This is a genomic window from Paenibacillus sp. FSL E2-0151 (genome assembly GCF_037993015.1).
GTDB lineage: Bacteria > Bacillota > Bacilli > Paenibacillales > Paenibacillaceae > Paenibacillus > Paenibacillus amylolyticus.
Window position 1 is genome coordinate 4,205,028 of record NZ_CP150308.1, and the last position, 57,671, is coordinate 4,262,698.

55 protein-coding genes (2 of these 55 cut by a window edge) are annotated in these 57,671 nt (G+C 44.7%); 17 read left to right on the plus strand and 38 right to left on the minus strand.

Annotated elements, in window-relative coordinates:
- Positions 1-1,466, minus strand: partial view of a glucose-6-phosphate dehydrogenase gene (gene zwf, locus MHI55_RS18915; RefSeq protein ID WP_036613459.1) — the 5' portion only. Its footprint begins 58 nt before the window's first position; only the first 1,466 of its 1,524 coding nucleotides appear in the window; the start codon lies at positions 1,464-1,466; its stop codon lies off the left edge, out of view.
- A 112-nt stretch (positions 1,467-1,578) separates the two neighbouring features.
- Here zwf and MHI55_RS18920 point away from each other — a divergent pair, with 112 nt between their 5' ends.
- Entirely contained in the window at positions 1,579-2,463 is an 885-nt protein-coding gene (locus tag MHI55_RS18920) for a LysR family transcriptional regulator (RefSeq protein ID WP_036672843.1), read from the plus strand.
- A 98-nt stretch (positions 2,464-2,561) separates the two neighbouring features.
- On the opposite strand, the gene MHI55_RS18925 is transcribed toward MHI55_RS18920, so the two are convergent.
- The 7 genes from MHI55_RS18925 to MHI55_RS18955 form a co-directional block, all read right to left on the minus strand.
- Positions 2,562-4,577, minus strand: a complete 2,016-nt coding sequence (locus MHI55_RS18925) for a chemotaxis protein CheA (protein ID WP_340386600.1) — start codon at positions 4,575-4,577, stop codon at positions 2,562-2,564.
- A gap of 14 nt (positions 4,578-4,591) precedes the next feature.
- Complete coding sequence (locus MHI55_RS18930; protein WP_100527318.1) at positions 4,592-5,017, minus strand: chemotaxis protein CheW; 426 nt, start codon at positions 5,015-5,017, stop codon at positions 4,592-4,594.
- 24 nt (positions 5,018-5,041) lie between these two features.
- Positions 5,042-6,631 carry a methyl-accepting chemotaxis protein gene (locus tag MHI55_RS18935; RefSeq protein WP_340386602.1) on the minus strand — a complete coding sequence of 530 codons (1,590 nt, stop codon included), beginning with the start codon at positions 6,629-6,631 and terminating at the stop codon, positions 5,042-5,044.
- A 547-nt stretch (positions 6,632-7,178) separates the two neighbouring features.
- Positions 7,179-7,859, minus strand: a complete 681-nt coding sequence (locus MHI55_RS18940) for a hypothetical protein (RefSeq protein ID WP_338706368.1) — start codon at positions 7,857-7,859, stop codon at positions 7,179-7,181.
- Between the two features lie 207 nt (positions 7,860-8,066).
- On the minus strand, positions 8,067-8,663 hold the full coding sequence (locus MHI55_RS18945; RefSeq protein WP_076250084.1) for a cupin domain-containing protein: 597 nt from the start codon (positions 8,661-8,663) through the stop codon (positions 8,067-8,069).
- A gap of 138 nt (positions 8,664-8,801) precedes the next feature.
- Entirely contained in the window at positions 8,802-9,758 is a 957-nt protein-coding gene (locus MHI55_RS18950; RefSeq protein ID WP_340386604.1) for an aldo/keto reductase, read from the minus strand.
- Between the two features lie 135 nt (positions 9,759-9,893).
- On the minus strand, positions 9,894-10,700 hold the full coding sequence (locus MHI55_RS18955) for a helix-turn-helix transcriptional regulator (protein WP_076250082.1): 807 nt from the start codon (positions 10,698-10,700) through the stop codon (positions 9,894-9,896).
- 162 nt (positions 10,701-10,862) lie between these two features.
- Here MHI55_RS18955 and MHI55_RS18960 point away from each other — a divergent pair, with 162 nt between their 5' ends.
- On the plus strand, positions 10,863-12,401 hold the full coding sequence (locus MHI55_RS18960; protein WP_340386606.1) for a hypothetical protein: 1,539 nt from the start codon (positions 10,863-10,865) through the stop codon (positions 12,399-12,401).
- Positions 12,402-12,522: 121 nt separating this feature from the next.
- Here the strand turns inward: MHI55_RS18960 and MHI55_RS18965 are convergent, their stop codons facing one another.
- Positions 12,523-14,085, minus strand: coding sequence for an FAD-dependent monooxygenase (locus MHI55_RS18965; protein WP_340386608.1), 1,563 nt, complete (start codon positions 14,083-14,085; stop codon positions 12,523-12,525).
- Between the two features lie 126 nt (positions 14,086-14,211).
- Here MHI55_RS18965 and MHI55_RS18970 point away from each other — a divergent pair, with 126 nt between their 5' ends.
- Positions 14,212-14,850 carry a TetR/AcrR family transcriptional regulator gene (locus tag MHI55_RS18970; RefSeq protein ID WP_340386610.1) on the plus strand — a complete coding sequence of 213 codons (639 nt, stop codon included), beginning with the start codon at positions 14,212-14,214 and terminating at the stop codon, positions 14,848-14,850.
- Between the two features lie 184 nt (positions 14,851-15,034).
- Here MHI55_RS18970 and MHI55_RS18975 read toward each other — a convergent pair whose 3' ends face one another.
- From MHI55_RS18975 to MHI55_RS18995, 5 genes are all read right to left on the minus strand, one after another.
- A complete protein-coding gene (locus MHI55_RS18975; RefSeq protein WP_340386612.1) occupies positions 15,035-16,387 on the minus strand; it encodes a glucoamylase family protein in 1,353 nt (450 codons plus the stop codon).
- 290 nt (positions 16,388-16,677) lie between these two features.
- A complete protein-coding gene (locus MHI55_RS18980; RefSeq protein WP_340386613.1) occupies positions 16,678-17,136 on the minus strand; it encodes a hypothetical protein in 459 nt (152 codons plus the stop codon).
- Positions 17,137-17,642: 506 nt separating this feature from the next.
- Entirely contained in the window at positions 17,643-18,332 is a 690-nt protein-coding gene (locus tag MHI55_RS18985) for a hypothetical protein (protein WP_143781443.1), read from the minus strand.
- A 53-nt stretch (positions 18,333-18,385) separates the two neighbouring features.
- A complete protein-coding gene (locus MHI55_RS18990) occupies positions 18,386-19,693 on the minus strand; it encodes an SPFH domain-containing protein (protein WP_047843479.1) in 1,308 nt (435 codons plus the stop codon).
- 284 nt (positions 19,694-19,977) lie between these two features.
- The gene (locus tag MHI55_RS18995) at positions 19,978-20,247 is read right to left on the minus strand and encodes a DUF6809 family protein (RefSeq protein ID WP_211084768.1); all 270 of its coding nucleotides are present in this window, start codon (positions 20,245-20,247) and stop codon (positions 19,978-19,980) included.
- 253 nt (positions 20,248-20,500) lie between these two features.
- Between MHI55_RS18995 and MHI55_RS19000 the strand changes: the two genes are divergently transcribed.
- Entirely contained in the window at positions 20,501-21,481 is a 981-nt protein-coding gene (locus MHI55_RS19000; RefSeq protein ID WP_076250073.1) for a serine hydrolase, read from the plus strand.
- Between the two features lie 84 nt (positions 21,482-21,565).
- On the opposite strand, the gene MHI55_RS19005 is transcribed toward MHI55_RS19000, so the two are convergent.
- Together MHI55_RS19005 and MHI55_RS19010 are read right to left on the minus strand one after the other, a co-directional pair.
- On the minus strand, positions 21,566-22,588 hold the full coding sequence (locus MHI55_RS19005; protein WP_076250072.1) for a serine hydrolase: 1,023 nt from the start codon (positions 22,586-22,588) through the stop codon (positions 21,566-21,568).
- A gap of 143 nt (positions 22,589-22,731) precedes the next feature.
- On the minus strand, positions 22,732-23,325 hold the full coding sequence (locus MHI55_RS19010) for a TetR/AcrR family transcriptional regulator (RefSeq protein WP_076250609.1): 594 nt from the start codon (positions 23,323-23,325) through the stop codon (positions 22,732-22,734).
- 109 nt (positions 23,326-23,434) lie between these two features.
- On the opposite strand from MHI55_RS19010, the gene MHI55_RS19015 reads away from it, so the two are divergent.
- The gene (locus MHI55_RS19015) at positions 23,435-24,448 is read left to right on the plus strand and encodes an alpha/beta hydrolase (RefSeq protein ID WP_076250071.1); all 1,014 of its coding nucleotides are present in this window, start codon (positions 23,435-23,437) and stop codon (positions 24,446-24,448) included.
- A 141-nt stretch (positions 24,449-24,589) separates the two neighbouring features.
- Here MHI55_RS19015 and MHI55_RS19020 read toward each other — a convergent pair whose 3' ends face one another.
- Together MHI55_RS19020 and MHI55_RS19025 are read right to left on the minus strand one after the other, a co-directional pair.
- Positions 24,590-25,318, minus strand: coding sequence for a DUF1361 domain-containing protein (locus MHI55_RS19020; protein WP_076250070.1), 729 nt, complete (start codon positions 25,316-25,318; stop codon positions 24,590-24,592).
- 29 nt (positions 25,319-25,347) lie between these two features.
- Positions 25,348-25,884, minus strand: a complete 537-nt coding sequence (locus MHI55_RS19025) for a hypothetical protein (protein ID WP_076250069.1) — start codon at positions 25,882-25,884, stop codon at positions 25,348-25,350.
- 422 nt (positions 25,885-26,306) lie between these two features.
- Here MHI55_RS19025 and MHI55_RS19030 point away from each other — a divergent pair, with 422 nt between their 5' ends.
- Both MHI55_RS19030 and MHI55_RS19035 read left to right on the plus strand, forming a co-directional pair.
- The gene (locus MHI55_RS19030) at positions 26,307-26,888 is read left to right on the plus strand and encodes a spore coat protein (protein ID WP_235193902.1); all 582 of its coding nucleotides are present in this window, start codon (positions 26,307-26,309) and stop codon (positions 26,886-26,888) included.
- Between the two features lie 241 nt (positions 26,889-27,129).
- Positions 27,130-28,083 carry a hypothetical protein gene (locus MHI55_RS19035; RefSeq protein ID WP_339186830.1) on the plus strand — a complete coding sequence of 318 codons (954 nt, stop codon included), beginning with the start codon at positions 27,130-27,132 and terminating at the stop codon, positions 28,081-28,083.
- Between the two features lie 108 nt (positions 28,084-28,191).
- Here the strand turns inward: MHI55_RS19035 and MHI55_RS19040 are convergent, their stop codons facing one another.
- A complete protein-coding gene (locus MHI55_RS19040; RefSeq protein ID WP_339186829.1) occupies positions 28,192-29,118 on the minus strand; it encodes a sigma-70 family RNA polymerase sigma factor in 927 nt (308 codons plus the stop codon).
- A 33-nt stretch (positions 29,119-29,151) separates the two neighbouring features.
- Complete coding sequence (locus MHI55_RS19045; protein ID WP_036672879.1) at positions 29,152-29,598, minus strand: carboxymuconolactone decarboxylase family protein; 447 nt, start codon at positions 29,596-29,598, stop codon at positions 29,152-29,154.
- 407 nt (positions 29,599-30,005) lie between these two features.
- Here MHI55_RS19045 and MHI55_RS19050 point away from each other — a divergent pair, with 407 nt between their 5' ends.
- Entirely contained in the window at positions 30,006-31,052 is a 1,047-nt protein-coding gene (locus MHI55_RS19050; protein ID WP_339186828.1) for an aromatic ring-hydroxylating dioxygenase subunit alpha, read from the plus strand.
- Positions 31,053-31,518: 466 nt separating this feature from the next.
- On the opposite strand, the gene MHI55_RS19055 is transcribed toward MHI55_RS19050, so the two are convergent.
- Entirely contained in the window at positions 31,519-32,328 is an 810-nt protein-coding gene (locus MHI55_RS19055) for a cupin domain-containing protein (protein WP_340386614.1), read from the minus strand.
- A gap of 149 nt (positions 32,329-32,477) precedes the next feature.
- Positions 32,478-33,551: a leucine-rich repeat domain-containing protein gene (locus MHI55_RS19060; RefSeq protein WP_340386616.1), complete on the minus strand. Its 1,074-nt coding sequence runs from the start codon at positions 33,549-33,551 to the stop codon at positions 32,478-32,480.
- An 87-nt stretch (positions 33,552-33,638) separates the two neighbouring features.
- On the opposite strand from MHI55_RS19060, the gene MHI55_RS19065 reads away from it, so the two are divergent.
- The gene (locus MHI55_RS19065) at positions 33,639-33,956 is read left to right on the plus strand and encodes a hypothetical protein (protein ID WP_340386618.1); all 318 of its coding nucleotides are present in this window, start codon (positions 33,639-33,641) and stop codon (positions 33,954-33,956) included.
- 90 nt (positions 33,957-34,046) lie between these two features.
- Here the strand turns inward: MHI55_RS19065 and MHI55_RS19070 are convergent, their stop codons facing one another.
- Genes MHI55_RS19070 through MHI55_RS19100 form a run of 7 tightly spaced genes read right to left on the minus strand, consistent with a single transcriptional unit; the run spans position 34,047 to position 39,086 of the window.
- A complete protein-coding gene (locus tag MHI55_RS19070) occupies positions 34,047-34,652 on the minus strand; it encodes an SMI1/KNR4 family protein (protein ID WP_340386619.1) in 606 nt (201 codons plus the stop codon).
- Between the two features lie 21 nt (positions 34,653-34,673).
- Positions 34,674-35,096, minus strand: a complete 423-nt coding sequence (locus MHI55_RS19075) for a hypothetical protein (RefSeq protein ID WP_340386621.1) — start codon at positions 35,094-35,096, stop codon at positions 34,674-34,676.
- A 32-nt stretch (positions 35,097-35,128) separates the two neighbouring features.
- The gene (locus tag MHI55_RS19080) at positions 35,129-36,430 is read right to left on the minus strand and encodes a hypothetical protein (protein WP_340386623.1); all 1,302 of its coding nucleotides are present in this window, start codon (positions 36,428-36,430) and stop codon (positions 35,129-35,131) included.
- A 21-nt stretch (positions 36,431-36,451) separates the two neighbouring features.
- Positions 36,452-37,186, minus strand: a complete 735-nt coding sequence (locus tag MHI55_RS19085) for an SMI1/KNR4 family protein (protein WP_340386625.1) — start codon at positions 37,184-37,186, stop codon at positions 36,452-36,454.
- Positions 37,187-37,230: 44 nt separating this feature from the next.
- Positions 37,231-37,791 (minus strand): hypothetical protein, encoded by a 561-nt coding sequence (locus MHI55_RS19090; RefSeq protein ID WP_036613375.1) that lies wholly within the window; start codon positions 37,789-37,791, stop codon positions 37,231-37,233.
- A complete protein-coding gene (locus MHI55_RS19095) occupies positions 37,788-38,438 on the minus strand; it encodes a hypothetical protein (RefSeq protein WP_340386627.1) in 651 nt (216 codons plus the stop codon). The genes MHI55_RS19090 and MHI55_RS19095 overlap by 4 nt, the downstream gene beginning before the upstream one ends.
- A gap of 39 nt (positions 38,439-38,477) precedes the next feature.
- Positions 38,478-39,086, minus strand: coding sequence for a hypothetical protein (locus MHI55_RS19100; RefSeq protein WP_047843496.1), 609 nt, complete (start codon positions 39,084-39,086; stop codon positions 38,478-38,480).
- 279 nt (positions 39,087-39,365) lie between these two features.
- On the opposite strand from MHI55_RS19100, the gene MHI55_RS19105 reads away from it, so the two are divergent.
- Both MHI55_RS19105 and MHI55_RS19110 read left to right on the plus strand, forming a co-directional pair.
- The gene (locus tag MHI55_RS19105) at positions 39,366-40,358 is read left to right on the plus strand and encodes a multicopper oxidase domain-containing protein (protein ID WP_340386629.1); all 993 of its coding nucleotides are present in this window, start codon (positions 39,366-39,368) and stop codon (positions 40,356-40,358) included.
- A 56-nt stretch (positions 40,359-40,414) separates the two neighbouring features.
- Positions 40,415-41,116, plus strand: coding sequence for a Crp/Fnr family transcriptional regulator (locus MHI55_RS19110; protein WP_340386630.1), 702 nt, complete (start codon positions 40,415-40,417; stop codon positions 41,114-41,116).
- A 130-nt stretch (positions 41,117-41,246) separates the two neighbouring features.
- On the opposite strand, the gene MHI55_RS19115 is transcribed toward MHI55_RS19110, so the two are convergent.
- Positions 41,247-41,969: a hypothetical protein gene (locus MHI55_RS19115; RefSeq protein WP_017687819.1), complete on the minus strand. Its 723-nt coding sequence runs from the start codon at positions 41,967-41,969 to the stop codon at positions 41,247-41,249.
- Between the two features lie 177 nt (positions 41,970-42,146).
- Here MHI55_RS19115 and MHI55_RS19120 point away from each other — a divergent pair, with 177 nt between their 5' ends.
- From MHI55_RS19120 to MHI55_RS19145, 6 genes are all read left to right on the plus strand, one after another.
- A complete protein-coding gene (locus MHI55_RS19120; RefSeq protein ID WP_340386632.1) occupies positions 42,147-42,848 on the plus strand; it encodes a Crp/Fnr family transcriptional regulator in 702 nt (233 codons plus the stop codon).
- Positions 42,849-43,150: 302 nt separating this feature from the next.
- A complete protein-coding gene (locus MHI55_RS19125) occupies positions 43,151-43,384 on the plus strand; it encodes a DUF2249 domain-containing protein (RefSeq protein ID WP_036613358.1) in 234 nt (77 codons plus the stop codon).
- Between the two features lie 17 nt (positions 43,385-43,401).
- On the plus strand, positions 43,402-43,776 hold the full coding sequence (locus MHI55_RS19130) for a hypothetical protein (protein ID WP_340386634.1): 375 nt from the start codon (positions 43,402-43,404) through the stop codon (positions 43,774-43,776).
- Complete coding sequence (locus MHI55_RS19135; protein ID WP_340386636.1) at positions 43,763-44,368, plus strand: DUF2249 domain-containing protein; 606 nt, start codon at positions 43,763-43,765, stop codon at positions 44,366-44,368. Before MHI55_RS19130 ends, MHI55_RS19135 begins: the two co-directional genes overlap by 14 nt.
- A gap of 13 nt (positions 44,369-44,381) precedes the next feature.
- The gene (locus MHI55_RS19140) at positions 44,382-45,614 is read left to right on the plus strand and encodes a hypothetical protein (RefSeq protein ID WP_340386638.1); all 1,233 of its coding nucleotides are present in this window, start codon (positions 44,382-44,384) and stop codon (positions 45,612-45,614) included.
- A 28-nt stretch (positions 45,615-45,642) separates the two neighbouring features.
- Positions 45,643-45,945 carry a metal-sulfur cluster assembly factor gene (locus MHI55_RS19145; protein ID WP_197997654.1) on the plus strand — a complete coding sequence of 101 codons (303 nt, stop codon included), beginning with the start codon at positions 45,643-45,645 and terminating at the stop codon, positions 45,943-45,945.
- Positions 45,946-46,172: 227 nt separating this feature from the next.
- On the opposite strand, the gene MHI55_RS19150 is transcribed toward MHI55_RS19145, so the two are convergent.
- From MHI55_RS19150 to MHI55_RS19185, 8 genes are all read right to left on the minus strand, one after another.
- Positions 46,173-46,517, minus strand: coding sequence for a cupin domain-containing protein (locus tag MHI55_RS19150; protein WP_340386639.1), 345 nt, complete (start codon positions 46,515-46,517; stop codon positions 46,173-46,175).
- A gap of 140 nt (positions 46,518-46,657) precedes the next feature.
- A complete protein-coding gene (locus tag MHI55_RS19155; protein WP_340386640.1) occupies positions 46,658-48,616 on the minus strand; it encodes an ABC transporter permease in 1,959 nt (652 codons plus the stop codon).
- Entirely contained in the window at positions 48,591-49,361 is a 771-nt protein-coding gene (locus MHI55_RS19160) for an ABC transporter ATP-binding protein (RefSeq protein ID WP_036613332.1), read from the minus strand. The genes MHI55_RS19155 and MHI55_RS19160 overlap by 26 nt, the downstream gene beginning before the upstream one ends.
- Before the next feature lie 189 nt (positions 49,362-49,550).
- On the minus strand, positions 49,551-50,549 hold the full coding sequence (locus MHI55_RS19165) for a sensor histidine kinase (protein ID WP_340386641.1): 999 nt from the start codon (positions 50,547-50,549) through the stop codon (positions 49,551-49,553).
- A complete protein-coding gene (locus MHI55_RS19170; RefSeq protein WP_340386642.1) occupies positions 50,546-51,259 on the minus strand; it encodes a response regulator transcription factor in 714 nt (237 codons plus the stop codon). Before MHI55_RS19170 ends, MHI55_RS19165 begins: the two co-directional genes overlap by 4 nt.
- Before the next feature lie 83 nt (positions 51,260-51,342).
- The gene (locus tag MHI55_RS19175; RefSeq protein WP_340390619.1) at positions 51,343-52,317 is read right to left on the minus strand and encodes a sugar kinase; all 975 of its coding nucleotides are present in this window, start codon (positions 52,315-52,317) and stop codon (positions 51,343-51,345) included.
- A gap of 71 nt (positions 52,318-52,388) precedes the next feature.
- Positions 52,389-53,432 (minus strand): SPFH domain-containing protein, encoded by a 1,044-nt coding sequence (locus tag MHI55_RS19180; protein WP_340386643.1) that lies wholly within the window; start codon positions 53,430-53,432, stop codon positions 52,389-52,391.
- Between the two features lie 268 nt (positions 53,433-53,700).
- Positions 53,701-57,671: the 3' portion of a glycosyl hydrolase 53 family protein gene (locus tag MHI55_RS19185; RefSeq protein WP_340386644.1), read on the minus strand. It continues 406 nt past the right edge of the window; only the last 3,971 of its 4,377 coding nucleotides appear in the window; its start codon lies beyond the right edge, outside the window; the stop codon is at positions 53,701-53,703.

A 57,671-nucleotide genomic window follows, 5' to 3' on the forward strand; every position in this document is an offset into this window, starting at 1 on the left:
GCCGGCTCATCAAACCACCAGTGGTGACCTTCTTCTTCAAGCATAACATCTGATTCAACCGGTCCATAGCTACCCGCAGGATACAGGTGAAGTGGTAACAGATTTTCCTGGAATGCATCCAGAATTGGCTGCACCCACGCCCATGACAATTCTACTTCATCCCAGTGGGCAAAGAATGTTGGATCACCCAGCAAAGCATCACGAATCAGATTCTCGTAAGCTTCCGCGAGGTCACCTTTATCCGGAGAAAGATCGATGTGAACCGGTTTGAATTCACCTTTATTCTCAGGATCACTTGCATTAAGTTGCAATGTCATGCTCTGATCCGGACTCATCTCAATGACGAGCAGGTTTGGCTTGGAACCTTTGTTTTTCAGCACATTTGTCTGTCCTGAAGGTTCTTTGAATTCAATCACTATACGTGTTGATTTCTCCTTCATTCTTTTACCCGTGCGAATGTAAAACGGAACACCACGCCAGAAGAAATCATCAATTTGCAATTTGGCAGCAATGAATGTGTCATTCATCGTATTCTCGGCTACACCCGGTTCAGCAGTATAAGCATTTACCGGTTTACCTTGAATGTTGCCTTCTGCATACTGTCCACGGATGATGTTTGCGCCCACAGTTTGTTTTTGTAACGGCTGGATCGATTCCATAATGTGTTTTTTCTTCAATCCAACTTTTTCGGAAGTACTGTTGTATGGAAGCTGGATCGCCATCATCATGAGCAATTGCAACATATGATTCTGGAACATGTCTCGCACTGCACCAACATGATCATAATAGGATGCACGTTCTTCGACACCTACAGTCTCATTCGCCGTAATTTGCACATTGGAGATGTAACGGTTGTTCCATAACGCCTTCATGATTGGGTTACTCTGATGCAACGTCTCCAGACGCTGTACCATCGGTTTGCCCAAATAGTGGTCAATCCGATAAATCTCTTCCTCCGTGAACGATTCGCTTAATTTGCGATTAAGGTCTCTCGCAGACTGTAGATCGTGACCAAATGGCTTCTCGATAACGAGGCGTTTCCATCCCTCTGTGGAACCCAGTCCACTTTCTTGAATGTTCTCGGCAATCGGTTCGAAAAATTCCGGACCAACCGAGAGATAAAACAAGCGATTGGACGGAATGCCAAGTTCAGCTTCTCTTTGTTCAACTAATCCCAACAGCTTTATATAATCTTCCTTATGGCTTATATTCAATACACTGTAGCGGAAAGCTTTCACAAATGACTTCACAACTTCAGGATCAGCCTGGCGTCTGGAAAATTCATTAAGTGATTTTTCCACTTGTGCCTGAAAGAATTCATCAGACCAATCTCTACGCCCCAGACCAATCAATGAGAAGGTTTCAGGAAGCTTCTGCTCAAGATATAAGTTATATAAGGCAGGATATATTTTTCTTTTGGCTAAATCGCCAGTAGCACCAAATAAAACAATGGTAGTTGGTTCCATCTCACCGTTCTCCTTCCAAGTAACTCTGGTTTCTTTGTTGTAGTTACACTATAATACGTTTTATAGCTATACAAGTAATTAATATATTTCACAGGAGCTATAGACCACATCTATGACAACAAATTACGAACTATATAAAGTCTTTTATTGGGCCGCCAAAACGGGAAGTTTGACACAGGCTGCGAAAGCGCTGTATATCACTCAACCCAGCGTCAGTCATGCCATTAAGCAATTGGAAGAGAGCTTTGGTCTTACCTTGTTTTATCGAAATTCCAAGGGTGTCGCGTTGACACAGGAAGGTGCCAGTCTATACTCCTATATTGAACAATCCCAGATTCTGATCTCACTTGCGGAAGAAAAAATGGCCGCACTGAAGAATCTCGACAATGGTGAATTGAGAATTGGTGGCAGTGACTCCCTGTTCAAGCATTACATGCTGGCGTATTTAGAGGAATTTCACACCTTGTACCCTAACATCAAGCTACATCTGAGTCATGGAACCACGCCGGAAGTGATTACCTTTCTGAAAGAAGGCAAGATTGATCTTGGTGTTGTTCGGATGCCCATTGTTGATCCACAGCTAGAAGTCAGGGAAAGCATTCAGTTGAAGGACTGTTTTGTAGCTGGGGAACGTTATGCTCAGTTGAAGGGTAAAGTCATGACACTTGAGATGCTTCTGGAGCATCAACTGATCCTCTTCTCCCGGAACAGCCGTGTTCGGATGGCTATAACTGAGTTGTTTAACAGCTATAACTACACGTTGAAACCTGAGATTGAGGTTGGTAGTGTTGATCTGTTGATTGAGTTTGCGCGTCGAGGACTGGGTATTTCCTATGTCACACGTGAATTTATATCCAAAGAGCTGGAGGAAGGCTCTCTCTTCGAAATTCAGCTTGATGTCCCGCTCCCCCCTTCCCATGTGGGGATTATGACCAAACGCAATATGCCGATCTCTCTGGCAGCCAACCGGTTTATGGATCTCATTTTCAAATCCTGAGTGGTCACAATGTCAAAAGGTACAACAAAGAGCCCCACCGTCCAGTTATGGCTGATGAGGCTTTTTGGCCTACATAAAAATTTGTGTTTATCTAACGATTAAAGACTCACCAGATATGACGCGTCCAATATAAGGGCAACTTTACCATTACCGAGGATCGTTGCTCCAGATAGATGGTTCATCGCTCCCAGATACGTACCGAGTGTCTTAATAACGACTTCCTGATTTCCTATAATCTCATCTACTGCGTAAGCTGCAATTTTATCAACGGAACGCACGATCACCAGTGGAATGGTCTTGGATTTGCGGTCTGTTCGTGGATAGTTGAGCCTGTCGCACAGTCGGTGAAAAGGTACAATTCGTCCATGATTCAGGATCGCTTGTTGCCCCTGGATCATCTGAATATCTTCAGGTGAAATTCGAACAATCTCAGCAACATTATACATCGGCAAGATCAGCACACGACCCGATACTTTGACTAACAGACCTTTAATAATCGCCAGTGTGAGCGGTAGACGAATCGTAAACGTGGTACCCACACCAACCTCCGTATCAATATCAATTATACCGTTGAGTCGCCCGATCTGACTACGCACGATGTCCATTCCAACACCGCGTCCTGATACTTCACTGACAGAAGAAGCCGTCGAGAAGCCAGGTTCAAATATGAGGTGGACAGCTTCCTGTGTTGTTAGGCGTGCAGCCTGTTCCTCACTAATGATGCCCTTGCCCAAGGCGGAAGCTTTAATCTTCTCACCATCGATACCTTTGCCATCATCCGAATAACGAATGACAACATGATTTTCTTCATGAAACGAAGTTAATGTAATACGTCCTTTGGACGGCTTACCGTTCTCCGCCCGAACCTCTGCACTTTCAATGCCATGATCTGCACTGTTGCGGATGAGATGGATCAGCGGGTCACTCAGTTCTTCAATAATCATCCGGTCAAGCTCAGTCTCTCCACCTTGAATAACCAGTTCCAGATCCTTACCCAGCTTCTGTGATAGGTCACGAACCAATCTCGGGAAGCGACTGAATAGTTGATCAATGGGTAACATCCGTGTCTTCATTACACCTTCTTGGAGTTCCTTGATTACCCTGCCCATATGATCGGATACACCACTAATACTCCGGATGAGTGTTGAAGACTCCTTACGCGCGCCCGATCCACTCAGATCTGCAAGGGATGTCTGATCAATTAACAGTTCACCGACCAAATTCATCAAATGGTCCAGACGTTCAACACTCACACGAACTGTAGGTTGAGCAGCTTTCACTTTCTCATCCGGCCCAGTTGTATTCACGGTAGGCAAGCTTTGTTTCGTTTGCTCTGTTTCAGAGATTAATTCAAGTGGTGCAGACGTCGCTGCAACCTCATTGGATTCCAGCAGATATGGATCAATCTCCAGCATATGAATATCCGAGTCTGAAGACAGCTCTGCCTTAAGCTGCTGTTGGTCATTCGACGTTGCTACGATGATGATGAACTGACCATAATGATCATCTTCATTTTGCGCGCCCGGTTGAATCTCCATGAGCGAAGTAGCGACAACCGTACCACAGATGTCCTCAATGCGTTGTCGTAAAATATGATATCTGGCCGCTTTCATCATGCACTTCTGCTCCAGCACAACATGAATGGACAATAACTGCTTGCCTGACACAATAGCTACCTGTGCCATAATCGACTCTGCTGGTTGCAATTGAGGTGTTTTAAGTTGCCCGACTACTGTCGGGGTCTGAATTAAATCCTTTATTTCTCTTACTACTGCTCGAAAATCTGCATAGGCTTCCCCACGGATGTACTGATCACGAAGCACCTTCATGGCGTCCAAAGAGCGGAACAACGTATCAATTAGCTCCGAAGTCATCTCCGGTTTTTTCTCCCGGACCCATTCAAGAGCATACTCCACTTCATGCGTAAGGTCGCTTAATTCACGGAAATCCATAGTGGATGCCGATCCCTTGATGGTATGGGCTGCCCGAAACAGCGTCTGAACCAGTTCTACAGAAGGCGAAAGCTCCAATGCCAATAAAGACTGATCCATACGTTCCAGTTGATCATTCAGTTCTTCGATAAAGATGTCACGGTAGGCAGACAAATCCATCATTCGTATATACCTCCCTAACCGCCCAATATTTCGTCCAGTTTCAAAATGCCCACAAGCTTGTCTTCCTGTTGACCCACACCATGGAATAAACCTTCACGGTTACGACCATATCCGCCGGTTGGCGGATGTATGTCCGAATATGTGGTTACCTTGTTCACGCGATCCACGATCAAGCCAATATATTCATCCTGATGTCGAACTACGATAATACGCGTCGCTCTGGTGTCCGCTTCATCCGGCATACCCAGCAAATTACGAAGGCTCATTACACATACAACCTTGCCACGCAGATTAACTACCCCTTTGATCTCTGGGCGGCTGAATGGGATATCTGTAATGCTGAGCATTTTAATAATTTCGTGAATTTCTTCGATTCGAATGGCGCAAGTCTCTGCACCTACAGACAGTTCAATATATTGTTCCTTCTGAAGTGAAGACATCGATTCACCCTCAATTCAATTTTATTAATTTGTTTTGAAGGCAGCTGCCGAATTCGCCAGTTCTTCCGCAAGATGCGCCAAAGACTGGCATGTTGCCGCTGTCTCTTCAGACGCTGCAGCGGATTCCTCACTGGAAGCCGAGATGGATTCAACAGAGCTCATCACCTCTGCGGCTTGGGCTGCTTCTTCTTCACATGCAGCAGCAATTTCGTTTACTTTCTGTGAAGAGTTATTGACCATATCAATGATCTGATCAAACGCCTGTCCCGTCATGGAAGACTGCTCAACACTGGCTGCTACAGCCTGTACACTTTGTCTCGTATTTTCCTGCATTGCTTTGATGATGGCTGTAATTTCTTTGGTCGCCTCGCCACTTCGTTCGGCAAGCTTCCGGACTTCATCTGCTACTACGGCGAATCCTCGTCCTTGTTCTCCGGCACGTGCCGCTTCAATTGCAGCATTCAGCGCTAGCAGATTGGTCTGCTCAGCAATATCATCAATCACTTCAATGATGTCACCGATTTTACGAGAATCATCTTCAAGTTTAGTCATTTTTGTATTAACAGCTTGCATACCTTCCAATGAAGTCTGTACAACAAGTCCACCTTCACGAGCAGTCTTCACCGTATCGTTGGACAGTTCAGCCGCTTCTTCCGCACTTGCAGCGACGGAGTTAATGGCAAGTGAAAGCTCCTTGAACAATTCGGAGATATTTCCCGCCTCACTGGATTGGCTTGTGCTGGTGCTCGCAATTTCCTGTGTGCTGGCTGAGATCTGTTCCGAAGAAGCAGCAACACTTTGGGAGTTCATCACGATATTGTTAATTAACTCTTTCAGATTATCGACCATCCGATTCAGTGCCGCGGCTAGTTGACCCACTTCATCTTTGCTGGATATGTCTGACTTAAGGGTGAGATTTCCGTTGGCAACTTCCGTAGCTAGACCCAGCATGGCCATGAGCGGCTTCGAAATGGAGCGAGAGATGATATATCCAATGAGAATACTGAAGAGTACGGACAGAACCACAAGAATTATCGTTACTTTAAATGCTTGTGAATAGGCAGCCTGAGATTGTATATTCGCCTGTTCAGCCATACTTTCATTAAGTTCGATCAAATTGGTAAGGAGTTCTACAATCCTGTCTCCTTGTGGTTTAAGCTCAATTTTAAGGTAGGTATTAAAGGCACTTTGATCATCTGCGACAGCCAGATTAGTTGCTCGTTCAAACATTGTTAAATATCCTGGATATTCCGCATCAAAATTACGGAGTAACTCTATTTCTTCAGGGGTTGTTGCAAGCGGACGATAGATGGTCAGGCGATCATTCACACTCTGACGGATCGAAGCGATGTTTTCCGTGATCCGAGTTTTTTCGGTTTCAACGGTTTCGAAGCTCAAATCACGCACGTTCACACGCATTCTTTGATAATCAATCTGAGCAGATGATAATTCTTTGACAGAGATTAGATTGTTGTTATACATCTCTTGCATTCGTTCATTCGTACTTCTCAATGTTACTACAGAGTAGACGCCAAGCGCCGCAAGGATTATCGACACAACTAAAAACGCTGAGATAATCTTTGTTGCTGTTTTCAAATTTCCAAACCACTTCATGTAATCTCCTCCTAGGCATCGTAGTGTCCAGTTATGTATATAACGCTTGGTAAACCCTTCTCTTGGTCGCGCTCCAGACAACTTACGATCTATTTCGACATAAATATATTAAAACTGAATAGGAGATTTTTATTTCTATAAATTTGCACTATTATGAATTTTTATTTCAGATATAAAGAATCTTCTTTTTAATATAAATTATACTTTTTACCTATTAAATTGTTTTTTTCATTTACATATATACGTATAATCAACATTCTGCATTGACTTACACATACATCTCCATACAAAATTTCATGTGACATGATCTTCTTTTATTTATACAAGAAGTTATATAGTTCTTACGTCTAACAAATATCATTTTCCACACAAAAAATTATGTATTTTTTCTGTACACACTCAACATTTCAAGACCTAAGTCTAATAAATACTTACTCATACTGAGTCCATTTCCCCATAAAAAAACCAAACCCGAATCAACAAAGTTTGGTTTTGAAGCGAAAAAATATACTTTAAATTAACATAAAACCCGTTTAAAACTAATTACTTATGTGTTATATAACTGCTCCAGTTCAATTAAGCGGTCCTTAATCCTGTGCGGAATAATATCAAACAGATTATCCCACGTCATGAACATCTCCTGTTTTAGTAAATATTCTTCGAACTCCATGGTAGGTACAAACGCTTTGGTTTGCAGATAACGCTCCACCTGAGCATCGATCTGTTCATTCGTTTCAAAATAATCTTGAAACAACTCATTCACAAGTAGCCCATCACATCCAGCTTCGGCACCTGCTGCACTATACAGGTTTGGCAATAACTCAAATACAACCGGAAGTGGTGAGAAAGCATGTTTGCCAGGCTGTGAGTACAGACATACATGATGTCCAACCACATTGACCCGCCCCTTCAACAATCCGCGCAGCACCTTTCCATGAAAACTGGCTTCACAATCTACTACCTCTCCGTCATGACCCACATAAACCCATACATGCTCCATTTCATACAGATGTCCAATCTCATAATCCCACCAGATTGCATATTCAATTACATATTGTACTGCCTCGGTCGGAAACTTAATATCCCGTCTGAACGATGGTGAAGGCCCAGATCGATGCAACACAGAAATGCCAACAAAATCAGGATAAAAGGGTTCGGCTCTGTCAAACATCAAAATAGGTGCATAACTCATTGCAGTTTCAAGCGTATCCATTTCTGACATGTTCATTTATGAGTCCTCCGTTTTTGTTGGATGTTCATACTATACTAACAGAGAACGTAACACACTGACTCAGGCATTATGAATTTTCTCTAATATAATACCAACCCCCTCCGTGACTTCTTACGATTATTACATCGACACATAAAAAAAACCTGCAACTGTTATTCTCCAGTTACAGGCTGTGTACTTTGATAATGAATAAGGAATCTTGACTTAAGATTTCAGCTTATTGGATGGTGACACGGACGTCTTGGAAGGTGAGGTCGATTGATCAGAAACCTGCGTATCACACCCTATTGGAGGGCCAAGAATCGCATCATTTTTAATGGAAGCAACAGCTCTCGTATATGCCTCTTCATCCAAACAGTACGCGCGGTGAGCCACCTCCGGCGGTGTAGCTGCCAAGAAATCCGCTCCAAACACAATATCAGGCGTTGGTTGATCAAAGATTGTTAAGACATATACATCATCTGTCTCAGCGACAAACCAGTGAAACCAGCCTTTCGGAAATACAACAACCTGACCTGGTTTCAGACGATATGTCAATCGTTCACGCGTAAACGGATTAAAGACTGACGCTGTAATTTCACCGGTGATGACCACAACCATCTCCGTGACATTGGTGTGCCAGTGTGGCTGCACAATGATTCCTTTGCTTAAGTACACGTTGAAGAACCCATTTGCAATGGTCGGCAGCTGTTCTCCAAACAACTGGGTTACATAGTTGCGTGAATCCCTCTGATAATTGACAACCGCATTGGAATCGGCTGCCAGCGGAACATTCGGGGCTTGTAAAATCGGATTCATCATACGATCATTTCTCCTCCTTGGGCATACATCTCATTGTTGTACTGTATGCCGGAGAATAGAAAGATAATACCGTTGACACATGTTATATATTGTTTTTAATCCTGAACTTTAGGTTTCTTAGAATCTTGTATAAACAAACTAGACTTTACCAGGGAATCTGCCTCCGGCTGCAATGCCTTGGGGAGATATGTGATCTATCTGGTTCATCTCATCATCCGTAAGCGAAACCTGTAGCGCCCCTAAGTTCTCGTGAACTCTTTCCAGGTTGCGAGTCCCCGGGATCGGAACGATATGTTCTCCCTTTCCAAGTAACCAGGCCAGAGCAAGTTGAGAGACCGTGCATCCTTTTTGCTTAGCCATCTCTTGGATCAATCCAACAACCTCCAGATTTTTCTGAAAGTTCTCACCTTGGAAACGCGGATAGTGACGACGATAATCATCTTCCGGGAGATCGTCTATAGAACGGATCTGACCTGTCAGGAAACCACGTCCCAATGGGCTGTATGGAACCAAGCCTATGTTCAATTCATGCAGGACAGGCATAATCTCATCCTCAAGCTCTCGACTCCATAATGAATATTCGGTCTGCAACGCTGTAATCGGATGAACAGCATGTGCACGCCGAATGATCTCTACTGGCGCTTCGGACAGACCAATATATCGAATCTTCCCCTGTTGAACCAGATCGGCAAGTGTGCCTACCGTCTCTTCAATGGGTGTATTCGGATCAGGACGATGTTGATAATACAGATCGATATAATCCATTCCCAAGTTGTAAAGACTCGCATCTACTGATTTTTTGATGTAGACTGGATCTCCCTTGGGGCCCTGCGTGTGTGTTATACCAAATTTGGTGGCAACGATTGCCTTGGATCTTCGACCTTGAAGCGCGCGTCCAAGCAGTTTTTCATTCCCTCCAAATCGCTGTTTTTCATACTCTCCGTATAGATCCGCCGTATCAAACATGGTAACTCCTGCATCCAGCGCACCCTGAATGGTATGTACCGCTTCGTCATTATCCGGCATCATCATCACACCCAGGCCGAGCGCAGATATTCGTAATTTATCATTTCCCAGTGTTCTTGTTTTGAGCATGAGGCTCCCTCTTTTCATCTTGAAATAGAAACGTTAACTAGAAACGTATGAACTTGAGTTCATTCTATTTCACTCCCGAGACCCCAACCACACTCTGTTTATGCTAGTAAAGAAATTACCAGTTTGATTAACTTTCTATATGGCAACAGGAACGTAAATACAACAATGAATGCCTGATTGGCTGTTCAGATTATTCATGGAAAAGATATCGTATGCATGCACAACGCCATCTGCCCGATCCGTCGTTTCAAGCAGGACACAATTGACTTGTTTTAACTCAACTTGGTGCAGGTTCCAGATCGTTCGGAAGTCTACACTTTCGTCAATCAATTGTTTCACGATTCTGCTAAATTCGGGGTCACTCGGATACTTGTCATAATACGTACGGAATACGGCTACCGAGTGCCGCGCGAATTCATCCCAGTTGTGCATACGCTCCCTGAGCGCTGTATCCAGAAATAAAATCCGCATCATTAAACGCTCATTCACATTCATCGACGAGAAGTTGAAAAGGTTCGTATCTGCAGCTTCATTCCAGGCAAGTACCTCAGAACGTTCATTGGTAATAAAGGAAGGATGAGTCAACTGGCCAATAATACTATGCCACCCTGGCTCCAGTTGCGAATACGAAGCAAGGAATTCATGTTCCGTATTAGGGTCCCATAAGTCAAACAAATGACTCTTCTCTTCCAGGGTTAAACGGAGCGCATCCGCTATACTCTGCATCACTTCTCGTGAAGCCGCCAACTCCCTACCCTGTTCGAGCCACGTGTAATACGTCGCACTGACACCAGCCAATACCGCTACTTCTTCCCGCCGTAGACCGGGTGTTCTTCGCTGTCCATAAGATCCTGACAATCCAACCTGTTCCGGTTGAATGCGGCTTCTCCGTGATTTCAAAAACTCACCCAGTTTTTTGTTACGGCTCATACTTGTATCCATTAACATCGTTCCTTTTTATAAAAGTATTCAAGCCTATTCGGCTCTATCCCAAAATGGTAGTCTCTGAATGACTTTGATATAATTCATCTATTATTAGTTCTGTAGAATACTTGGTTTACAAGTAGCTTAGCATCGATTGATGCAGAACGAAAGGAGCATAACATGATCCCCAATGTTGGAGATGTGTACTGCGTGTATGTCGAAAAATTACAACAATATACAGCCTGCCAGGTAACTGGACTGAACGAAACGGAGGGTAAAACTTCCAACACGCTTGCCTCGGTCCTTCAGTTGGATTGGACTGGTGATCAACTGCCTAATGAAATGCAGCTTCATCAGATGAAACCGTTGATCTGTAACTTCTATTTCTGGCATGATCGACTTGCCCATAGTTTCGTGAGTGCTAATGTTCCTTCACAGTATGTGCTTGCAGGCAATATCCCTCCTCTCTACACCGAGGAAACAAATACGTATGGCGGAGGCTGGCCGATCGGAGAAAGTCTCTATCTCCAGCGTGAATGGGAAGGTATCGATGCGATCCGAAGAGCGCAGTTCAAACAAGCTGCGGATGATGACAAAGAAGTGATGGTTGGCGATCGTGTAATGCGGCGCAGTACGAGTACACTCCGCGATTTCAGCCCTACATCTGCGGAAGATGTAGCCGAACTCGCAAAGCTACCTTGTCTGACACATATTGAAATGGATGGATGTACGGAATCAATCTTTCCATTTATAGAGGACAACCCGTTCATTAATGAACTTCATATCATACATCATGGTCAAACGATGCTCGATATCAGCAACAGTCACCTGACCAAACTTATTGTGGATGTCAGCGGGTTGAAGGAGTTAATTTTGAACACAAAGATGAAAAGTCTGAATTTCACAGGTGAGCTGTCTCCTGATCTGCGTATCGCGGCTTATGAAGACGGTAAATGCATCACTCTCAATGTTCCATCGGACCTGCCGCAGGTTACGGGTATCTCACGACTTGAAGCTCTGTATATCAGAGATATCACGGAACTCAATCTGGAGCCACTTGTGCAGTATTATCCTGAGCTTTCAGAGTTACGATTGTGGGGTAAACCCGGCAATGTATCCCATATAGAGTCGATTCAGCATTTGGCAAATTTGCAAACCTTCACTACATATGACCTGTTCGGCTTCAATGGTGAAGAATTCCCTGGTCCAGAGCAACTTCCAAAATTGGCTACGCTGTGGCTAACCAGCCTGCCTGCCGATGCAGCCAAATCGATCAAAACAAGATATAAAAAATTCGCTGCCGCCGGACTTGATATTGACATCACCAAAGCACGCAAACCGGAATGGCTTGCGGAGAACCTGAACAATCCGTTTCGGGATTGGGATGGGCGGGACCACATCAAGGCAGCTCACGCAAAAAAAGCAGCTCAATTGTACAAGCAGTGTTTGAAGGAAATACGTCAGTTAAGTCAAGATTTTAACAATCAGGAAGCTATGCACAAACAACTCGTCTCCATGGTTGAGAACTACACACAGACCTTCAACAAGATGGATGCCAAGACCGGCTTTATTGAAACTGTTGAGCGGGAAGAGATTTATGTTGTTCTAACGGAGTTGCTGGATCAATTACAGGAGCATTTGGAACTGCGTCAAGATGATTTGGTTAAGGTTAATCACGAGGAATTATATGAGGTATTTGATCGTTTGAGGGATTTTTAGTTTACGCAAAAAGGGTCCTGTTATGAAAATGGCAAGACCTTTTTTTTGCATGAATAGAATTTCTTGCACTCTATTTTCAAAAAGACGACGTGACTCGGGCAGAACCTTGGGTCGCTCGATCCTATGATAAGCCACACAAATTCAAGTAATTCAGGATCGATGCGGTATCATCAATGGAGGTGCGCAGGGCGATGTAACCGTCAGGACGAATCAATACAAGTTCTTTACTTGCGACATCGTAAACTCGATAGGCATTCCCTGCAGTGTCTATTATGCCTTCCGCCCCCTCCACCTTAAATGGAAGGATATAATGCAAATGGAGTGCATCGTTGCTGAAGTTCTTCAGAGAAGGATCAATGTAGTTTGCAAAAGCCAAAAGCGTCCAGTGTGGGCCGCGCAAGAGGTCAAAGACACTTCCTGCAAACCCGGCGCCTTGCAGTCCCGTAGCATTAGGAGCACGATCTCCAGGAAGTAAACGGGTAGCATTTGTTCGAGCAGACGGACGGGTAAGCGAACTTGAACGATAGGAAATGAGAAGCCCGCTCGTCAGATCGTCGGATATGGTGCTCAAGGATTGGGACAACCCTCCGCCTTCTGTCGCCGTTCCTATGACGCCTCCCATTTTCTTTGTGCTGTCTTTGAGCACGGCTTGAGCCACTGGGCGGCGCTCTTCATCGTACGTGTCAAGTAAGGCGGTGTCCGCTCCGCGTATGACAGCCGCCAGCTTCCAGCCGAGGTTGTATGCGTCCTGTATTCCCGTATTCATGCCTTGACCGCCGGCCGGCGAATGAACATGAGCCGCATCACCGGCAAGGAAAACCCGGTTGTTTCGGTAACATTCAACCATACGAACGTTGACCCGGTAGATGGACAACCAAGAAGCATCCGTAAGCCGAACACGTCCGGACCCGGCGCGACGGTCAAACATGGCTTGATACGCCTCTAGCGACGGCTGCTCTGGTTCATCGATGTCTGCCGGAATTGTAGCCTGCAGTTGCCAAATATCGGTTTTTGGCAGCGGCGTCACCCCGACCATCCCCTCCGAAGAAGTCCAGATATGGATATGGTCACGATCTAACCCTTCCAATCGTACATCGCCAAGATACCATCGCTCATGATCATGTGTTTCCCCAACCAGCGGTAAGTGAATAAATTTGCGGATATTGCTTTTGCCCCCGTCAGCGCCGACTACATAACGAGCACGAATTTGCTCTTCTCCTTGTGGTGTTTTCACGGTTATCGATACACCATCCACATCCTGAACAAGTCCTACAGCTTCCATGCCCAACTCAACTTGACCGCCAAATACTGCATATCGGTCGCGCAACGCTTTTTCCACATCAAATTGAGCAATCCAGACCGGATCACGATAGGGTGTCTCAAGTTCGGCGCTGGCTGCAACGGTAATACTCGGCTTGTCCACACTTCTGCCATCTGCGGTATAATAACGAACAGGCAAGTCCACAACACCTGTATCAACAATGTAGTGAACGGCTTCCAAATCATCGATGACTTCAAGCGAGCGAGGCTGGATTCCTTTGGCGCGAGATGCAACGTTATACACGGTGCTTCGTTCAATAATACGATGGTTGACGTTTCGACGGGCAAGGTCGCAGGCAAGTGTAAGCCCTGTGGGTCCGGCCCCGACGATAAGAACATCAACAACAGACGGTATGGTATTCATGGACAAAAACCTCCTTGAGCATTGATTTGATACGCTACATTTGTTACACTACACCGTACAGTATAGTTTGTAAAGCAGGACTCTAATCCATTTCTTAAATATACATATAAGGGGGGAAACGTAAGAATGGATCATACGGAAAACAAGAAAATCCGCAAAGGCTCTTCAGACAAACGAGCTAAAATAATTACGGCGGCACGAGAGCTGTTTCTTTCAGACGGGTTTGATCGTTCCAGCGTCGATGCGGTCGCAACTAAAGCGGGAGTTTCCAAACGGACAGTTTATGATTATTATGGCGACAAACAGAATCTACTACTTGCCGTTGTGGAAGAATCCAGTTCGGCGGTTCTGGTCATGATTGAGCAAGGGATATCAGACCACCTCTGGAAATTCGAAGATCTTGAGCAGGCGCTCATCTTATTTTGTGAGCAAATCGTAGCTTCTGCAAACGGTTCGGCAGATTACAAGGCTTTGATCCGTCTGGTTATGGTGGAAGCTGCCAACCTGCCAGACTCGTTTTTTGAAAGGCTCGATAACGCAACTGAAGAGGGGATTATCAGGAGGTTTACAGCGTTTGGACAAAACGGACTGCTCCATGTGATTGATCCTAAAATGGCTGCAAAGCACTTCGCTGCATTAACGTTTTTATTGGTATTCAATCAACCGGGAAAAATCGGGACATTAGATGAGGACCAAACTAAACATATCATCACTGAAGGCGTACGCGTCTTTCTTTGCGCTTATGCCCCACAACGTAAGTCTTAAAATCGCCATTGTAAATGCCTTGTCTTTTTCCGGATAAATTCCATAATCTAATCCATCTGCGACTTCATTATCAATGGTAAACGCAAAAACGGAACGAAGCATGCTGATACCCTGCTTCGTTCCGCCCATCTTTTAATCTTCGTCCCATTTCGTTAGTGATCTTGCTCTAATCTAAAGCAGCCCTTCATTGAATGGAAAACACTTCTTTTTTCAATAATTCTTCTGGCGTCTGCCCTATCACATCACTGTGAAAATAATCGCGGATAACGCCATCTTGAAGATAGTTGGCGATCGACACCATAATCATCCCTTGATCCAGTGCCAGATAAGCTTTTGCAAGTTCTCCCGTTTCAACATTGACTGAGTCATAGAAGCCATATTCGCCAAACATTTTGAAGTTCTTTAAAGCTTTAATGTTCTTTCGAACTGCTTCAGGGGCATAATCCAGAGCAAGGAATGTTGCGTGTGCTGTTACCGTTGCTCCATCTTTGTAACCTGAGGTACCTAACGGCGTTGCTGCAAACTCACTGTAACCTGCCGGAGTGGCAGAAGGTGAGAAGCCCCATGCGGAATACCCTTTTTCTTTGGCGTATTCGATCTGCAATTCGACATGACGCTGATTGTTCAATCCCAAAGCTTGAGTACCCAGGTCTTTTTCCTTTATGACCATACCGGGCATAAGAGCTTCAAACATACTACCTCCCCAGCTTGGTACGAACTTTTTATCCTTGTATACATAACTTCCTTCAAACACATCCACTCCATCGTACTTAACGGATTTGCCTTGAGGAATCTGAGCTTGCCAATCCCATTCTTGAGGTAATGTGCGATACATCTTCCACCAATGATCTTGGGGAACGTCACCTTTCCCAATGGCAATATAGCTGCCTACACGTGGTTCCGTATAAAACATCCCATAATGGTGGTCCGTCAGCGCGCCTTTAGCCACATCATAACCGCCGCGGAATTGGCCGACTTCAGGATCATATAGCGGAGTATAATTCATATTTGTAACCAACTTGCTTGTTTCCCCATGAAGTTCTTCATAGGCTTGCCCAACAACAATTAAACCAGCGGATAACCAGCCATTATCGACTTGGGAAATAAATTGCCCCCAATCTTTCTTCACCGAACCGTCAACTGTGTTATACCAGTTATAAAATAGGCCGTTCCACTTTTCTAACTTTTCGAGGGAATTTATAGTTGTTTGCAGGCGATGTACAGCTTCTTTCTTTGAAATAATGCCCAATTGTTGCGCTGAAACGGTACTCATCATATACATTGCGATGTTTGTGGGCGAGGTACGTTTAGCTTCTTCTATCCCGTTTTCAGTGTGCCGTACTTCATCGTAAGTCAAGCCGGTATTCTGATCCGTATAGTCCTCAAAAAACGTATAGGTTTTATATGCAATCGCTTTCAATTCTGCTCGGAATCCAATTAAATTGCTTGAGTCACCTGCTGAAGCCATAGGAGTTAAAGCTAGATTAGCTAACAGACAAAAAGTTAAAATGAAGCTGAATTGTTTTACTTTTTTCATGATTTTCTCCCTTCAAATGGATTCGAAACGTTTCGTGTATATGTTATCATAAATTTCCCATCTCCGTAAACAATAAAATAAAACGCTTACAGATACTGAATATAATGTGGCTTAATTATAAATTTGAATTCGAAACGTTTCATTAAAGGGACTACATTAAGGCAACTCACGTGGAATTATATGACGACTTGATCGTTTGAGGGTCTTTTAGAGATTCTAAATTGAGGAGATTAAAAGCCTGACTCCATAGGAATCAGGCTTAACCCTTCACGTATCTATTCTGAACCGTTCTAATTTGTTACAACTGTTGTTCCGCAATACTCGCAGTCCGTTGATTGCTTAGGAAGCACTTTTGCCTTCGCCCCACACCCCGGGCAACTCACTGAAACAGGCCTTTGTGGCTCTTCAACTTTTTCATCGGCTTTCTCTTCAGTGTTTTCCTTATCTGAAAAATTGATCTCTGTATAGTTAATTGTATTATGACTACTGTAACTCACGGTGTTGCTATTGTAACTTGAATAAGTATGCGGATTCGCATTTTCGCGATCAAGATGACCTCCATAGTCTCCCCCATAAAACTTTCGTTCAGGGCCACGCTTTTTCTTAACACGTTTTTTCCTAAGCAATTTAATACCAAAAAACAAAAATAAAAATTCAATAATAATAACTCCAATTATGCCAAATAGATCCCCACTTTTGTGATTGTCTGCATTGAAAAAAGCAATGGGTGTGCCAATTGCATACACCATAAAAATGAGCCCGAAAAACTTCCTCAATTTGATTCCTCCCAAACAAACTCTACGCCTAACCGACACACTACAAGTATCCGTCCGCTAAAACTGTTAAAGTCTATTTATGTTAGCTACGACTAAGAGATCCTCATTGTCGTTCCGCAATACTCACAATCCGCAGACAAAGTAGGATATACCCTTACCTTGGCTCCACACCCTGAACAATTCACGGCTACAGTTTCTTGAGGTGCCTCGTCATATTTCACACGATGCTGATCTTCGTAATATTGATTATCATTAGAATTGTGATGGTATTGATCAGTGTTAGAACGAGATTTAGGTCGACCACACATTTTAATGCCCGTAACAAGTACGATAACCCCAGGGATAAAAAGAATTATCGTACTGATAATGGCTGTTTCTGTTCCCTCGGATATTAATATTAAAGATAACAAGATCGTCAGAGACGAAAGGATAATGAATATAATTCCAAAAAATCTTTTCACCGCGTTTCCTCCTGCAATTTATGATTTGCTTGTCATGATCTGTTGATTGCGCTCTTTCAAACGGAACTTTAACTGGGATAGTTGCGAAGCAAAACGTTCACTATTTACCAATTCCCCTGCTTCGTACTGATTTGCAAGCTCACTGTTCATCAATTCAATGTCCAGCAAGATCTGGCGGTCATTTTTCTCAAGGGAATCCGGAGTGATTGGGTCACTATACTTTACAAGTTCAATTAATGACTGAACGGTTTTGCGCTCCTCTTCCACAGTTAGGACGGGTTGTTGCACCATGGTATGAAGCAATTGCTGTAAGGCTTTTTCGATTAATTGTAAGTTTGCGATTTTTGTATGTTCATCTATTTCATGACGGCGCGCACTCTGAATATAGATCATAATGATTCCGCACAAAATAATTGCGATCGCAATCGTTAACGTGTGTAACAATACGAACCAGCGAAGCGCATGATCTGCTGAACCTGTTAACAACGTGTAGATCATCACACAAATCAGATAAATACCTAATACTACACCTAAAGCTGTGTAACCTGGAACAAACCGTTTAAACCGATCCATATTTTGCATGATGAACCGCGCGTAGATCCAAATAGCCGTAATCGCTACATAAGAAGCAACGAGATTCATCCAAAAAGAAAACGACAGAAGCGCATGATTAAACAGCGTAAAAGAAACGATTGATGATACTAACATGCATATTAAATAGACGACATCCAAAATCAAGAGATTGCTCCGTTTTACCATCACTATGCCTGTCCTCCTTCTTGCAGATTGTTTCCGCAATCGAGACAGAACTTCTGGCCGGGTTTTACTTCATGTTGGCACCGACTACATTTCAAGCTTAAACTTGTGCCACAGTTGCCACAGAATTTTGTATGACCGGAATTCATATGGTTACAATTTGGGCATGGGCTGGGCATCGGTTGATGACATTGGATACATTCCAATGCGTTCTCCGCATTATCCGCCCCACATGAAGGACATGCATGGTATTTGTCACCACAGTTAGGACAGAATTTGGTTCCCTTTGGCAAGGCATGTCCACAATTGTTGCAATCTGTTGTTGCTACCGATTTTTCGGCTAATGAATTGCCACATTTGCTGCAAAAAGAGCTGTTCTCCTGATTCGGATGATGGCACTGCTTACATATACTTACTGCAGGCGTTTCCTTCGTAGACATCACTTTAGACATCTGGGACATCTCGCCACTGAAAGAACCACCCAGACCAACCCCCATGCCCATACCAAGTCCTGCGCCCATGATGTCTGACTGCATGCTTCCTTCATTCTTCGCTGCACCTTCAAGCGTATCAAACGAACGTTCTTGCTGATATGTGTAGCCAATGATATCCATCTCAGCTTTGCGTGCCAACGCTTCTCTTAATCGAATGACGGAAGGGTCTTCTTCGGGCAGATTGACATTGTGAATATACAGGTTGATTAACTCAATACCAAATTCTTCAAAAGTAGAAGCTACCGTATCTGCAAAATGTCGTGATATCTCGGCGATATATGCATTGATCTCCAAAACACTTACTTTTCTATGTATTAGATATGATGACAACATGGAGTTAATATTCATGATAATCAACCCACGGAAGTAATTAATCATATTAGCTTGGTTAAACTCAGGCAGTGTTCCCACAAGCTTGACCAAAAATTTTCGTGAATCCGAAATTTTAATTCCCATTTGTCCAAATGTTCTTACGGGAACAATAATATTATACTTGGGATCCTGGATCTGAATCGGATTCGCCGTTCCCCATTTAACGTCCAATGCGCTCACTTGATTGACATACCATACTTCTGCTGCAAAAGGTGACTTTCCTCCGAACGGAAGGTTAACGAGACGGTTCAAGATTGGGATATTTGCAGTACTCAGCGTATGCCTTCCGGGTCCAAACATATCAAGCGCTCTTCCATCCTTGAAAAGAATTGCTTGTTGAGATTGATTCACAATTAACTGAGTCCATGTTCCCAGTTCAGTCTCGGGATGTTTCCAAGCAAACACATCAGGTGAGCCATCATACTTAATTACGTCAATAATCGCCATGTTCAATTCCTCAATTCAGTATTAGATTACTATAATTTACTATAAAGTTTTTTTGCTAAAACACTGATTCTACACTATTTCCTATATTTAATTGTCTTTAATCTACTTATTCCATGTCTAGGCATTGATATTTTACCATTTCTAACCTTAATACGCACTAACATAGTTCATTTTTCATATGATATTTTTCCTATATTGGCATGTTCATAATGGTAAAAACCTCTTCCATATGTTCATAGGAAAGAGGTTAGCTATATAACCACAATTTGTGAAAAACCAGAATATTAGCTTGAGTATCCACTCTCGATCATAATCAACGTCCCAATTTTGAAACCACTGGCAAAAGCCTCTTTTGAATGAATAGAGTGAACTTGATCCATCATATCAAACAATACCTCCAACTGTTTAAAGTCATCCTCCGAAAGCTTTTCCTGAAATTTTTCGATATAAGCTGTAATCTCCTTATTAATAGATCGATACTCCGAATCTTGAGGAACAATATTCTCCTCTGGTCTCAGGTTACCATAATATAATTCTTCTATTATATTTCCCACATCACAGACCCCTTTCTCTTATACATGTCTGGTACTCTTCTCATGACAATTATATAAGATTGACAGACAATGCTGGGAATTTATGCGATATTCGCATGTGATTCTTATAGCTTTCATAGGATATCGCATTTTGCATGCTTGCTTTGACATAATAATGTAGCGCTTGTTGAGCCCTACCTCGGGAGTATGCTAAGATAATGGACACCTATTTCTACAAAATCCTATAACAAATCAACCGTACAGAAAGGACACTATGAATCCTTCATCACTGTCACCCAAATTACAACAGATCGTTCCGCAACTGGATCTGCGAAGCTGCCTCGTCAGCATACGCGGTGAGATTATGTACGAACACTACCGCAACCACGAGGCTGCGACTGATATTGCAAAAATCAATTCATGTACCAAGAGTGTGCTATCCGCCCTCATCTGTATAGCGATGGATAAAGGCTTGTTGCCAGAGGCATCAGCCCCAATCTCTACTTTTTTCCCACAGTTGACATCCGATCCTGACCCGCGCAAACCAGCGATCACACTGGAACAACTGCTCACGATGACAGCCGGATTCAACTGGGACGAGTTCGGCGGGCAGAATTCATTCCCTCGCATGACCCGCACCGATCATTGGGTGGATTTTGCGTTGGAACAACGCTTAAGCCATGTACCGGGTACATATATGGAGTACAACTCAGGAGTATCACAGATCCTATCCGCCATCCTGATGCAAAATGCAGGTATGAACGTAGCCGAGTTCGCAGAGCGTTATCTTTTTGACCCGCTCGGAATTAAGCATTACGAATGGGAAAGTGACCCTCAAGGTGTTCATACAGGCGGATTCGGTCTTAAGATGTTACCCGTAGATCTGCTCAAATTCGGTCAGCTGTTTCTACAGCAAGGTATGTGGGAGGGTGAGTCTCTCATTTCAAGTGATCTCGTATCTCGTTCGACGCAGCCTTTTATTACAGTCACTCCACCGAATCACGGCAGCTATGCTTGGCATTGGTGGGTGGATGTCTATCCGAACGAAAGGTCTGACTCCGAAGGTATTGCTGCTGAAGACGACCAACCCAATCTCCATTATTATTACGCACGAGGATTTGGTGGTCAGTATGTATATATTGTCCCTGAGCTAGAGCTCGTTACCGTGTTAACCAATGACAAACGAAAGAAAGAGAAACCTCCGCTGGATGTTTTCCCTCGATTAATCGCCCCTGAGCTATGGAAAATGTTATAAACGGAGAACAATCCTTCTATCCTGTTCAACAATGAACCCCCAACCTTTTGGCCATAACCTGACCATTGGTTGAGGGTTTATTTGTCATGCCAAAGCTTCTTCGATAGCAATTGTTATTGGATAAGGACCAGACTCTTGATTAGAGACCACAACCAGTTGTAGATCATAGTCCCGATACACGGAAGACATGAACGACACTCCTGGATCAAACCCCATGACATGAAATTTGAAAATGTCTTCCTCTTTACGGTCGATCCAGATACCCTGCCCATAATACTCTTCATCCTCTTGATGAGCATGTGGAGTTAATAACTGCTGTGTCGCCTCTTCATTCAACAATTGGTGACCCAGCAAAGCACCCCAAAATCGAATCATATCCGGTGCCGTAACATAGGCTCCACCATCTGATCCACCTTTGACAGGAATGGAGAACATATTAGTATTCCAAGAGCCATCTTCATGATCGATATACCCTAAAGCTGTGTTACGCGGGAGCTGATCTGTTACGAAATAACCGGATTCCTTCATGCCACACCTTTTGAAAATGTGCTCTTCCACATAATCTGTAAATGACAGTCCTGAATGTTGTTCCACGATAAGTCCCAGCACAATAAAACCCGCATTGTTATAATGAAAACGTTCACCCGGAGCAGACTTCATTGGCAGATGCTGAAACATGGGCAGAAAGTCACTTAAACGCCGCATCGCGTAGACGGGTCTGTCTTTCCATAATTCTGAAAAGTCATCCATCACTTCTTCATCGAAATAATCAGGAATGCCTGACGTGTGTGTTAACAACTGCTGGATGGTGATCCCTTTGTCCCACAGTGGAAACTCCACATCCAATACATCCGTAAGCTTGGAATCCGCAGACAACTTGCCCGCTTCAATTAGTTGGCATATACTCACTGCCGTGAAAATCTTACATCCTGATGCAATCCCAAAGCGTGTGTCCACCTGATTGGCTAGCTCTTCGCTACGATTTGCATAACCACGTTTCATATTCAAAAGGGTTTTCCCGGCTTGCTGGAGTAATACAACACCCGAAAAATTCACGCGTTCCATGACTTCTTCTACTTTTGTTGTCAGCTCTACTGCATTCAACATTTTGTTGTTCACCTACTTGTCTATGTATTCATTACATTCTCATTCTTAATTCTTCGTCATATCCTGCATACCTGCCATATTTTCATAAAAAGAAGGATTACTCCCTTATAAAAGGAAATAACCCTTCTTCAGACAACGTAAGATTAAGTTTGACAAAGCATGCTAAAGTGCTGTTCAATCACTTGTTCCACTCGTTTTACCGTAAGTCTATCTGGCTGCATTAACATATGTATTGCGAGCCCATCCACCAGAGCATATAACTTCTCTATCTCCATCTCGGCATCCAGTTCAGGATGTGTCATCCCCCGCTTGTGCAACTCCTGTATTACCCATTGAACCGATCGATACATCCCTTGATGCATCTGATCACTTAACTTTTTTAATTCGGGGTACACCAATAATTTGGCTGTAAACGAAAACCAGACCTCCATTTCCATCATTCTGTCTTCGTCCAACGGGAGAAATTGCAAGAGCAGATTCTTCATATCCAGCAGTACAGATCCACTCATCTGTAATGCCTCCACCCTTTTCTGTACCCGTTCTGCAAAAAGATTCATGCAAAAGGTGAACAATTCAGCCTGTGTGGCAAAATAATGACGCATGGAACCTACAGATAGTCCCGCTTCCTTTGCTATATTCCGAACGGTAGCATGCTCAAGTCCATGCTCTTGAATGACCCGGATGGCTGCATCAGCAACGATTTTCCTTTGAGCTTCATGATCTACGATTTTTGGCATGACAACATTATACAACAAACTTCTCTTTTTGTAATACACTGTGCTATAATCTTTTTAATACATTGTACTAAAATATAAAAACAGCTGTAGGAGAGGAATTCATAAGATCATGCATACAACTACCCCAGCCTCAACACGCAAGAATTTCAGAGTTTTCACCTTCATAGTAAGGTTATTCTGCACAATACTACTACTGATAGGTGCCGCATTCCTCTATGAGTGGTTTGCTTCCTCGCAGGCCAAAAAGGACTTTCCACCTCCAGGTACGTTAGTTCAAGTCGGCGGTTACCAACTACACATTCATAAACAAGGCAATGGTTCACCGACCATACTTATGGAGGCTGGAAGTGGTGAAACCAGTTTGTCGTGGAGAGACATTCCTGTGGAACTAGCCCAACATGCAACGGTGGTCACGTATGATCGCGCAGGATATGCCTGGAGTGAATCTGCACCCACAGAACGTACAGGTGCAAATATCGTCAAAGATTTACATGCTGCTCTGGAGAAGGAGAACATACGCGGCCCTTACGTTATGGTAGGTCATTCTCTTGGGGGTATGTATGCTAGACTCTTTGCACAGACCTATTCAAATGAGGTTCAGAGCCTTGTCCTCATTGATGCGCGACCTGAGGATGATGAACGGAACACAAAGGTTTTGTTGGAACAGGCTCAGTTTCAGGGAAACCCGCCTGCCTCCTTGTTATCTTTACTGAAGGTATCTGGAGCTTTCAGATTATTTCCAGACTTTATGCTTGATGGTCTGGTTGCCAAGCAAGATCGGGATACTTTTGTTAATGTGATTGCTACCCCTTCCTATTTTCACGCCAAAGAAGAAGAAGCCCTCCACGCCCATTCAACAGAAGATGCCATTCGTGGCCAAAGTCTTGGATTAATCCCTGTACGTATCATTGCACGCGGACGTCCTCAAGACTATGCTAGTGCAGGGATTCCGGTTGACATTGGGCAGAAGCTCGAATCCATATGGCAATCGGGGCAACGGAACATGTTGAATATATCGAAGGATAGTCAGCTCATTGTGGCCACCCGCAGTGGGCATATGATTATTCACGATGAACCTGAACTGGTTGTGAAAACAATCCTTGAGTTAATCACTGATAAGTAGAGGTATTTTTATTCAGAACATCCTCCGCTGGATCCAATGTTAAAGGGCTGTTCCAATAGCCATGGGTATGACTTGGAACAGCCCTTTAAGCAATATACATTAAGATTAGATCTAATGAGTTCGGCCTTAAGAAAACATGAGTTAGCGTAACGCTTGCAGGTCCGATTCGGGACTTCCTGCACTCTTCTTCTTTTCCCGTGGAGCCCTCGTATTGATCAGATAATACAATGTGGCATAGATTGTAGTGATAAACGTGCCAAAAAACAGGCAAAACGCCAGAGACGGACGGCTTACACTTTCGTGCATCAGTTCAATCAGCATCTCGCGATTCGTCAGTGCATCCCAGCTATTCAGTCGATATACACGTCCAAGCAATACCCCGTAACTTCCCAAAGCACAACCTGCCAGTACAAAGATCCAGGATGCCCAGCGTCCAATTCGGTGATAAATCACTTCCTGAAGCTGATACATCGACAGGAATCCAAGCAGGAGTCCAGTCCAGACAAACATTAATACAACACTTAAGTCGTACCAATACGTATAGTCCACCCCATTCCCACCATAATACCGGGAACTTCTCGCTGTCAGATGAACCAGATCCGTAACAATGTAAGAAGAGTTCGGGAAAAATAACAACCATAGCAGACCACTTGCGACTGCAAGCCATGCGGCACCTTTCCATTTCACATCACTTAGAAGATAGGCTGCATAAGAGAACACAAAAGGAATCCAGCCCAAGAACAGATTCCAGATCAGGAAGCGGAAATAACGCTGATCCAGCCTATCAGCAGCTACATAGTACAATCCAAGCGTTACTATGGTGACCACACTAAGGAAAATAAATATGCGAATATAATTCAGTTTTCTCAATGATTCTGACCTCACTTGATAAAATTCAATTAGTTTCGAAAATAGCGGATGATTTCTTCCTTATTCTTTTCCACACGCAAATTCAATCCTCGTTTATCCTTTAATCCATACTGCTGTAATTCATGCCCTGGATCAAGCACCAACGGTTTAGTCGCCACATCAACCAGCAAATCCATCGTCAGTTGATAGGTTTCCCGTAACTTGTCCATCGGCAGAGAGGATTCATACCGTTTGATCAGCTCAATCAGACGTTCAGCATACACGAGACGAACCATACTGTCCGCACTCTTCAATTGTCTTGAAGCAAATGCTGTAATAGCCTTAATTATACTTGGTTCTGTTCGATGTTTGGCAATCAACGCAAGTTCATCCACCGCATCCCAATTCATGATAGACAGCTCGGAACTTAATTGTTGAATTCGCTCCCCTATCCATTGTTCCTCTAACTCTTGGGGTACGTCCCATCGCTTATAGTCGGCATACACGCCTTCTCGATGCATCTGTATAGCGCTCCCATAATGTTTGACGAACAAATCCTTTGCTACACCCCAATCGGTCTCTTCCATCCTTAACCACCACCATGCCTGTTCCTATTTGTGCGTATACTCCTAACACTTTACATAAGTTTACTACTTTCCAAGCATACTATAGAAGTTGAACTATACATTTGCACGAGAACGCAGAGGACAGAAAGAACCTGAAGAAGTGAAGCGTTCGCTAAAAGCTTTCTACAAGAAAGCTACTTCGGAAGCATAAGCTTATCACCGGATTTTCACCTTTGTAAAATCGAATTAAAAATCTGGGGATAACAGCGATCGGAAGGTTGTTCTGTCATCGGAGTGGCAAGTGTAAATATTCTTTCGTTCAACTTATATAGAATCATACCATTTACCAAAGGAGAATCAAATTTACAATGAATCCAAATTCCATGAACCCTCAGAATGTAGTACAACCCACATTGAACACCAATCCAAATGTCACCCCTAACATGAATCATGGCGGCCATGAGATGTTCGATGTGCATGAGATTCTGTCCTCCACCATTAACGTGCTGGATCAATACATGATCTTTCGTACTTTTGTGCAGAGCCAGGAACTGATTGGCATTCTGGACCGGCAGTACAACTTCATATTATCCCAGTACAATCTGACAGCAGAGTGTTTTGCATCCGGACAGAAGCCTCATCAAGAGACAGCTACCTATATGATCCCCAACATGGTACCACCGGTATATGGCCTTAAGCCATCAGCACCGAAAAAACCAAACCAGAGCTTAGCTGATGTAAAGGATGCCGGGATTAGCGGTCATATGCTGGGACTGATCAAGTCACATGCGAGTCTGCTCGGCATGTCCTGTAGCGAGATCACAAATGGAACGGTTCGCCGGGTCATCGCTTCTCAGATCCAGCATTTTATCGAGATGGCCTATGAAATTTTCATGTTCCAGAATAAAAATGCCTATTATCAAGTACCTCAACTCACTCCAAGTGATACACAACAGATGCTTCAGGCATACATTCCAGCAACCGGAGCACCTCAGATGCCTATTAACAATAAACCACTTCATTAATTAGAAAATAAAATCCGCTTCCCCAGATCAGTCTCTTCAACCCATGCGGGTTTTAGGGGCTGTTCTTTGGTTATTTATAATCATTTCCTGCTTAAGACTCTTGATTTGGTTACCAGAAACTGGTTTAATCAAAGACAAACCCGTACATATTCAACTTAAGGATCATACATATAAAATAGGGTGAAATGCCGTTATACGAGAATTCAAATGGCTTTTTCTTCATTAATGGGGAGGTATACAAATGAGATGGAAGCAACCTGCTAAACTTGGTTTACTGGCTATGGCTCTCGGCTGTACTGCCATTGGCGCAATAATTACACCTTCAACAACACTCGCTGCATCTGTCCCTGCTTCCAAAGCGGTGTATCATCAATTCCAAACCTATCGAACAGAAGCAGTGAAGTCCACAGAAAGTCTGGTTAAAGCGCGTAAATACCTGATGAATCATATCGATAAAGTCGACCCTTGGCAGGCCACACTAATGACGTTGCAACTGGAGAACATGCAGAACGTGAAGCTGGCTGATATGGATTACCAAATGTATACGGAACAATTTCAACAGGCCATATCTCAAGCCCATGAACAACTTGGTTACGAACAGAAGCTTACATATAGTCGTCTGCTCAAAGAAATTAAAGATCCGACCGTGAAGAAACTTCTGCAGGAAGCTTCAGATCTCGGGTTCAAACTGGAAACCAGTGAAGGCTTGTATTACCCCATCATCAATTATGAGATATATCAAAAGTTCAAACCTTTTGTTAAGGCTGATATTGCTGCATACATTAATATTATGGCTACCGAGTCCAACCAAATGACGACTTCAGATGGGGGCATTATCATCTCTTGGAACGAATTAATCCAGCGTGCATTGGAGAAAGAAGCCTTTTTGAACAACTTCCCGAATTCCAATCGCACATCAGCAGTGAAGCAAGGGTTATTTGTGGATTATCTGTTTTACGGAAGTGACAACACGCCTGCTTATGATTGGTACACGGATGAAGAAATTCGCACCATGGACCCTGTGGTGAAACAGGCTTACGAGAAAGCTTTGGCTAAGCGGGAGCCCAATACGGAGAGTGTTCTTCTGGACACTATGGAAAAGATTTTACGGGTTCTTAATCAGAACAATGATGAGCTTACACCTGAAGTCAGAGCAATCATTGAACCTGTTCAACAACAATTTGCCCGTGAATAATCGGATGCTGAATCGCAAAATGTGAATGCCAAAAAAGCGGCAATCCTCGTGACAGAGGTTGTCGCTTTGAAGTTTACATATCAAGTCCTTACGTTTGGATCAAAGAGTTTAAGTCACTATTGATGTAAGTTTGTTCGGATTGACGACGAGATACACACCCTCAATCCGCTCTACGGAAGCGTCCAACTCCAAACAGAGTACCTCGGACAACTGCCCTTCTTTCATCAACGCGAGTTGAAGTTCGCCATTGATCCACATCGGTACCCATTCCCTTTCACGCAATCGCGTAAGGACTCGCCGTGAGGTCAGGAGTGCAAGCACACCTTTGTGCACATTCATTGTTCTCATAACCGTATGCACAACGCCACCGCCATCTGCTGTAAATACAGGCTGATCTGCCAATAACTCCAGCATGGCAGAGACGTCATAACGAAGGAAAGCCGTTGTAAAACGGCTCAGCAATTCACCTTTGGCTATCATATCCGCATCACTCTGCTCGATCGGCGGAAGTTTTTCGGGCAGATTTCGTCTGGCACGGCTAAAGATTTGACGGCAGTTACTCTCCGTTTTGCCCAGCCAATCCGCTATTTCGGAATAATCATATCGGAACGCTTCACGAAGGACAAAAACAGCCCGTTCCATGGGCGATAGACGCTCCAACATGACCAGATAGGCGTAGGAGATCAGCTCTTTTTTCTCCATCGTTTCCTCTGGCATGTTCGCCTCTTCACTGTCACCCATCGGCTCTGGCAGCCACTCACCAACATAACTTTCCCGCTGATTACGGGCGGAATTTAGCAGATTCAAACTTCGATTCACCACCAATCTGGCGATGTAGGATTTGGGATTACGAATATCCTGAGCAGACGTGCTCTGAATCCCCGCAAAACAATCCTGCACAATATCTTCAGCTTCTGCCACACTGCCCAACATGCGATAAGCTATTGAAAATGCATATTTTTTATAACGAATATACAACTCACCAACATCCAGAGAAGACACTTCTGGCTCATTGGCGTGGAGATTGGAATTCATAAGAATGGCCCCCTCTGGCATGGTGCGTGTATTTTAGTTAAAGCAACCCGGATACATCCCAGTTGTGATCGCAATGCGGTTCCAGTTATTAATCGTGTTAATGGCCAGGATCAGATCCACCAGTTCGGATTCACTGAAATGTTCACGGACCTTATCGTACAACGCAAGGGGTACACCGTGTTCCGAGATTCGGGTCACCGCTTCAGCCAGCTCCAGCATAACACGTTCTTGATCCGTGAAGAAAGGCACTTCACGCCACACACTCAGCAATAAAATATGATCCGCATAATCTCCCAGTTTCATCAGATCTTTGGCATGCATATCGAGACAAAAGGCGCAGCCATTAATCTGGGACACGCGGATTTTCAACAACTCGTATAACACTTTATTCTCAAATTGCCCGGATATATATTGCTCCATCGCCATCATCGCTTTAAATGCGCCTGGACTCGCTACTCTGTAGTTCGTTCTTAAATTCATTTCTCATTCGCCTCCGTCATTTGGTTTACATACTGTAGACAAATGACAGCCGGAATCTGTGACATTCTTTGCGAAAATCTTTTTATGCCCACAAGAATGGTTGCTCAACTAACGAATATTCACACTTAGATTCTGATGACAGGACAACCTCCATGGAGTTAATAATCAGTAATGGAAAAACATACTGGAAAGGTTGTTCTCTTTTTACAATTAACATCTAATGTAATAAAAATCCGCGTTTTTCCGTATTCATGTACGGTTTTTGCTGTAGCGTTTGTGATTTCAACCAAAAGTAGGTTGGATATATTGATATTTTGACCAAAAGAGTAGTAACATACGGCTAATTAAGTTAACTTTTCTAACATAAAAAGAGAATCGTTTATTCATATCGGCAAGGAGTGTTTCCTATGATAACTTCCAATGCAAACCGTAATGTGACGTCCGAATTGCCTAGAGGCTGTACGTTCACCGCCGAAGACTGGCATGTATTATCCCAATATTGGTACCCGGTAGCCCAAGCAACCGAAGTAACAGACAAACCCTTGGCTGCTCAATTACTCGATGTGAAGCTTGTTCTCTACCGCAGTAATGATCAGATTGTGGTAGCCAAGGATCTTTGTTTTCACCGCGGGGCCCCACTTAGTAAAGGCTGGGTAGAAAATGGCGAGATTGTCTGCCCTTATCATGGTTTCCGTTATAATTGTGAAGGAAAATGTACCGCAGTACCTGCGCACCCAAGCTCCAAGATCTCGCCTAAGCTCAAACTTATCGTGTACCCGGCAGTCGAACGTTATGGCTTGATCTGGACCACTTTGGCGGGAACGGAAGAACAGATCCCCTCCTTCCCTGGATGGGATGATCCGGATTATATCAATATTTTGCCACCCAACTTTGACATTGCCGGTTCCTCTGGACGACAAATGGAGGGATTCCTGGATGTATCCCATTTTGCCTATGTGCATACCGAAACGTTTGGTGACCGAAACAACACCGAAGTCCCCCAATACAAAGTGAAACGCGAAGGTAATGAGTTACTGGCGGAGTATTGGAGTACTGTAAGTAACTATGGCAAAGGGCAAGATCTTGTTGCACCTGAAGGTTTCCAATGGCTGCGCGAGTTTCGAGTGTTCCCACCTTTTGCGGCTTCTCTTACGGTACATTTCCCAGGAGACGACAAGCTGAATATTCTGAATTGTGCTTCGCCAATCTCTGCCCGTTATACACGTTTATTCTGTCCAATCACACGCAACTTTGACAAAGACGCTCCGATTGAAGACACAATCAAGTTCAACTTGCAGGTATTTGAAGAAGACCGCGAGATGGTCGAGTCACAGAAACCGGAGGATCTACCCCTTGATCTGTATGCCGAGGCCCATATTCCTGCGGACCGTACTTCGATAGCTTATCGTCAATTATTAACGGAGCTTGGCCTGGGACGAAATTACACATCGTAAATTAAATAGCTGTTCTTCTTTAACCTCAGGCAAGCTATCGATGATGGATGTCAGCGCCTAAAAAGTCTTGAAGTACTATCCTGCGGTCTCTGGGGAATGGGTTGAAAATTTTCTTAGGAACTCAGGACATCTTATTTGGCCTCTAGGTCCTCAGTTAAAATTGTAAGGAACCTCAGACTCGTTATTTCCCAAAATCCCCGATAAAAACACTTCATACGGCTGTTTATTCTGATATAACGTGTCTCAGATTCTTTAGATTTTTGAGCACGCCTCAAATCCTTGATTAAGACGCCTACGATTCGTTAGCACTCCATGCTCCGGACACGTTCAGGTATGCATCGGCTTTCAGCAGGTTTGAAGACACCTTTAATCAACAAAAGAAGCGTTCCTTTGCGGACGCTTCTTTTGTTATACCTAATTTAACTGAAATACTTATGTGTATTAGATAAACCTCGCCTCATGACCGTCATCTGTCCTCTTGATTATTCGTATTCATAGGAAGCTCTCTATAATACGGACAGCCCGGCTCATGAATAATACGTGGATCAACCCAAGTGCCCCAGTACGGAAGACGGTTTACGTAAGGTTGCATGTTTGGTTGGTTGTTCGGCTGTGAGTTGGGCTGCATGTTTGGTTGTACATTGGGTTGCATGTTTGGCTGTACATTTGGTTGTACATTAGGCATTACGTAAGGCTGATGATTCAAATTTGGAGCACTGTTAGAGGCAGGAGCAGTTGAAGGCTGGCAATCTGCCGGCGGGCCAATAATCACTGTTTTTTGAATGGGAGCCAGCGCTTCTTGAACTTTTTTCTCATCCAGACAGTACGTATAAGCCAAAAGTTTTGCAGGTGTAAGACGTAAGGTGTCTGAGCCAAATATCGCCTCAGGAATAGGAGCATCAAAGATTGCGAGTAAGTGCGTGTGATCTGCAGTAGCCACTTCATAGTGCCACCAGCCTTGAGGAACGTTAGCCACCTGCCCCGGAGTAATCGGGAAATGAAGAAGCTCGTTGGTAAACGGATTAATGAGGGAAACAACTGCCGCACCGCTGATACAGTATACCAACTCCGTTGCATTCTGATGCGTATGTGGTTCAACCACATTGCCCGTGTTGAGGAAAATATCCAGTAAAGAAGCATTGCCCAGTGTGTTTAACTGCTTGATGGAAAGAGCGTTAATATAGTTGTTCTCATCCTTCTTGAATAACGGGTTATTGCTCAAATCGTAAGTAAATTCGGTGGTTGGTAAAGTGTAATCCATGTATGAGGTTGCCAAAATAAAACGCCTGCCCTTCGCTCTCGGTTTAGGTCATAACCTATATGCCAGCTTATGCCCAGCGCCCAGATACGTGAGCCCATTTCCGCCAAGTTTTCCTCGCATAACAAATATCCCTGACTCGGACATCCCGAGCAGGGCTCTATTTGTTACATGTTCTTTTTCATTTCCCAGACTTCTTCCCAATGGGTTCCAAATGGAATATTCATTAAGTCTACATACTTCAGCCAATGCATTCTTGTGACAACATCCGGAGTTCCCTCAATCAGTGCATTTGTCACCAGTAAAGCACGCAGATTCTTCAGTTTTTCCAACTCCGGGGGGAGCTCACGTATACCAGAATATACGATCTCCAAATACTTCAGCTCACTTAATTCACCAATCTCAGGCGGGATACAATTTAATCCCAACTCAGTTTGTGGTTTGGGCCTCCAACCAGGTGCAGATTCAAAAGGACTGCCACAATAAATTCTTAACTCTTGAAGTTGCTTCAATTTCCCGATTTCTGCCGGAATACACTCCAGATCCAACGTTGTAATGACCAATCTTTCCAATGAAGTAAGTTCAAACAGACTTGCAGGGAGTGAGTACAGATTCTGCTCAAAAATCGTCAACTCCTTCAAGTGCTTCAACTCCCGAATTCGTTCGGGAAGCTCACTTAAACCATGTAAGCTGATATCCAGCTTATCGGTCTGATGTCTGATCGCATCGTCCAGGAGATGATCAATTTCCTTATGACGGTCCAAATCAAAGAACAACCCCGGAATCCGCTCCATAAGTTCACTCGCTTCTTTGTATGTAATCCTCATGCCATACATATGCTCATGGGCAACCGAGAAAAAATAATCATTTCCGTCTTCTGTCATAAAGCAAAGATCGTCCGGCAATGACGGATAACACCAATCCTGAAAACGATTGGCTTCTTCTTTGAGCACGCGACCCGATTCCGGCGTACAGCGATATGTATAATAGGTGCCTTCGGAATAATAGGCTCCGCTTTTTAGCATCATTTCTTCCATCGTAGCTCGTTCCACAAGATAGGGCTTCAATCTCTCTAACACACGAACTACTTCCGGTATCTCGTTCTCTTCGTACCTTTGTCTGTCTACCAGCATAAAACGATCTGCCTTCTCGATCAATTCGTCAATCAACAGTTCATAGGCAGTTCCTCTTGGATCAGTGTGAAAAGCTACGGCTACCATATGTTCCCCCTCATTACTCATTATTCATTAATCTTCAATCTGCTGTATCATCTGAAACCACTGTGGCATAGGCTGATATCATCAATCCAGTCATTGGAGGCTTATTACATGGCATACGGCCCTGGTTCAGTTTCATCCCCGCAATCTGCGGGTTATCCTTACCCTTATTATCCGTCACCCCCACCGTATCCTTACCCTTATCCCTATCCATACCAGCCCATCGTTCCTGTTCCACTACCATATCCGATCGGTGGTCCTTGGTGGCATGGTGGATATCCCGGCGGTGGTTACCCCGGTGGACACTCTGGTCATTTCCCAGGAGGTGGCTATCCAGGCGGACCTCATGGAGGCGGGCCGGGTGGTCCAGGTGGACACGGAGGACCTCCAGGTGGAGGATTTCACGGACACCGTTTCTTTCAGTGGTAATCATTAGACTCATTCAAATTACTTGTTCAGATAAAGGAGCTGCTTCGGCAGCTTCTTTATTATTGAAGGAATTGCTAATCGTGCAGGATTTTAATAGGTAATCTCATCCATCATCTTCAGATTACGGTTCGACATGCTGAGGAGATCCGTGAAGGTAGGTGTAAGGTAATAGACAAAGTCCGGATCGTGAACGTACATAATAATCTGCCCATACGTCCCTTCATCCGTTGGATCAAAATCGAGCATCAGATACAGTGAACCTCCCGCGATCGTTGCAAAAGGAATCCATGGTTTATGGAACAGGTATGGCTTGATCTCCGGGTCCAGCTGGCTGAGCTCTTCGGCAGAATAATACTCTTCAAGCTTCTCATCCACTTCACAGAAGTATTGTTTGGTCTCTCGAATCTCTTCCAATGACATCAGATAAAAGGGTGTACATCGGCCCTTCTCGGCATCACCGGGGTAAAGCACATGCAAACCGTAACCACTGCCATCTTTGCTTTGATAAAAGGTACGAAAATCGCCAGGTAGCCTGATGCCATAATCCTTTTCGAATAGATCCAGACTTTTCTCGGATGCACCTTCCAGATGTTGATATTCTTCAAACAATTGCCGAATCTCGTGATCCTGTATTCTCTCACCCAGCAAGCGATTCAGCTCGTCCATTAGCACGTTTAATGATACATTTGGCTCCAATCTCACCACACCTCCCCTAACTCAGTTCTTCTCTTCTTGTAGATATTGATGATATTCCCAAAACGCTTCTTCCTCTCCGCCGCCTTCAAGCAGAATCATGGCTGCATAAGATAACAAATTAAGCCATTGTTCCATCAATGTTACCTGTTCGTCGGAAATGAGGTTGTTGCTGCGAAGCATGCCTTCGGGTTCAACGGCCCAAGCACGGGCCATATGAGTAATTCCCCATAGACATGCCATGACTTCCCGATCCAGTGAAGGCCGTGCAAGTTCGGACGCCAGAACACGCAGTATCTCCATCAACTCATGAAAATTCTCCTTAATCAAATGTCCACGGAAAGGCCGCAGACTGCCAATAAAACCGTTCTCCATCTTGGGATGACTCAGATCATCATAAGAAAAGGAGTGACATTTTAATAACGTTACAGCCTCTTCACGTTCCATCCCTTCACCCCCTTGCAGGTTGTAATACGACCTTACCAGCGAAGAGGTTCTTCTCCACGCCACAACACATACCGCTCCAACTCACGAAGAGTGCCTGTACCGATCCCGTACTCGTCCATTTCTTTGGAACGAAGATCAAGCACATGCAGCATGCCACCATATGTACCAACTGCCAGCTTAGACTGCTCTGGTGATACGGCGAGAGAATAGATCGTACTACCTACAAAATGGCGCCATACTTCCTTTCCCTTGTTATTCACACAATACAGATAACCGTATGCATCTCCAAGCACCATACCCGCCTCTATTTCCACTGCTGCATACACACGTGCATTCTCATCCATCACTGGCCAATCTTCCTTCGTTTCGTTGCCTGCAATTGATTCCAGCGGGACCTGTATCGTGACCCCGTTATAGAAATGACATGCGTTAAACCAGACAGTCTGGTTATCACTGGTGAATGCTGCATAATGAGGGTAGCTCGATTCTGGATAGAGAGAGTATGTCTTGCTCAGCCGACGGTCCATCACCATATGATTGCTTCCTTGGCTGCCATAGGCAATCCATCTACCATCCCTTGATACAGCTGCATGTCCCATATCTATCTGTGTATCCTCTAGCTCATACTCTTCGATCTCTGCCAGATCGGGATGAAGCAAGGTCACCTGGGCTTGTGTGACGAGATATATCCCGTATCTTGAATGTATGAGTAGTGCTTTGCCTTCATCGATAGGTATAAGTCCTTCAAGTGTCCGTTCGGGATGCTCACAGTCCGCAAGTGATTCAATCCGAGGTAATGCCGACTGTATCCGGGCTTGAATATCTACCCATTGATATGTCGCTATCTCCTGTCCTTCCAACTTGCGATCTGGCTGACGAATGATACGAATCCCATCCGGTCCTGCAAGCGCAAAGTCAAGTCCATCCGATGAGCAACCTGCAAAAGTATATGGAGTGATCAACTGCCATCCGTGCTGATCCATCGCATATATCTGACTATTCTCCGTGAAAATTCCCGTATTACATACAATCGTTTCCTCGTTCAGATAACCTACAACTTTGACCGCTTGCATGGAAGCCTGAAACGCCTCGTTCAATGGCCACGTCGCTGCGGGTAGCTCACGTCGAAGCATCTCCAAGTCACCGTGGAGATTGGCCTGTCTCACCATCTGGAATACTTCAGTACTCATTCCGCTTCTGGAGTCTCCCTCCAGCTCGGATTCATCCGGTTGCTCTCCACACATACTTCTCCGGACAAATGCATTAACATCCCTTGCATAACGCTTGCCTTCATTGCGCCATTGTTCCGCAATGTCTTCCTTTAACCAACTCATAGGTTTCCCTCCACTCAAGCCCTATTCATATGCCGTACAATGATGTGCTTGCAAAAACAAACTGATTTCGTTATCCGTCGCCTCCTCCGCACCATTCTTTTCTTCATAGAACAGGGCAACTTCTCTCCCAGCAGCATAGTTAAATCGTAAATATCCTCCCATCGACACCATGAACATCTTGCACATGTACTCATTCTCCAACACAGCATCCCACTTAAATTCTGTTTTGCATGTATCGGCGAGTTCCTTCATGGAGCTTCCCTGTTCCGTCCCTGAAAAATGGTAAAACGTATGTTTCCGCAGCTCATTCCACGGCTCAAAGTAAAGTGGCGTTATTGGTTTATCCTGATGGTAATACCCACAATAGATCCGGTCCAGCGTTTCGCCAAATTCAGTCTCCGAGCATGTCCATAAGGTGATATTTTCATCATGACGCGGTAGCCACAACAGCCCCTCAACTTCCGGATGAACAGCAAGGAAATCTCCATCTACAGAACTGCCGATGGAGATGCACTGCTCAAGTTGATGCTGACTTATAGGCGAATCATCCGTATGTATCCAAAAATCATATTCAACAAAAGGCTTCAACACTTCTGGGTCCGGTCTCTGCACATTCATCCACCCCGTATATGTACCTTCCCCGTAGTGCTCAATCCAGGTGCGGTATGACAAAGGTAGCGAGATGCCGTGCTGTTGTTCAAAGTGATCCAGTTCCTCTGTTGGAACCGGCTTAATTACACGGGATACAATATACATTTTTCGACATCTCCCATCTCAGTTTGTTCATTCGTTTTCAGGATCTAAGCCAGTTCTTCCTGTACAATTTCAGTCCATACTCCTTTACGATTCAGAATGCGAACGGCAAAGGCATCATATCCATCACGCTTGACCTGATCAAAATGCATGCTCTCTCCCGTAATCAGTTCATATGCACCATTTTCATCTACATCTTCGCCAAACTCTTCATCCCAAGGCACATTGTAGTAAGCCGTCAACTCTACTTCAAATATGTCCTCACCTTCAACATCCAGGTAAGGACGAAGGGGTCTGTCATGTAGTGCGTCTTCCGAATAGGTCTCACATAACATAGCATCATAGCCGTGCTTGGCGGTATCAATGAGCAGATAGCGCTCACCCGTGACCGTATGCTCCGCATATACAAGAAGAGGTGTCGAATCATGCCAGGTAATCAGATCATCTTCAGTCAAGTCACCATAATAAAAAATATGGAATTTATCATGACCATCACTCATTTGAAGTTTGCCTTTCCACTCCACTTCATCGGACTTTATGTTCTCTTCCTTCCTAATTAATCCTTCCAGATAAGCAGGTCCGTGTTGTACACCATACTCATTCATCATCTCGCCTCCGATTTGTTCATTCGAATAGTAACCACTTTGTGTTCCTCATCCACCGTCAGTTTCACATCAATGTTAAGCTTGTCGCGAAATAACGCCGTAATATTGATATGCGGATCGCGGGCAGCTTCGCTACTACCGCCACTATTACGGCTCATTCCCTGATGAATGATGGATTCTACCAGCTGTTTATCTCCCTTGCCGGTGTTATTGTAGGTGTAGATCACCTGCCCATCCTGATCATACAGATTCAAAACCGTTGTGAATTCATTGGCGTTCTCATACTTTCTCTCGGTCTGCACATAGTTGTGATCTGTGCGTTGATAGTTTACCGTACCAGCCAGATACGGATTGTCCCCGCCGGGCTTCACATCATACTCCTTATAGGCCAGATTAAACAGGTATTGGATATGATTCATATCAATTCGGTAATAAAACTGACGGTTATCTTCCTCTTTGTCCATCGCTGCAAAACTGTTAATCAGCGGCCAGGCCCCATAGGACTTCCCATTAACATCAACGGCCAGAGCATAGTCAGATAATACTGTCTCTTTTTGAAATACACCAAATGTCTGTAAAATAAAATAAGCCGGAATCATCAACATACCCAGAATGACTGCAAAAATAGTAAGTTTAACTCGTAGTTTCATGTCTTCTCTCCTTGCGGCTTTAACTCTTCAATTTCAGTCTCATCCAGTCTTGTGCTGAAGCTTCGACAGTGTACGCACAACTACATCCCTGTTCTTCGCATCCTTGATATAAGAAGGAATACTATGTGAAGCCGTTCGTATAGGCATATTTCCGTATTTTACACGCAGATCTGCGGAGACATAAGCGATGAGATAATTCAGATGCTCCCGATTCACAGCCCATATTATTTTTCCTCTGAAATCATCCAGGAAGTATAATTCCAGCCCGAACACAGGATCTTTCCCTGCACAAATCTCGGAAAAACACCTTTGGTATGTCGGCTTGGCGTGTAATTCAACCTGATTCACAGAACCACAATGCGGGCATTCCACATGCGTCGATCGGTGAGACGTCTTCTTCTCGTCCATGACTTCCACGTTAAACCAACGTTCACATACAGCACAATTCCCCTTGGCTTTATATTGATATACTGGTTCTTCAAAAGCTTGAGCGTAACATTCGTAACACTTCCACCCCAGTTGACCGTTCCGTTGATCAATCGAAGCGTGCCCACCGCATTTGGGACATTTCACATCAATCCGCTCTCCCCGTCGAAGAACCGAATAGAAACTATACTTATACGCACCTTCATCTTCGAAACGTTTCATCCTGTATCCACCTTTCTTCTGAAACTACGACATACACAGCGTCAAAATACTCAACATTTACCAATCCATCTCTCTAAAATTATATGAAACTCCGTTGCTCAGCACAACAATTGAAGACAGATTGTTGGAAATGCCTCTAATACGACATACCCAAGTGTGTGCCTCATCACACCCGTCCCCACCTCAATAACGTAATCTATAACTAAATAACTACTGAAATGAAAGAAAACCTGCTTTTTAGATTGTGAAAAACATCACTTGAGTAAAGGTTGTGCATCTATGTTTTCCTTACTGAATGTATATAAATGGTCACTCGTATTCGCTATATTCACAGCAACTCTCTCTCACTGTAGTTCAACCGATACAGTTAAACCTGTTCACCACGATGAAGTCTCCTCCTCCTCTGCGATCAGTCAACCCCCGGTGGACCCGATCATTCGCAGAGAAGGTACTACGGTATATATTGAAATGACGGCCCAGGTTACAGATGTCGAAATCTCCGAAGGAGTGATATACAACGCTTGGACATTTAATGGTACCGTTCCCGGACCCATCCTACGAGTGACCGAGGGAGATACCTTGGTGTTCACGTTGAAAAATAAAGATTCCAGCCTGCCTCACTCCATGGATTTTCACGCTGTACATGCTTCTCCCAGCAGCAAATTTATTGATGTTATGCCAGGCGAGGAAGGCACGTTCACTTATCCCACCTCCTCACCCGGTGTATTCATGTATCACTGTGGAACCAAACCGGTCCTTGCCCATATCGCAAACGGGATGTACGGCATGATTATTGTGGAACCCAAAGCAGGATACCCTTCCGATCACTTGGTTGATCGTGAGTATACTCTTGTTCAGAGTGAATGGTATAAAGAGCATGATTATGAAGCTTTTTTGAACGGGGAACCGGATTATGTCGTATTTAACGGCAATGATTATGGATTAATAAAACATCCCCTGTTAGCCAAAGTAGGAGATACGGTGCGAATCTATGTCAGTAATGCAGGACCCAATGAAGTCTCATCCTTCCACGTTGTGGGTACCATTATGGACCGTGTGTATACCGATGGGAATCCACGCAACATCCAGTATGGAATACAGACGGTTATGCTTCCCGCAAGTGGTGGAGCTGTCGTAGAGTTCACCGTGACCGAAGAAGGTGATTATGCGATTGTAACCCATCAGTTCAACCATGTAGCCAAAGGAGCTGCCGCTGTTCTGCGTGTGACCAAGGATGGAACTGATCATGGTGGACCCGCGATGTCTCACTGAGACATGACAATAGATAATGGCTATACCTATCCTGAACCATTCGAGGTGATTAAACGATGATCTGTACACACGAAGCGAAGGATGCCTGTTTCTCCAAAGTATCTCTGTTCCAGCATCTTGATCCATCCGAAGCTGCCTTGTTGATCTCCCTTCTGCATACCCGCAAATATAACAAAGGCGAAGTTGTCGTCCAGGAGGGAGAACTCTCAGATACGCTTTATGTGGTTCATCAGGGATGTGTGAAGTTATCCAAATACAATGAAAATGGCAAGGAACATATTATCCGGTTTCTGTTTCCCGGCGATTTCTTCGGACAAGATTCCCTGTTACACCAAAAACCACATGTCGCAAACGCCGAAGTTCTGGAGCCTTCAGCCATCTGCTCTATCAGCAAGCATGACTTTGACCAATTACTTGAACATGATCCAAAGCTTGCTTATCATTTCCTGCTTGCCATTACCAAGCTTCTCCGTGAAACGGATGAATGGAATAGCTCGCTCAGTGCGATGACAACGGAACAGAAGATTGCCAAGTTGCTTTTGTATTTCCATACCCGAAATCATGCAAAACATGAGATCCGCTTGCCTGTATTCAAAAAAGATATGGCTCTGTTACTCGGGATCACACCCGAAACACTTAGTCGCAAACTTGCCATGATGCAAACACAGGGACTGCTTCAGGTTACAGGAAACTGCATCCTTATTCTGCAATTGGAGCAGCTCAGGGAAAGAATTGAACCGCCTGCCCGAAGCCAATGAATTAGGTAAGAAAACTTGCGAATGCGGAAGAAGCTGTTTTGGCAAAAAAAGAGTATCCGATCAGAACCACTCTGTTCGGATACTCTTTTTATATAAATTCAACTCAGCGATCGGAAGCTTGTTCTGTCATCTACAGATCCAACAACAGCGACACAAGCAATCCCATGGATGCAATCAAACCCACTACAGGTCCGCCTTCTTCAAATGCCTCCGGCATCATCGTCGAGCAGATCATGGCAATGATTCCGCCACCTGCAAATGCACCAATCGCTGCACCCATCTCCTCTGGAAGCTGCTCCAGAAACAGATATCCACCCAGTGCTGCAATCGCGGAGATCAATAGTACACTAAGCCACATTAATATGATTTTGCCACGACTGTATTTGCCCTGTAGTCCAACCGTACTGGACAGACCTTCAGGAATGTTGCTGACAAAGATCGATACTACCAGGACCACACTGACACCGTTACCGGCCAGCAAGCTGGCACCAAGCATGATGGATTCCGGGATAGCATCCATTACTGTTCCTGCAAAGATCCCAAGCCCGCTTTGGTTCGAGTCTCCCGACTTTGCCGAACGTTTACGCCCCGCCCCTCCCTTTGCAGAAACGAGCAAGTCAAACAGCGTGTACACGACGGCACCCGCCGTAAATCCAATGGCGGTAGGTATTATTCCTCCATCATTCAGCGCATCTCCGAGAAGTTCAAAGGTCGCTGCACCAATTAATGTTCCTGTCCCAAAAGCCATGATCCATCCAATGACTCGTTTGGGAATCTTCAGAAACAAGGCTGCGAGTGCGCCAATGACAACCGCTGAGGCAGAGATGCCGCCCCACATGAATGCAGTCCACATCCGGGCCGACCCCTCTCTTGTTTAATCATATTCTATCATTCCATTAACCCAGGTTGAGTAATCAAAAACAGTGATGTGGCTTTACGGTGATCTATATCACCTGATGTGTTCAAAAATCACGTTATGATAAAATGATGTCGTCGTTCAGAACTATGAACACAGAGAGGAGAGATTCTCATGAGTAGGGTAAACAAAGATACAGCAGGGGAGTTTCTACAACAGTTTCCCATCTTCCAGGACCTTAGCCCCGAGGAATTAAAGCAAGTCGAAGATATCGCCATTTCCAGAAGCATTCAGAAGAAATCGGTTATTTTCAGCGAAGGAAGCGAAAAAGAAGCTGTCTTTTTTATCCGTACCGGCATTGTAAAGGCTTATAAAACCGATGAGAACGGGCATGAACAGATTGTCTCTTTCCTCAAAACAGGAGATATGTTCCCACACACCGGCTTTTTTAATGCGCACCCTTACCCGGCCACCGCAGAAGCCATTACCCCTACCGAACTACTAGCCATACCTGTCCGACTTTTCGAACGATTAATGCTGAGTACACCTTCAATTGCGATCAAAATTATGCGTGTACTCGGTGACAAAATAAGAGAATTACAGGATAAATTGCAGGTGCTCTCTGGTCAGGATGTACGCAATCGTGTACTTTCCTTCCTTCTCATGCTCGCAGATCAGCACGGACAGACGCATGGAGACCAGATTATCATCAACCTGCCCATGACACATCAGGAGTTTGCCAACTCCATTGGAACTACAAGGGAAACAGCGAATCGGCTTTTAAACCAGCTTACAAAAGAGAATTTACTCGAAGTGGATCGTAGCCGGATCATCATTCATGATTTGCAAGCTTTGAAGGAACAAAGGGATACGTGACCACCCTGCACCCAGCTACACTGTTTTCTCCCACGCTATTACATTACACTGTGTGTGCACAAAGAGACCTTAACGACCGTAATCGATGTTAAGGTCTCTTTCGCATGCGCAATTAGCAATATACGTATCAGAATATTTTTAGTTTTGGCTTGACAATGGCACTTTTTCCATACAGGATTCTGACTCAAATAAGGCGAGACTATGACATTAAAAAAGGTGTGAGCAGGCTCACACAGCCCCCTCCTCACGTTTTCTATAATCAAATTGCAACACCACACTATCCCTATTTGGAGGAATGACACATGAACACATACGCAGCAACCATTAATGCCACAGAGTATCCACCGCATTTGAAACATAAAGTTATTTTCGAAACGTTTGATCAGTTGCAACCACAGGAATCCATGTTGCTTATTAACGATCACGATCCAAAGCCTCTTCGATTCCAGTTTCAATCCACACATCCCGATGGCTTCAACTGGGAGTATATTGAGCAAGGTCCTACAACCTTCCAAGTCAAAATCAGTAAATTATAGATTGGAGCTGAACGGCTATGGCGCACGTTGAAATCATTGACGATACTACACTTCGCATCACGTTGCTGCTGGAAGACGCCACAACCATGGTTCAATTGGCACAGCGTGAGCAAGCAGAATATGCGCAAGAGATTATCACCATTTACGAAAAAATGCCTGTGTTCGAATATACTCATTTCTGTTTTTACGCCTATGACAGTGCAAGACTTTTTGAGCGTGTGCTCGGCATGGACCCCAAAGCCTATCTGTCCTTCTCCCTCGAAGCGCCGGAGTCATTCTTCTATGCGCTGTACGGTGGAATGGCCGCCCTGTATGAATCATCTCTGCAGTTGGTACAGCAGGCGGATGTAGCTAGTGCAGGATCGGATGTGAACGCACATGTCTCCATCTGATGTCCATATTGTTGAATTGGATGTGCGTCTTCATCTGAGTAAAAAGTTGGAGCCGTTTCAACTGATCATGGACACGGTCAAAGGCCTTCAGCATGAAGATGTCTTTGTACTACATGCTCCATTCAAACCAACGCCCCTGCTCGGTATTCTCAAGATGAAAGGATACTCCAGCACATCGGAACGAAAAGGTTCAGATCACTGGGTTACCACGTTTGTGCACAAACAAAATAAAACCGGTGCCAAAGCATTATCTACAATGGTTTTATCTGGATTGGAAGTCGATTCTAAGCCCGGTTCAGACGAAGAACCAGCTTCATGCAATGGCCATCCAGAGGAGCAAGCTGTTGCGATTGAAAACTTTGAATCCCTACAGGCGCCCACCGTTATACTGGACAATCGCGGATTGGAACCGCCACAACCCATGATGCGAACACTTGCCGCACTGGAACGTTGCAAACCTGGGGAAGTCGTACTGATTCATAATGACCGTGTGCCAGTCTTCTTGATAGAAGAGTTAAATAATCTCGGTTGCCCCTACACCGTTGAGGATCAAGCCGATGGTACGGCCAAAGTGAGAATTGAAAAAGGGTAAGGAGGCAAAGGCCATGTCCAGGTTGCCGTTTCTTTTTATCATCACGGGCATCTTTGGATTTGTAATGTATCACGCATTCTCCCTGCTCTCGCTGACAGGCTGGCTTGGTGATGAACTCAGAGGACCCGAAGGCTGGTTTCATGCCCATCTGTTTGTGCTAGGGTGGGCAACCATGCTGGCTATGGGTGCCGTTTATCAGTTGATACATGTTATTTTGCAATCCAATATTTACAGTCTGTTTCTCGGTTATTGTCATTATTTCTTGTTCAGTATCGGAATCGTGGGCATGTTATACGGCTTCATCCGTGCAGATGTCATCTGGATTGCGGGTTCTGCTACACTCGCTCTCTCTGGCATTCTGTTGTTCGGATGGAATATGGCCGTTACCCTCATCCGTGCCTCACAGTGGAATCCGGTAACGATCAGTGCAGCTTGTTCCTGTCTTTATCTGGTTCTAACCGGGCTTTCCGGTATGCTGATGGGTCTGAATTTTGCCTTTGGTGATTGGAATGGTCTGCATGAACGATTATTCGGTGCACATATCTGGATGGGAACACTTGGCTGGTTTGGTATGTTAATTACCGGCTTCAGTTACAAAATGCTTCCGATGTTCTACCTGTCCCACGATTATTCCATTCGACTGCAAAAAGTGGTCCTGGTTCTGTGGAATGCAGCTGTAGTTACAGGTGTTGTCGCATTTCTGACAGGTATTAAGGGAGGATTGCTCTGGCTTGCGCTCTTACTTCTAACAGCAGCCCTTCTCTTCTATGTGTATCACTTGGAGCAAATTCAGGAGAAACGGCACAAAAGTAACCCAGGTCCGGGCATTCGCTGGTCTGTCTATGTAAGTCGTGCGTTTGCTGTATATGCTGTGGCCCTACTGATCTATTCCTCGCAAGGGACTGAACTGCTGCTCCATCCAAGGGTTGTTCTGCTGTCTGGATGGGTATATCTCGGGGGCTGGGTGTCCCTCACCATACTCGGATATGCCTCCAAAATCGTTCCTTTTCTGTGGTGGACCCATAAATATGGCAAGCAGGCAGGCAGACCCGGGACACCGTTAATGGCTGGTATGCTGAGTGAACGGAACGTCAATTGGGGGATGATCGCCATGGTGGCTGGAAGCCTTCTGCTAGTCAGTGGAATTCTGATTAATCTGGCTGAGGTCATGATGGTTGGAGGAACGATACTGTCTCTTGTCTCCATCGTTTATATAACAAATATTGCTTTGGTATTCAGACGTTAATGTTAATAAAATGGACTGGAGAGTGAACATGATGGAACAAACCACGCATTTGCTGGAATGTCTCAAGGAAGTATATGACCCTGAATTAGGTGTCAATATCGTTGACCTGGGTCTGGTGTATGAAGTAAGGGAAGAGCCTGAACGGGTACATGTACGGATGACGCTGACTACACCAGGTTGCCCGCTGCACGATACAATTGTCGGTGCGGTGAAATGGGTTTTGCAGGAAAATACAAATAAGACCGATATTGATGTTCAAGTCGTGTGGGAGCCACAATGGTCTCCACAGCTGATGTCGAATGAAGCCAAGGAAATGCTGGGATACTTCTAGGCAGAATGACTATAGACCGGATGAATGAACAAGTTGCTGGCGGAATACAAAGAAGCGTACTTAAATCTGATGTTCTCAGACCCAGGTATGCTTTTTGTTTTGCGATGGGAACCACACTTTGTCAAGGTATTTTTTAATAAAAAATAAATAAGGAAACTCCAGAATAGAGTTCCCCTTATATTGGTACCGATCAGTGAATCATTCTAACGATTCCTTGATATTAGATCTTAGATGTCCTTTGCATAGGATGCTGCTGGCACTTTGTTTAACACCACGAACAAACGAACCTCCTGATCTCCTGTATTATGGAATGCAAACTCCACTTCACCGCCGCAATGAATTACATCCTCTTGTTTCACCTCTTGTTCTTTTCCATCCAGCATAAGTGTGCCTGTGCCTTCAACCACCAGCAAAATAACGTCCGTGCCTGGATGTTTATGAACGGGAAGCTGCTGACCTGGCAGAAAATGAAGTACAGAGGTCACTCCACCACCCTGTTGGAATAAAACACGTTTCGTAAAACGGTCTTCACTAAATGTTTTAACTTCTTGCAATGACGTGATAGTCATCATAATCGTCCTCCTCGATAATGTAATCTGTGAATGCATTCATCTTATCGCAAGAAAGCCCGCGTTTCCTTGATCTGAATCAAGAAATGCAGGCAATGAACAAATCATGGGTCGGTCCTCATGACCGTTTGTTTCTAAGATGGTTACACCATCATTTTGCGCAAAGAAGCGATATATCTCGAACGTATAATGATGAAATAAAACGTCTGTGCAAGTACAAAGGCACCAAATACAGTCAACACCGGCATCGTATAATTGGTAATACCGAATTCAGTCAGGAATGGCTTAACTACGACCAAAGTTTCAATGATGGCTACCCCGATCGGTAAAAAGAACAAAATGGCAATCTGAACGGTGGATGATCGTTTCATCTCCTGGAAACTGAGACCCATTTTCGAAAGAGAATGCACCATCTTTCCATCCGCTTCAAGATCGGTATGCAGTCTGAAATACAGAAAGCTTGCAGAAGAGATCGAGAAGATTAATCCGATAAATATGCCCAGAAAGGTAAAGAGTGCTGTACCCTGTCTAAATCTTTCAAAATCATCGTACCGCGTACTCAGATATCCAGACTGGTTATCCGTTGAAGCGTTGCTGCTTCGGATGGAATCCGCGGAGGATAGAAGCTGATCGCTAACCATGGCTTCCGAAGAGTGGCGATCAGGTACAGCATGACCCCATGCAGGGATCTGATACAGGTATTTACCAGATATCATATTATCTTTGATCTGTTGGGCAATCTCTTCATACTTCTCATCCGGTAGGACAACTACACCTGTAGCATAGAGTAGGGTTCCAAACTGTGGATCGATATCTGTATCCGTAACCCTAACTTCCAGCGGACTAGCATTCAGAGTCAACGTCAACTTGTCTCCCTTCGCATAATCACGAAATCTGTTGCGCTTTATCTGATCCTGACCCTTCTCATTGCGGGTATCCACAAATACAGCGGACCCGGTATCCAATTGGAACATCTTTCTCCCTTGTGTCAGATTGTATTGGTTGTATTGACTAAGCGGCATAACCGAGACAGCACTCTGATCTGCATCAGACCAGAAATATTCAATATAGACTTGCTGATAATCCAAGCCTGCGGCTTCAAGTTTCGAATCAATAGCGCTCATATCCAATTGCTCTGTTGGTCTAAATACGTTGTATTGAATTGCAAAATCGTTGTTTGTAAACTGTTCCCGGTTCTCCTGATCCAGTGACAAAATTACAACTGCACTCATTGAAGCAATCGCAATCACCACGGTCACCATAAAGAGCATGCGGGCATTATCCTTCATTTTATAACTCATCTCTGAGATCCACAACAGACGTGTACCATGCCATACGGTTTTACGATTACGCTTCAATAAACGGATGATGAGCACGGAAAGTTGTGAATAGAAAAAATACGTCCCGGCTATCCCTGTTATTGCTGCAAGCATGATTGTTCCGCCATTTAACCCGTTACGGAGTACCACAAAACCTACTGTAAGTAATGCAAAACCCAGAAGTGAGAAGAACCATGAAGCTTTGGGCTCTTTTTTAGGTTTGTTGGTTCCCGTCAAAAGTTCTAACGTCCGTTTGTTTCCGATAAAAACCAATGTGAAAAGTGAAATGCAGAAAAATAATAACAGAAAGGCCCCGATCGTAATCAGAATCGCTTTCACGGGAAAATAAAAGGGCAGATCATCCATCCCGATAAAACGAGTGGTTAACATCAGGAACAACTTGGACAACAACATACCTCCGCCGATACCGGCAATAATGGACAGGCAGCCGATCAACATGTTTTCCAAAATGACCAATCTCCGAATCTGTGCGGGTTCTGCACCAAGTATGGTCAGAATGCCAAACTCTTTATTCCGAGATTTGAGAAAAGCACTGATGGAATACATAACAAAGAAAAATGCAAACACATATACGATAATTGAAGCGATCTGCATTCCCGTAGCGGTTGTGTCACCCATCGGTAACTCTGTCACATACGGATGATAAATGAACACCGCATAAGCGAAGAATATCATGACCATAAACACACTACTTAGAAAAAAAGCAATATACGCTCGCCCATTCCGGCGAATATTGTTAAACGCGAACTGAGGAAAGCTCATGTGAATTCCCTCCCCAGAAGGATAAAGTATCAATGATCCGCTGGAAAAACGTCTGTCGATTATCTCCACGGTGTACCTCGGCTGCCAGCTTTCCGTCCTTAATGAACACGATGCGGTTGCAATAACTTGCCGCAAGCGGGTCATGTGTGACCAACATAATGGTTGTTTTCTCCTGCTGGTTCATCTGTTCAAGTGACTCCATGACCGCTTGGGATGACGTAGAATCCAGGGCACCGGTGGGTTCATCCGCCAAAACAATCGAAGGCATATTGATCATGGATCTCGCAATGGCTGTTCGTTGTCGCTGTCCACCCGAAATTTCGTAGACTCGTTTATCCAGAATATGATCAATCCCAAGCTTCGCTGTAATGCGATGTAGTCTGCTCTCCATCTCCTTCAGCTTAACCTTGTCCAGTGTCAATGGAAGTACAATATTCTCAGCAACAGTCAACGTGTCCAACAGATTGAAATCCTGAAAGACAAATCCGAGTTCCCGACGTCGGAACATGGCAAGTTCTTTCTTTTTCATATCAAAAGGGTTCATGCCATTAATGAGCACCTTGCCCGAGCTGGGTTCATCAATGGTGGAGACCATGTTTAACAATGTGGTTTTGCCACTGCCCGACGGGCCCATAATACCCACAAACTCACCTTGTTTGATTGTCAGATGAATATCACTAAGGGCTTGAGTCTGCACTTTGCCCTGATATACTTTGTTCAGTCCTGATACCTGTAACATTTCCATGCGTAATTCCCTCCTGATCCATCATTCTTTATACGTTATTTCTATTCTTATCCTAACTGACCTCCCGTAACGGTGCTATCGAATTACCTTAAACTTCCCTTACAACGCGTTTAAGGTTTTGTTCCCCTACCTTCTCGATTACACTTCTGTGCATTAAAAAAAGCACCTCGCCCATGGGCAAAGCACTTTTCACTTCGGATATTTCGTATGAACCCAGCTGAATCTGAGCAACGTTCCCTCATTGGGCTCCGAAAACAACTCCACACGGTTATCCAGGCGGGCACTGATCTCACGGACTAGATATAATCCCATTCCCGTAGATTCGTGGTATTGTCTGCCCCGTTCACCTGTAAAATAGGGATTAAACACCCGATGAATATCTTCGGACGAGATGCCGATTCCCTCATCCTGAATGTCCAGGATTGTACGCTCTTCCTGTTTATAGCCAGTAATGATCACTTTTTTGCCTGATTTGCTATCGGAATAGTTCACGGCATTGGTCAAAATTTGGGTGAACATGAACCGCAGCCACTTGGAGTCACTATATATCTGAAGGTCACCCTCCATACGAATATCCGGCGTAATGCCTCTGCGAATAAACAAACGTCGGTTCTCTGCAATGCTGCTCCGAAGCACTTCTTGCAAAGACAACAGCTCCACACGAAAATCCCCTTCAAACTGTTCAAGCCTTGATGAATGCAAGACCATTTCAAGTCCTTTGCGCAGCTTATCCAGTTCATCCTGAATACTGCCAGCCGTCTCATCGTCCACATCTTCCAAGGTTAGCTGGATAATGGACAAGGGTGTCTTCATCTGATGAACCCAACGATTCATGAATACCACCTGTTGTTCCTTACTGGTACGTAACTGCCCCATCTCGTTCTGCCGATTACGCTCCAGTTCATGTAACAATTCCTGGATGGCTTCTGCCACGACCGAATTTCCAAGCGTTTGAAAAGGCTCGTTTACCCGTTTACGTGGTTGTTCAAGCAGACGATAATACGCTTGCAGCTGGAAGTAACGTATGACCAGATAGACCATCAGCACCACGGTACTGATCAGCATGCCATAAAGGACAATCTTCATCGGACGGCCCTCACCAGAGAGCCAGTAGACACACGGAACCAGCAGCATCTGTAACACATAAAATCCAACTAACATCTGGTGGTCTTTCAGGAAAAGTCTCATTTCCCTTTCCCCTGTGAGGACGAATCCAGATCTAACACACGATAACCCGCTCCGCGAACCGTCTCCAAAATCTCTTCAGCACCCAGCTCCTTCAACTTCCGGCGAACACGTGTAATATAGACATTCAACGTATTATCATCGATAAAATGCTGATCTTCCCACATCTGTTCTAGCAATTTTTCTCGGCTGACAACTCGCCCCGCCTTCGCCATCAGCGCTTCCACCAGTATGGCTTCCTTCTGTGTCAGCTCTGTTAAGCGTTCATCATATTCCAATACGAATCGCTCAGGATAAAGGATCAAGGGACCGTTCTTCACCTTTACTTCCTGGTGCACAGCAGCGTAAGAACCATAGGCTCTGCGCAGCTGACTGCGGACTTTGGCAAGAACGACTTCATATTGAAAAGGCTTTGTAATATAATCATCCGCCCCATGCTCCAACGCCATAATCTGATCCATACCACTGTCACGAGCGGAGATGAATAAAATAGGACATATGGAATGTGTGCGTATCTGTCTGCACCAATAATAACCATCATATTGAGGCAAGTTCACATCCATCAGTACCAGATCCGGTTCCATCTTCACAAATTCATCCAATACATGACGGAAATCATCTGTGACCTGTACCTGGAATCCATTTCGGGTCAGATAAGCCGCCAGCAATCCTGCTAACTTGGCATCATCTTCAACCAACAATATCGACTGCATCGTTAACCCTCTTTCCGTTTCCTGACGTCAGTGTATCACATCTAGTTAACCATTCTAGTCGGAAACGGCTTGAAAATAAAGGTTTAGACCACGAGACGTCCCCTCTTCTCTGCCAACCCGATGATAGCTTCCACCCCTGAGTTAAACTCAAGAAAGTCCTGCTCGACCCCATCGCTGAAAATAACACCATCCTCTGGCATCTGGGATACAATGTGCAGTGGTTGCTTTGAATGGATCTGTCCAAACACGAGATTGACCGCAGTCGTCCGGCTCGGGAACGGTTCACGTACTGAAAAATATAAATAAGGCGCATCCCAGTTAAAATGATTCAGCTCTTGCCTGCTCCCATGAATGGATGCCGATGCTGTAGCGACCTCTGCTTCAGAATTCAAGTTCTGCCATGCAGCCGATCCAACAATTCCCGTGGCTCCCGCCAACACACTTTTGAACCAGCCTGTCGATCCCATGCCTGTGGATACAATAATACCACTAGAGGATTGTTGTTCTGTGGATGAACCCAAACGCACTTCATAACGAGCCGATACATGTGTCTTCCGACCAATGAACAGATCATTCACACCATATAGATACTGTCCATCATTGAGTTCCACTTTGGCGAGAGTGACTTCTTTCAAGGTTCGTTGCTTTCGAATGACATCAGGAACAATGAAGCTCAGATCCTCCACGGTAAAAGGTAATAACACGCCATCCCAACGCATCGGATCCGGATTCACACCGATGAGCGGCTGCTCGGTTACGTATTTGAGGGTGTTGGCTACAAGCCCATCCTGTCCAACCACGACCACGATATCCTGATCTCCAAAGATAAAATTGGGCACATGTTCCCGATCAATCGTCTGAACCCGTCCCAATTGACCCAGCTGCTGCTGGGCCTGCTGCACAGATAGCCGATAACGACGGTCTTCCTCCATATAATCACTGAAGTCTGCGCCCAGACGTTCAATATAGAACTGAGCTTGCTGCACCGTGTTATATCGAACCACCAGCTCTTCCAGTCGGGTCCGGCGTTTCACCAAAATCAGCTTGTGTTCGGTCATTCGATCGTCCGTTGTGGCCTGCTGACGTACTGATTTCCCTGCCTGCTCTGCTTGCTCTCTTCTTCCTAATCTCATCTCGCTCGACCTCCCTGATCTCTGCCTGGCGCAGGAGACATCAATCCCTGCAACAGATCTGGAGAGATATTAAGTTGCCCAATCTTGCTAGCATTTTCAGCCAGTTCCTGGAATGCAAGTGCGATCAGCTTATCAGAATTCATGCCCATATTCGCCATTGCTTGCAATACATTCGGCTGTACATTTTGCAATGAATTCATCACGGCGGCAATCTCATACGCTTTTGCATCTGCCTCGGCATTGTGATTAGCAATGGTTAACTCAATCAGTTGTTGCTTCCGTTCCTCCATCGCTGTATTGAACTGAAGCTGCTCCTGCTCCATCTCATTTTGTTTCTGTTTCACCGAGCGCTCAGCCTGCAATTGGGTCTCACGAATCTGCTGTTTCTTCGTCTCTATGGCAATTTCGGTGTTCAGTTCGTTCTCTTTCACTCGTCTTTCCTGTTCAATCGAGGCATTACGACGTACATAGAGCGCTTCATCTGCCTGACGCAAAATCTCTTCCCGCGCTTGTGCTTCCAATGCACGCATCGTCTCTTTATTAGGCAGAATGGCCAGTATCGATAGACTCATCAACTCAACGCCCAATTTCTCCAACTCTTCACTTTGTACAACCTCGCGTTTCATGCTGCTTGCCAGCCGTTCACTGGATTGAATAGCTTCTTTCAGCGGCATTTGCTCCAGTTGTTTCTTGGTTAGTACTTTCGCTGTGGTGATCACCCGTTGATCCAGCTTGCCGGGGTCGTCGGAGATATACCGATTTTTGCGCAAATTGTACGTGTAATTCAGGCTCTGGGTTATTTTCAGGTAATCCACAATTCGATAGCTTAATTGCCCCTGCACAGTAACGGTCTGATAATCCGCCGTAATCTCTTCGAACATGAACGGTACATCCACCGAGGATACGGGTAGAACTACTACCGATGTGGTCGGCTCATAATAATAGAAGGACAATCCTACACCTTGATGCTGTACCTCACCATTTTTCACTTTCATGACATATTCACTGGGTTGAAACTTCGCAAATCGGAATCCAAACATGGCTCATTCCCCATTTCTTAATATTGTCGTTTTGATATTATCGAAATGATAACAAATGAATTCGATATTGTCAATACGACATTAACAAATTGTTTATATGCCTATTTAGAGAAAGGGATGAAGTCTGAACCTCATTTTTTCCGCAAAAAATAAAGAGACCGAATCATATGATCCGATCTCTTTACCTACTTTGTTATTTTCTATTCATGAGTGTTGATAATGCCATTAGGCACCTTTCGTAATCAAAAGCGGACTTTTCTAAATATCTCTAATACAGTTGTTCCATCATTCTGGCGACTGCAACAGCCCCTTGTGCACGGTTTGCTGTTTCTTTCGGAGCAAACGTGCCATCAGGCATGCCATTTAACAGTCCAAGTTGTTGCATCGAGGCTACAGCTTCTTTGGCGTATGCCGAGATCGCGGCGTTGTCTACAAACACCATATTTCCTTGTACAGAATGGGTCGCATTCTCACGTTGCACAACCTTCAGTGCTCTGTTCAGCATAACGGCCATGTCTTCTCGCGAAATACGTTCATTGGCTCCGAAGCTTCCATCTGCCCGGCCTTGAATAATGTTCATTTCAATTCCAAGTCGTACTGAATTGGCATACCACTGCCCTTCCTTCACATCCGTTGGGACTGAAATAGATGGATCCGGCTGGTGTGTATCACCAATACCTTTAATAATCATTTGCAAAAATTGTGCTCTGGTCAGTTCACCTTGCGGGGCAAAACGAGTTGCGCTCATCCCCGAAATAATCCCTTTACCGTAGAGGTTCTGTACCTCTTGGATTGCCCAATTGTGATTTTGCAAATCATGTAATGGCACTTCAACTTCTGCAATGACATAACTGCCGGATTCCAACGGTTTGAACGCCATCGTTTTCGTCTTATCATCGTACTTGGAATACGTAACAGGCCTCATTTCCCCACTTGTGGATATGGAATGTACAACCATAACTACATCATTTTTCTTAGGTTGTTCCACATTGGATAGAGCAACTTCAAACGCTCTGTTTGTCCATTGCAATGGCTTATTGTTCATTAACAAATTCACATCAACAATTGCATGATTACCGATCGCTGCTTTTTGCGATGTGGACAATGTATCTGTCGATCCTTTTGCTACTACGATGTCGAACGTTCCCGCAGTCTCCGCAATGGTTAGAGGGAGTGATCTCAGAGGAACACGAACGGTAGTCTGTCCTACAACTACATCCAGAGATTTTACTTCCTCGGAACGAATCCATGCTGCCAGCTGACTTGCAGCCAACTGGAATGTGACTGTCTTGGCTGTGTCGGGTACATCTGCAAGCAGCTTCAACGTACGATTTCCTGCATCCATGGATTGCAGTGCCTGAGTTAATAGGGATACATCTGGACGAATCGAATACTTGTCATCCCCGGTTGCTGTTCCTTTTACCGTTATTAGACCCTTAACTGGCGGATTACCAGGTTCAACTGGTGGTGTTACAGCCGGATTCCCCGTTGAAGGAGCTGTTCCCGGGTTGGAAGGTTGTGATGGTACACTTGGTTGTGATGGCTGGCCAGGGCCAGGTGTTACATCTTGACGTACAAGCTTACTCACAGCATCTTGTAACGCACGATCCGCATTGCTTACATCTTGCGTTGAAGATTCAACATCCAGAATGAATGCCTTCGCTTCAGAAAGTGCCTTACTGAATACATTCCAGCTTGATGTCGTGTATTCGGTTTGCTTTAATTTCTCAGCGGTATCTACAGTAGTTTGCAGTGCAGATTTGTCCGCTGGGAACGTACCGTATGCTTCAAATTCCATGAATCCTACCCATGTGGGACCTGTTTTAATCGTTACCCGAATGTAACGTCCCTCCGTGCCTTCTGGAAGTACATGGCTAGGTGCGGTTGATACAACAACATCACTTGTGGTGTCCACTACTTTCACAAAATTTTTGTTATCGTTGGACACTTCGATCGTATATTTGATGCCGCCACTCCACATCGATATTTCGATTTTACGGAGGTTAGCAACCTGACCCAAATCCACTTGCCACCAGCTATCCTTACTCTCGTCTGTTCCCCATGAAGTGTTCGGATTGTTGTCAATTGCACCTTCAGGAGAGTTGGCTTGATTGCCTCCTGTCCCTGCACTACTTGAAGCCGTTGCCGTTTTTCCCGTTGTTAAAGCCTCCAGAGAGACTAGATTAGTAAAGGCTTGTTTCAACGTACTCAGTGCTGAATTCACCTCAGACTGGACAACAGCATTGTTATCTCGGACCTGAATCGCTGCCTGCAAAGACTGTTCCAATACAGACCAGCTCCGGCGTGTATAGGAAGATTTAGTCTGCTGCTGCATTTGTTGAATGTACTGGTGCAGTTGTGTTTTGTCCACATTGGATAGACCTTGAATGGCATCATGCAAACGTTTAACCGCTGTATTCGCATCCGTCTGTGTTGCTCTTGGATCATTCAAGATCTGATCAGCGCCTTCCAGCGTTTTGGTCAATACCGCCCAAGTGGCCGCAGACCAGTCAGCCTGCTGATACGTACGCGCTTCCGCTATTTTAGCTCTGAGCTCGTCAAGCTGCGGGGTGATAACCTGCATCTGCTGCATCACACGTTCCAATGCTGTTGTCGCTGCATCTGTATCTAATTGAGTTACCCCACCCGGCGTGTATGCCTGTTGGTATACATCATTCGCTGTCGAGATTGCCGGAGCCAGAGTCACCCAGCTATCCAGAGTAAAATCAGTCCGTACCAATGATTCGGCTCGTGTAAGTGCCGCATCAAGTTGCTGGCGGTCTGCGGGCAGAAGACTCAATCCACGTTTGTACACATCAAGGGACCATAACGCTCTGCCTTCATACGAATGCCCGCCGTTGGCCGGAAATTCATCATAGTCAAACATCGCTTGGTTCTCCCATGCATTACCTTCGGATGCAATCCAGCCTACACCCGCCGGAATCCACGCTGGCTCCCAGTAGAAGAAACCTGCGCCATGATTATCTGGCACGTTCGCAATCATGTCCATAATGCCGGCAATAGCATCATATTGACCTTGAACGGTTGCGGGGAAGTCTGCTCCCCCAACATGAAGCGCTTCATCTGATCCAATGATGTTACCGTGTGCATCCCCGTTTTTGTAGGAAAACGGATAGGACGTTTCAGCGATAATGACATCTTTGCCAAACTCGACTGACACTTCATTCATCGTTTTCTGTACATCCGCAAATGTCCCATGCCAGAACGGGTAATACGATAGTCCGATAATGTCATAGTCCAATTTGCCTTTACGTAACTCTTCAAAGTACCATTTAAACGTATCCACCTTGCCACCTTCAGCCAAATGGATCATAATCTTCACCTTATCCGCGTTATCGGTGATCTCCCCTTCTACTGCACGTACAGCATCAACTCCGCTTTTTAGCAATGCAACATTTTGCTCGAAATCCACGTCACTGCTCAAGCCGTTCAGAACACCACTGTTGATCTCATTACCGATCTGCACCATATCAGGCATAGCGTCTGCGGCCTTCATCTCACTTACAACTTCATACGTGTAGTTGTATACGGCCTGCTTCAGCTCTTCGGGCGAAAGACCTTCCCAAGCTTTGGGACGAAGCTGCTGGCCCGGGTGCGCCCACTCATCCGAGTAGTGGAAATCCAACAGGATCTTCATACCTTTTTTCTTCACCCGCTCGGCCAAACGAATGACATCGTCCTTGTCGTTGTATCCCCCTGATTTCTGTGGATCATTCCACAGACGAAGACGCACATAATTGACACCGCGATCCTTGAGAATATCGAGCAAATCACGCTCTGTACCGTTGCTGTCCACGTATTTGCCGCCTTTGTCCTCAATGGCAGTCAACGTGGAAATATCAACACCTCTAACATAGTCTGCACGATATCCCTCAACGATCACTTTAGCTTTAAGCTGAGGTTCTGGAGGCGCACCATATACAACTCCTGTTACCGTAAATTCGCCTGCAGAGGCGTATTGCATAGGGTCGATATAATCCCAAGTCACAGGTACCATTCCCGATTTTTCATTCTGAAACTGTGCCTTTACCTCGTTGGGCAGAATTGGCGCACTTCTGGTCACCGTTCTCACTTCGATCTCATCATATCCTTTAATATTGGCTGGTTCAGTTCCTTCTGCTTCTCCCCACACTTTGAACTCCAATATTTCCGGCCAGACACCCTCACCCTTGTAAAAAGATATGTTCAATCTGATGTATCGCACATCATTCTGCTGAA

Excerpts from the sequence above, each read along its gene's own strand:
- MHI55_RS19060 (WP_340386616.1), bottom strand. The coding sequence starts at position 33,551 with ATGAGTAATGAGGGGGAACATATGGTAGCCGTAGCTTTTCACACTGAT.
- MHI55_RS19030 (WP_235193902.1), top strand. The coding sequence starts at position 26,307 with ATGAATCATGGCGGCCATGAGATGTTCGATGTGCATGAGATTCTGTCC.
- MHI55_RS19035 (WP_339186830.1), top strand. The coding sequence starts at position 27,130 with ATGAGATGGAAGCAACCTGCTAAACTTGGTTTACTGGCTATGGCTCTC.
- MHI55_RS18985 (WP_143781443.1), bottom strand. The coding sequence starts at position 18,332 with ATGTTAGTATCATCAATCGTTTCTTTTACGCTGTTTAATCATGCGCTT.
- MHI55_RS19110 (WP_340386630.1), top strand. The coding sequence starts at position 40,415 with ATGATCTGTACACACGAAGCGAAGGATGCCTGTTTCTCCAAAGTATCT.
- MHI55_RS19050 (WP_339186828.1), top strand. The coding sequence starts at position 30,006 with ATGATAACTTCCAATGCAAACCGTAATGTGACGTCCGAATTGCCTAGA.
- MHI55_RS19025 (WP_076250069.1), bottom strand. The coding sequence starts at position 25,884 with ATGGAAGAGACCGATTGGGGTGTAGCAAAGGATTTGTTCGTCAAACAT.
- MHI55_RS19005 (WP_076250072.1), bottom strand. The coding sequence starts at position 22,588 with ATGTTGAATGCAGTAGAGCTGACAACAAAAGTAGAAGAAGTCATGGAA.
- MHI55_RS19010 (WP_076250609.1), bottom strand. The coding sequence starts at position 23,325 with ATGCCAAAAATCGTAGATCATGAAGCTCAAAGGAAAATCGTTGCTGAT.
- MHI55_RS19040 (WP_339186829.1), bottom strand. The coding sequence starts at position 29,118 with ATGAATTCCAATCTCCACGCCAATGAGCCAGAAGTGTCTTCTCTGGAT.
- MHI55_RS19000 (WP_076250073.1), top strand. The coding sequence starts at position 20,501 with ATGAATCCTTCATCACTGTCACCCAAATTACAACAGATCGTTCCGCAA.
- MHI55_RS19090 (WP_036613375.1), bottom strand. The coding sequence starts at position 37,791 with ATGATGAATGAGTATGGTGTACAACACGGACCTGCTTATCTGGAAGGA.
- MHI55_RS19115 (WP_017687819.1), bottom strand. The coding sequence starts at position 41,969 with ATGTGGACTGCATTCATGTGGGGCGGCATCTCTGCCTCAGCGGTTGTC.
- MHI55_RS18935 (WP_340386602.1), bottom strand. The coding sequence starts at position 6,631 with ATGAAGTGGTTTGGAAATTTGAAAACAGCAACAAAGATTATCTCAGCG.
- MHI55_RS19135 (WP_340386636.1), top strand. The coding sequence starts at position 43,763 with ATGTCTCCATCTGATGTCCATATTGTTGAATTGGATGTGCGTCTTCAT.
- MHI55_RS19160 (WP_036613332.1), bottom strand. The coding sequence starts at position 49,361 with ATGGAAATGTTACAGGTATCAGGACTGAACAAAGTATATCAGGGCAAA.
- MHI55_RS19130 (WP_340386634.1), top strand. The coding sequence starts at position 43,402 with ATGGCGCACGTTGAAATCATTGACGATACTACACTTCGCATCACGTTG.
- MHI55_RS18925 (WP_340386600.1), bottom strand. The coding sequence starts at position 4,577 with ATGATGGATTTGTCTGCCTACCGTGACATCTTTATCGAAGAACTGAAT.
- MHI55_RS19065 (WP_340386618.1), top strand. The coding sequence starts at position 33,639 with ATGGCATACGGCCCTGGTTCAGTTTCATCCCCGCAATCTGCGGGTTAT.
- MHI55_RS18955 (WP_076250082.1), bottom strand. The coding sequence starts at position 10,700 with ATGGATACAAGTATGAGCCGTAACAAAAAACTGGGTGAGTTTTTGAAA.
- MHI55_RS18970 (WP_340386610.1), top strand. The coding sequence starts at position 14,212 with ATGGATCATACGGAAAACAAGAAAATCCGCAAAGGCTCTTCAGACAAA.
- MHI55_RS18950 (WP_340386604.1), bottom strand. The coding sequence starts at position 9,758 with ATGCTCAAAACAAGAACACTGGGAAATGATAAATTACGAATATCTGCG.
- MHI55_RS19100 (WP_047843496.1), bottom strand. The coding sequence starts at position 39,086 with ATGAAACGTTTCGAAGATGAAGGTGCGTATAAGTATAGTTTCTATTCG.
- MHI55_RS19140 (WP_340386638.1), top strand. The coding sequence starts at position 44,382 with ATGTCCAGGTTGCCGTTTCTTTTTATCATCACGGGCATCTTTGGATTT.
- MHI55_RS19155 (WP_340386640.1), bottom strand. The coding sequence starts at position 48,616 with ATGAGCTTTCCTCAGTTCGCGTTTAACAATATTCGCCGGAATGGGCGA.
- MHI55_RS18920 (WP_036672843.1), top strand. The coding sequence starts at position 1,579 with ATGACAACAAATTACGAACTATATAAAGTCTTTTATTGGGCCGCCAAA.
- MHI55_RS19080 (WP_340386623.1), bottom strand. The coding sequence starts at position 36,430 with ATGAGTTGGTTAAAGGAAGACATTGCGGAACAATGGCGCAATGAAGGC.
- MHI55_RS19015 (WP_076250071.1), top strand. The coding sequence starts at position 23,435 with ATGCATACAACTACCCCAGCCTCAACACGCAAGAATTTCAGAGTTTTC.
- MHI55_RS19170 (WP_340386642.1), bottom strand. The coding sequence starts at position 51,259 with ATGCAGTCGATATTGTTGGTTGAAGATGATGCCAAGTTAGCAGGATTG.
- MHI55_RS19150 (WP_340386639.1), bottom strand. The coding sequence starts at position 46,517 with ATGATGACTATCACGTCATTGCAAGAAGTTAAAACATTTAGTGAAGAC.
- MHI55_RS18940 (WP_338706368.1), bottom strand. The coding sequence starts at position 7,859 with ATGAACATGTCAGAAATGGATACGCTTGAAACTGCAATGAGTTATGCA.
- MHI55_RS18980 (WP_340386613.1), bottom strand. The coding sequence starts at position 17,136 with ATGGTGTATGCAATTGGCACACCCATTGCTTTTTTCAATGCAGACAAT.
- MHI55_RS18930 (WP_100527318.1), bottom strand. The coding sequence starts at position 5,017 with ATGTCTTCACTTCAGAAGGAACAATATATTGAACTGTCTGTAGGTGCA.
- MHI55_RS19145 (WP_197997654.1), top strand. The coding sequence starts at position 45,643 with ATGATGGAACAAACCACGCATTTGCTGGAATGTCTCAAGGAAGTATAT.
- MHI55_RS19120 (WP_340386632.1), top strand. The coding sequence starts at position 42,147 with ATGAGTAGGGTAAACAAAGATACAGCAGGGGAGTTTCTACAACAGTTT.
- MHI55_RS19105 (WP_340386629.1), top strand. The coding sequence starts at position 39,366 with ATGTTTTCCTTACTGAATGTATATAAATGGTCACTCGTATTCGCTATA.
- MHI55_RS19165 (WP_340386641.1), bottom strand. The coding sequence starts at position 50,549 with ATGAGACTTTTCCTGAAAGACCACCAGATGTTAGTTGGATTTTATGTG.
- MHI55_RS18960 (WP_340386606.1), top strand. The coding sequence starts at position 10,863 with ATGATCCCCAATGTTGGAGATGTGTACTGCGTGTATGTCGAAAAATTA.
- MHI55_RS19045 (WP_036672879.1), bottom strand. The coding sequence starts at position 29,598 with ATGAATTTAAGAACGAACTACAGAGTAGCGAGTCCAGGCGCATTTAAA.
- MHI55_RS19180 (WP_340386643.1), bottom strand. The coding sequence starts at position 53,432 with ATGTTTGGATTCCGATTTGCGAAGTTTCAACCCAGTGAATATGTCATG.
- MHI55_RS19095 (WP_340386627.1), bottom strand. The coding sequence starts at position 38,438 with ATGAAACTACGAGTTAAACTTACTATTTTTGCAGTCATTCTGGGTATG.
- MHI55_RS19125 (WP_036613358.1), top strand. The coding sequence starts at position 43,151 with ATGAACACATACGCAGCAACCATTAATGCCACAGAGTATCCACCGCAT.
- MHI55_RS18990 (WP_047843479.1), bottom strand. The coding sequence starts at position 19,693 with ATGGCGATTATTGACGTAATTAAGTATGATGGCTCACCTGATGTGTTT.
- MHI55_RS19075 (WP_340386621.1), bottom strand. The coding sequence starts at position 35,096 with ATGGAACGTGAAGAGGCTGTAACGTTATTAAAATGTCACTCCTTTTCT.
- MHI55_RS18975 (WP_340386612.1), bottom strand. The coding sequence starts at position 16,387 with ATGAAAAAAGTAAAACAATTCAGCTTCATTTTAACTTTTTGTCTGTTA.
- MHI55_RS19085 (WP_340386625.1), bottom strand. The coding sequence starts at position 37,186 with ATGTATATTGTATCCCGTGTAATTAAGCCGGTTCCAACAGAGGAACTG.
- MHI55_RS18965 (WP_340386608.1), bottom strand. The coding sequence starts at position 14,085 with ATGAATACCATACCGTCTGTTGTTGATGTTCTTATCGTCGGGGCCGGA.
- MHI55_RS18945 (WP_076250084.1), bottom strand. The coding sequence starts at position 8,663 with ATGATGAATCCGATTTTACAAGCCCCGAATGTTCCGCTGGCAGCCGAT.
- MHI55_RS19175 (WP_340390619.1), bottom strand. The coding sequence starts at position 52,317 with ATGACCGAACACAAGCTGATTTTGGTGAAACGCCGGACCCGACTGGAA.